43 protein-coding genes and 1 tRNA gene are annotated in these 44389 nt (G+C 70.2%); 19 read left to right on the forward strand and 25 right to left on the reverse strand.

Going from position 1 to position 44389, the window contains the following annotated elements:
* Positions 1–627 (reverse strand): ROK family protein (locus tag ITP53_RS24385; protein ID WP_195897765.1); only part of this gene is annotated, 627 nt, incomplete at its 3' end.
* A 155-nt stretch (positions 628–782) separates the two neighbouring features.
* On the reverse strand, positions 783–1958 hold the full coding sequence (locus ITP53_RS24390; protein WP_195897803.1) for an FIST signal transduction protein: 1176 nt from the start codon (positions 1956–1958) through the stop codon (positions 783–785).
* A 172-nt stretch (positions 1959–2130) separates the two neighbouring features.
* On the opposite strand from ITP53_RS24390, the gene ITP53_RS24395 reads away from it, so the two are divergent.
* The 4 genes from ITP53_RS24395 (at position 2131) to ITP53_RS24410 (ending at position 6861) form a co-directional block, all read left to right on the forward strand.
* Entirely contained in the window at positions 2131–3522 is a 1392-nt protein-coding gene (locus ITP53_RS24395) for a sigma 54-interacting transcriptional regulator (RefSeq protein ID WP_195897766.1), read from the forward strand.
* 61 nt (positions 3523–3583) lie between these two features.
* Positions 3584–4324 carry a hypothetical protein gene (locus ITP53_RS24400; RefSeq protein ID WP_195897767.1) on the forward strand — a complete coding sequence of 247 codons (741 nt, stop codon included), beginning with the start codon at positions 3584–3586 and terminating at the stop codon, positions 4322–4324.
* A 30-nt stretch (positions 4325–4354) separates the two neighbouring features.
* A complete protein-coding gene (locus ITP53_RS24405; RefSeq protein ID WP_195897768.1) occupies positions 4355–6310 on the forward strand; it encodes a vWA domain-containing protein in 1956 nt (651 codons plus the stop codon).
* Between the two features lie 89 nt (positions 6311–6399).
* The gene (locus ITP53_RS24410) at positions 6400–6861 is read left to right on the forward strand and encodes a GNAT family N-acetyltransferase (RefSeq protein WP_195897769.1); all 462 of its coding nucleotides are present in this window, start codon (positions 6400–6402) and stop codon (positions 6859–6861) included.
* Between the two features lie 13 nt (positions 6862–6874).
* Here ITP53_RS24410 and ITP53_RS24415 read toward each other — a convergent pair whose 3' ends face one another.
* Positions 6875–7297, reverse strand: coding sequence for a DUF6292 family protein (locus ITP53_RS24415; RefSeq protein ID WP_328815600.1), 423 nt, complete (start codon positions 7295–7297; stop codon positions 6875–6877).
* A gap of 276 nt (positions 7298–7573) precedes the next feature.
* Between ITP53_RS24415 and ITP53_RS24420 the strand changes: the two genes are divergently transcribed.
* Positions 7574–8008: a hypothetical protein gene (locus ITP53_RS24420; protein ID WP_195897771.1), complete on the forward strand. Its 435-nt coding sequence runs from the start codon at positions 7574–7576 to the stop codon at positions 8006–8008.
* Between the two features lie 97 nt (positions 8009–8105).
* Here the strand turns inward: ITP53_RS24420 and ITP53_RS24425 are convergent, their stop codons facing one another.
* Complete coding sequence (locus ITP53_RS24425) at positions 8106–9245, reverse strand: cystathionine gamma-synthase (protein ID WP_195897772.1); 1140 nt, start codon at positions 9243–9245, stop codon at positions 8106–8108.
* A gap of 122 nt (positions 9246–9367) precedes the next feature.
* Positions 9368–9562, reverse strand: a complete 195-nt coding sequence (locus ITP53_RS24430; protein WP_195897773.1) for a hypothetical protein — start codon at positions 9560–9562, stop codon at positions 9368–9370.
* A 136-nt stretch (positions 9563–9698) separates the two neighbouring features.
* Between ITP53_RS24430 and ITP53_RS24435 the strand changes: the two genes are divergently transcribed.
* Positions 9699–10844: a sensor histidine kinase gene (locus ITP53_RS24435; RefSeq protein ID WP_195897774.1), complete on the forward strand. Its 1146-nt coding sequence runs from the start codon at positions 9699–9701 to the stop codon at positions 10842–10844.
* Between the two features lie 52 nt (positions 10845–10896).
* On the opposite strand, the gene ITP53_RS24440 is transcribed toward ITP53_RS24435, so the two are convergent.
* Positions 10897–12267 (reverse strand): cystathionine beta-synthase, encoded by a 1371-nt coding sequence (locus tag ITP53_RS24440; RefSeq protein ID WP_195897775.1) that lies wholly within the window; start codon positions 12265–12267, stop codon positions 10897–10899.
* 128 nt (positions 12268–12395) lie between these two features.
* On the opposite strand from ITP53_RS24440, the gene ITP53_RS24445 reads away from it, so the two are divergent.
* From ITP53_RS24445 to ITP53_RS24455, 3 genes are all read left to right on the forward strand, one after another.
* Complete coding sequence (locus tag ITP53_RS24445) at positions 12396–13382, forward strand: SGNH/GDSL hydrolase family protein (protein WP_328815604.1); 987 nt, start codon at positions 12396–12398, stop codon at positions 13380–13382.
* Positions 13383–13440: 58 nt separating this feature from the next.
* Complete coding sequence (locus tag ITP53_RS24450) at positions 13441–14784, forward strand: outer membrane protein assembly factor BamB family protein (protein WP_195897776.1); 1344 nt, start codon at positions 13441–13443, stop codon at positions 14782–14784.
* A 75-nt stretch (positions 14785–14859) separates the two neighbouring features.
* Positions 14860–16077: an acetyl-CoA C-acetyltransferase gene (locus ITP53_RS24455; RefSeq protein ID WP_195897777.1), complete on the forward strand. Its 1218-nt coding sequence runs from the start codon at positions 14860–14862 to the stop codon at positions 16075–16077.
* Between the two features lie 224 nt (positions 16078–16301).
* Here ITP53_RS24455 and ITP53_RS24460 read toward each other — a convergent pair whose 3' ends face one another.
* The 17 genes from ITP53_RS24460 to ITP53_RS24540 all read right to left on the reverse strand — a co-directional run bounded on the left by ITP53_RS24460 (position 16302) and on the right by ITP53_RS24540 (position 31995).
* Complete coding sequence (locus tag ITP53_RS24460) at positions 16302–16709, reverse strand: PPOX class F420-dependent oxidoreductase (RefSeq protein ID WP_195897778.1); 408 nt, start codon at positions 16707–16709, stop codon at positions 16302–16304.
* A 52-nt stretch (positions 16710–16761) separates the two neighbouring features.
* The gene (locus tag ITP53_RS24465; protein ID WP_195897779.1) at positions 16762–16995 is read right to left on the reverse strand and encodes a DUF4287 domain-containing protein; all 234 of its coding nucleotides are present in this window, start codon (positions 16993–16995) and stop codon (positions 16762–16764) included.
* Between the two features lie 169 nt (positions 16996–17164).
* Entirely contained in the window at positions 17165–17956 is a 792-nt protein-coding gene (locus tag ITP53_RS24470) for a Bax inhibitor-1/YccA family protein (RefSeq protein ID WP_195897780.1), read from the reverse strand.
* A 172-nt stretch (positions 17957–18128) separates the two neighbouring features.
* Positions 18129–18201 (reverse strand) — tRNA-Leu (locus tag ITP53_RS24475).
* 49 nt (positions 18202–18250) lie between these two features.
* Complete coding sequence (locus ITP53_RS24480; RefSeq protein WP_195897781.1) at positions 18251–18775, reverse strand: peptide deformylase; 525 nt, start codon at positions 18773–18775, stop codon at positions 18251–18253.
* Entirely contained in the window at positions 18772–19284 is a 513-nt protein-coding gene (locus ITP53_RS24485; RefSeq protein ID WP_195897782.1) for a glycine cleavage system protein R, read from the reverse strand. Before ITP53_RS24485 ends, ITP53_RS24480 begins: the two co-directional genes overlap by 4 nt.
* 78 nt (positions 19285–19362) lie before the next feature.
* Positions 19363–20679, reverse strand: coding sequence for an NAD(P)/FAD-dependent oxidoreductase (locus ITP53_RS24490; RefSeq protein ID WP_195897783.1), 1317 nt, complete (start codon positions 20677–20679; stop codon positions 19363–19365).
* Positions 20680–20774: 95 nt separating this feature from the next.
* Positions 20775–21569 (reverse strand): uracil-DNA glycosylase, encoded by a 795-nt coding sequence (locus ITP53_RS24495; RefSeq protein ID WP_195897784.1) that lies wholly within the window; start codon positions 21567–21569, stop codon positions 20775–20777.
* 142 nt (positions 21570–21711) lie between these two features.
* Positions 21712–22872, reverse strand: a complete 1161-nt coding sequence (locus ITP53_RS24500) for a hypothetical protein (RefSeq protein ID WP_195897785.1) — start codon at positions 22870–22872, stop codon at positions 21712–21714.
* 169 nt (positions 22873–23041) lie between these two features.
* Complete coding sequence (locus tag ITP53_RS24505) at positions 23042–23995, reverse strand: Ppx/GppA phosphatase family protein (protein WP_195897786.1); 954 nt, start codon at positions 23993–23995, stop codon at positions 23042–23044.
* Positions 23986–24450, reverse strand: a complete 465-nt coding sequence (locus tag ITP53_RS24510) for a DUF501 domain-containing protein (protein ID WP_195897787.1) — start codon at positions 24448–24450, stop codon at positions 23986–23988. Before ITP53_RS24510 ends, ITP53_RS24505 begins: the two co-directional genes overlap by 10 nt.
* A 178-nt stretch (positions 24451–24628) precedes the next feature.
* Positions 24629–25048, reverse strand: a complete 420-nt coding sequence (locus ITP53_RS24515) for an FtsB family cell division protein (RefSeq protein WP_195897788.1) — start codon at positions 25046–25048, stop codon at positions 24629–24631.
* A 60-nt stretch (positions 25049–25108) separates the two neighbouring features.
* Positions 25109–26386, reverse strand: a complete 1278-nt coding sequence (gene eno, locus ITP53_RS24520; protein WP_195897789.1) for a phosphopyruvate hydratase — start codon at positions 26384–26386, stop codon at positions 25109–25111.
* A gap of 41 nt (positions 26387–26427) precedes the next feature.
* Positions 26428–27363 carry a MazG family protein gene (locus ITP53_RS24525; RefSeq protein ID WP_195897790.1) on the reverse strand — a complete coding sequence of 312 codons (936 nt, stop codon included), beginning with the start codon at positions 27361–27363 and terminating at the stop codon, positions 26428–26430.
* 3 nt (positions 27364–27366) lie between these two features.
* Positions 27367–27996: a hypothetical protein gene (locus ITP53_RS24530; protein WP_195897791.1), complete on the reverse strand. Its 630-nt coding sequence runs from the start codon at positions 27994–27996 to the stop codon at positions 27367–27369.
* A gap of 43 nt (positions 27997–28039) precedes the next feature.
* Entirely contained in the window at positions 28040–31528 is a 3489-nt protein-coding gene (gene mfd / locus ITP53_RS24535; RefSeq protein ID WP_195897792.1) for a transcription-repair coupling factor, read from the reverse strand.
* Between the two features lie 92 nt (positions 31529–31620).
* Positions 31621–31995, reverse strand: coding sequence for a cupin domain-containing protein (locus tag ITP53_RS24540; protein ID WP_195897793.1), 375 nt, complete (start codon positions 31993–31995; stop codon positions 31621–31623).
* A 62-nt stretch (positions 31996–32057) separates the two neighbouring features.
* Here ITP53_RS24540 and ITP53_RS24545 point away from each other — a divergent pair, with 62 nt between their 5' ends.
* From ITP53_RS24545 to ITP53_RS24555, 3 genes are all read left to right on the forward strand, one after another.
* Entirely contained in the window at positions 32058–32777 is a 720-nt protein-coding gene (locus tag ITP53_RS24545; protein WP_195897794.1) for a class I SAM-dependent methyltransferase, read from the forward strand.
* An 81-nt stretch (positions 32778–32858) separates the two neighbouring features.
* Positions 32859–34073, forward strand: coding sequence for an adenylyl-sulfate kinase (gene cysC, locus ITP53_RS24550; protein WP_195897795.1), 1215 nt, complete (start codon positions 32859–32861; stop codon positions 34071–34073).
* Between the two features lie 84 nt (positions 34074–34157).
* Positions 34158–35036, forward strand: coding sequence for a sulfite exporter TauE/SafE family protein (locus tag ITP53_RS24555; protein WP_195897796.1), 879 nt, complete (start codon positions 34158–34160; stop codon positions 35034–35036).
* Here ITP53_RS24555 and ITP53_RS24560 read toward each other — a convergent pair.
* Positions 34981–35997 carry a glycoside hydrolase family 26 protein gene (locus ITP53_RS24560; RefSeq protein ID WP_328815613.1) on the reverse strand — a complete coding sequence of 339 codons (1017 nt, stop codon included), beginning with the start codon at positions 35995–35997 and terminating at the stop codon, positions 34981–34983. The two genes, ITP53_RS24555 and ITP53_RS24560, sit on opposite strands and share 56 nt — an antisense overlap.
* Before the next feature lie 361 nt (positions 35998–36358).
* Between ITP53_RS24560 and ITP53_RS24565 the strand changes: the two genes are divergently transcribed.
* From ITP53_RS24565 to ITP53_RS24595, 7 genes are all read left to right on the forward strand, one after another.
* Positions 36359–37648, forward strand: a complete 1290-nt coding sequence (locus ITP53_RS24565) for a Wzz/FepE/Etk N-terminal domain-containing protein (RefSeq protein ID WP_195897797.1) — start codon at positions 36359–36361, stop codon at positions 37646–37648.
* The gene (locus tag ITP53_RS24570) at positions 37645–38925 is read left to right on the forward strand and encodes a hypothetical protein (protein WP_195897798.1); all 1281 of its coding nucleotides are present in this window, start codon (positions 37645–37647) and stop codon (positions 38923–38925) included. The genes ITP53_RS24565 and ITP53_RS24570 overlap by 4 nt, the downstream gene beginning before the upstream one ends.
* Positions 38922–39869 carry a hypothetical protein gene (locus ITP53_RS24575; protein ID WP_195897799.1) on the forward strand — a complete coding sequence of 316 codons (948 nt, stop codon included), beginning with the start codon at positions 38922–38924 and terminating at the stop codon, positions 39867–39869. Before ITP53_RS24570 ends, ITP53_RS24575 begins: the two co-directional genes overlap by 4 nt.
* A 5-nt stretch (positions 39870–39874) precedes the next feature.
* Positions 39875–40720 carry a sulfotransferase domain-containing protein gene (locus tag ITP53_RS24580; RefSeq protein WP_195897806.1) on the forward strand — a complete coding sequence of 282 codons (846 nt, stop codon included), beginning with the start codon at positions 39875–39877 and terminating at the stop codon, positions 40718–40720.
* Between the two features lie 5 nt (positions 40721–40725).
* Positions 40726–40908, forward strand: coding sequence for a hypothetical protein (locus ITP53_RS24585; protein ID WP_195897800.1), 183 nt, complete (start codon positions 40726–40728; stop codon positions 40906–40908).
* Positions 40887–42341: a lipopolysaccharide biosynthesis protein gene (locus ITP53_RS24590; protein WP_236051142.1), complete on the forward strand. Its 1455-nt coding sequence runs from the start codon at positions 40887–40889 to the stop codon at positions 42339–42341. The genes ITP53_RS24585 and ITP53_RS24590 overlap by 22 nt, the downstream gene beginning before the upstream one ends.
* Before the next feature lie 398 nt (positions 42342–42739).
* Entirely contained in the window at positions 42740–43621 is an 882-nt protein-coding gene (locus ITP53_RS24595) for a sulfotransferase (protein ID WP_268961131.1), read from the forward strand.
* Here ITP53_RS24595 and ITP53_RS24600 read toward each other — a convergent pair.
* A partial coding sequence (locus ITP53_RS24600; RefSeq protein ID WP_328815617.1) for a WecB/TagA/CpsF family glycosyltransferase occupies positions 43616–44389 on the reverse strand: 774 nt, incomplete at its 5' end. The genes ITP53_RS24595 and ITP53_RS24600 overlap by 6 nt on opposite strands.

Genomic DNA, 44389 nt, shown 5'->3' on the forward strand with positions numbered 1-44389 from the left:
CAGCTCCACGCCGCCACCCCCCGCGCCCTCCACACCGGCGCCCGGGAGCCAGCCGTGGTCCAGGGCCCAGGCGGTCAGGGCGGGGCCGCGGGCGACCGCTTCCAGGCAGCCGTGGCCGCCGCAGCCGCAGCGCGGACCGCCGTCCGGCTCGACCACCACGTGACCGATGTGCCCGGCGTTGCCGGTCCGCCCGTTGACCAGGCGGCCGTTGAGGATGAGGCCGCCGCCCACGCCTGTGGAGACGACCATGCCGAGCATGTCGGAGATCCCCTGCCCGGCTCCCTTCCAGTGCTCGGCCACGGCCAGGCAGATGGCGTCGTTGTGCAGGCGTACCGTTGAACGGGGGAAGCGCGCGGCCAGCCGGGCGCGCAGGGGGAAGCCGCGCCAGCCGGGGATGTTCAGCGGTGACACCTCCCCGTCCGGCCAGGTCATGGGGCCGCCACACCCCACACCCACCCCTTCGACACCGTCGGACAGTGGTTCGATGAGGTCGGAGAGCGTCTGCCAGAGGGTCTCGGCGTCCGCGTCCCGTGGCGTCGTGGCCAACCGCGACCGGACCACCGTGCCGTCCTGAGCGACCAGCCCGGCGGCCATCTTGGTACCGCCGACATCGATCGCAAGAATCACGTGCTTATGGCCGCACTTCGTGCGGCGGGCTCGTCCGCCTCATGCCGCCGTCTTCCCCCGCTCCGCTCCTCCAGACGACGGCGCCCCCTCGCGTGTTCATGACCTCCACCCCGTGGAGGCGGGCCCGTCCGCCCGATGCCCGTTGCCGTCGTGGGTCATGGGGTGCGTGGAGGGCTGGAGAAGACGAGGACCGAGGCGGTGAAGCCGTGTACGTGGTTGTGGCCGGCGACCGGGCCGACCTCGCCGGCGGCGAAGAAGCCCGCCATGCCGATCGGCCCCAGCGTGTCACGCAGCGCGACCGGGTCGTGGTCCGCGGTGCCGAACATGGCCGAGCCCCGCCCGTTGCACGAGAACAGCAGCGCCCCGTCCACCCGGCCGAGCTCCTCGCGATGGGCGTCGAGCACGTCGTACAGGTCCTCGTCGGCGGTGGCGGCGTCGCGGACCTGGAAACGTACGGTCCGGCCGATCTCCACGATGTCGCCGATGGCCACGGCCTCGCGTTCGGGGTCGATGCCGATGACTCCCCTGATGAGGAAGTCGCCGCGTTCGTGGCGTTCGGCGTACTCGTCCATGGCCAGGCCGATCTGCAGGCCGGAGGCGACCAGCTCGCGGTCGTCCTCGTCCAGGTCGCTGACGATGTCCTCCAGCCTGGCCAGCGCGGGCTGGCCGGCCAGTTCGAGCAGCAGATTGTCCTCCGACGCCGTGACCACCATGCTTGGCCCTATCGGGCGGCAACCCTGGCTGACCACGGTGCTGATCTTCACTGGGCCGCTGAGCAGCACGCCGATCGCGCCCTCGGTGTAGATCTCCCCGTCCGCGAACAATCGTACGGACCCGCGCCCCTGCAGGCCGTTGGCCAGCCCGCCGATGAGCGGCAGGTCGCCGAGCACGTCCACCGAGCGCTCGACGAACGCGTCGGTCGGAAACGTGTACGGATCCGCCAGCAAAATCGCCACATGGTCGTCCCGCCCCCGCTCCGGCAACCCGACCACCACGAACCTGTCCTCGGCCGCCAGCGTCTCCAGCGCGAACGTGGTGAGCCGAGCCCCGTCCAAGGTCGCCGCCCAGGCGCTCACAGCGGACGTCAGCTCCACCCCCTGCCCGTCACCGATGACGCCTGTGGCACTGCATCCGATCACGTGCGCCTCGGGCGCGAGCTTCATCGCGGCCTGACCGGCTCTCGCGACGTCTTCTGGATCGTCACCGCAAATGAAGAAGCAGACCAGGTCGGCTTGGCCGCTGAGCCTCGACAGTGCCTGACCGACGGCGTTCTGCGCGGCCTCCACCAGGTCGGAACCCACGGCGAGGCCGTCGGCGAAGCGGCTTGTCATCAAGGCCACGCCTCTCGCCTCCCCTCGACATGTCCAAGTTCCCTAGGCCCGATTCTCCCCACTAAAGGGACAAGCACGCGCACGAACCGCCACGCAATGGTCAAGATCCGAAATCTCCGCCAGATGCGAAACTCTCTGCCGCATTCCTCTCGGGGGACGTAGTCTCGTTCCCGTGCATCAGCCACGTATTCTCCGCGAGTTGCGAGAGAGCGGCCACGTTCATCGCACCGTCAAAGCAGAAGTCCGGGAAAACCTCCTGGTCAGGCTCAGGGCCGGTGAGCCCCGCTTCCCCGGCATCGTGGGCTTCGACGAATCCGTTCTGCCACATCTGGAACGTGCCCTGCTCGCCGGGCACGACCTGGTCCTCCTCGGCGAACGCGGTCAGGGCAAGACCCGGCTCATCCGCACCGTCACGGGCCTGCTCGACGAGTGGACGCCGGTCGTCGAGGGCTGCGAGATCAACGATCATCCATACGCGCCGGTCTGCACGCGCTGTCAGACGCTGGCGCGGGAGCTGGGTGACGAGCTGCCGGTCGCGTGGAAGCACCGCGACGAGCGTTACGGCGAGAAGCTCGCCACGCCCGACACCTCCGTCGGCGACCTGATCGGCGACGTCGATCCGATCAAGATCGCTGAGGGGCGCACACTCGGCGACCCCGAGACGGTCCACTACGGCCTGGTCCCGCGGACCAACCGGGGCGTGTTCTCCGTCAACGAGCTGCCCGACCTGGCCGAGCGCATCCAGGTGTCGCTGCTCAACGTGCTGGAGGAGCGCGACATCCAGGTGCGGGGCTACAACCTGCGGCTGCCGCTCGACATCCTGCTCATCGCCAGCGCCAACCCCGAGGACTACACCAACAGGGGCCGGATCATCACGCCGCTGAAGGACCGGTTCGGGGCGGAGATCCGTACGCATTACCCGCTGACGATCGAGGACGAGCTCACCCTCATCCGCCAGGAGTCCGTACCGGACATCGGGGCTGACATCCCCGAGCACCTGATCGAGGTGATCGCCAGGTTCACCCGGCTGGTCCGCGAGTCGACCGCGGTCGACGCCCGTTCCGGCGTGTCGGCGCGTTTCTCGATCGCGGCCGCCGAGACCGCCTCCGCCTCGGCGGTGCGGCGGGCGGCGCTCGCCGACGAGGAGCAGCCCGTCGCGCGCGTCGTCGACCTGGCCTGCGTGGTCCACAGCCTGCGGGGCAAGGTGGAGTTCGAGGTCAGCGAGGAGGGCAGGGAGACCGAGATCCTGGCCCACCTGCTGCGCCGGGCGACGTCGGAGACGTTCCGTAGCCGGTTGGGCGGGATGGACCTGTCCCCGGTCACCGACAAGTTCGCCGAGGGCAACCAGGTGGAGTCCGGTGAGCTGGTTCCCGCCGGGGAGTTGCTGCTCCGGATCGGTCCCGTCAACGGCCTGGCGAAGGTCATGTCGAGGCTCGGCATGGGCGCGGGCGAGGAGTCGCCCGGACACGCGGCGGCGGCCCTGGAGTTCGCGCTCGAAGGGCTTTACCTGATGCGCCGACTGTCCAAGGAAGACCTTGACGGCGTAACCGTTTATCGGACGTGAACAACCGGACGGTCTCCCGCGTCATAGTGGTTAGCTCATCACGCTGTCGGGGAGACCGCCCATGCGCTTGCTTGCCTGTGCCACCGCCGCCGTCCTCACCCTGAGCGGCCTCGCCGTGCCCGCCGCAGCCGTCACTCACGTGTACGGCTACGCCTGGTCCGACGGTGACGGCAGGCTGCGCGTCGTCCCCCGGTCGGCCACCCGCGTGACGCGGCAGGGCCACGTGTTCCACCGGCTGAAGACCGTCTCCGGGGCCAAGGAGTTGCGCCTCGACTACACCGGCGCGTCCTACGGGCGGGTCACGGTGGCCTGCGACCTGAAGGAGACCGAGGGCCACGTCGCGCTGGACGCCGGCGGCCTGGGACGCACTGCCTGCGAGCCCGCCCATCTGGAGACGGAGCTGCTGGCCGGACCCGTGCCGCTGCGGATCGAATACCGCGGAGGCAAGGCGACCAGGGTCAACGAGATCCTGGTGCACGACTGGCCGGACCCGCGCCCGGCCCGCGGCACGATCTCGCGGATCAACGACACCACGGTCGTGTTCACGGCCGGGGACAAGAAGATCAAGCTGGGCTACACGTACACCACTGCCTTCCACCGGACCACCGCCCGGTGCGGAGACGGCTGGCTGGCCGGCGAGCCGGTGAACGCCGCCAAGAGCGGTCTCGGCAGGAAGCCGTGCGCCTGGACGGATCTCACCAAGGCGCTCAAGGCGGCCAGGCATCCCGTGCTGGTCAAGGTGGACTACACGCCCGGAGTCGGCTCACTCGACCAAGTGTGGGAGGTCTTCGGGGACGCGTAGGCGGGTTTCTCGGGTTAGCGTTGGTTTGTGATGGCCTTTCGCTATGGCGAGTACCACGACGGCCCCGACCCCCTGGCCCCGCCCTACGACGTGCGGGCGGCCCTCGACGAGATGGGCGACGCCATCCTGTCGGGCTCGACGCCGGTCCACGCGCTGCGCGACCTGCTCAAGCGCGGCCTGCCCGGCGCGCAGGACCGCCGGGGGCTCGACGACATGCTCAGAGAGGTCCGGCGGCGTCGTCGTGACCTGCGCGAACGCGGGCGGCTCGACGGCACGCTGGAAAAGGCGCGGGCGCTGCTGGACAAGGCCATCGGGCAGGAGCGGGCCGAGCTGTTCCCCGACCCGTCGGACGACGCGCGGTTGCGGGAGTCCGAGCTCGACACGCTGCCCGAGGACACGGCCGGGGCGATCCAGGAGCTGAGCACATACGAGTGGCGGTCGGCGGCGGCGCGCCAGACGTTCGAGGAGCTGCGGGACCTGCTGCGGCGGGAGGTGCTCGACAGCCAGTTCAGGGGCCTGCGGGACGCGCTCGCCAACCCGGACCCCGAGGCGATGGAACGCGTCCGCCAGATGATGTCGGACCTGAACGACATGCTCGACAAGGACGCCCGAGGCGAGCACACCCAAGCCGACTTCGACGCCTTTATGTCGAAATATGGCGATTTGTTCCCGGAAAAGCCGCGGAACCTCGACGAGCTCGTCGACATCCTCGCCCGCCGCGCCGCCGCCACCCAGCGCATGCTGGCCTCGATGACCCCGCGCCAGCGCGAGGAGCTCGGCGGCCTCATCAGCCAGACGCTCGACCAGGCCGGGTTGTCCGACCAGATGCGCCGCCTCGGCGAGTCGCTCTACGCCCGCCGCCCCGACCTCGCCTGGAACGCCCAGGAACGCCTCACCGGCGAGGAGCCCCTCGGCATGGGCGACGCGGTCACGGCCCTGGAGGAGCTGGCCGACCTCACCCAGTTGGAGACCGCCCTGCGCCAGGACTACCCGGGCGCGCGCCTCGACGACATCGACGAGGCAGCCGTACGCCGTGCGCTCGGCCGCTCCGCAGTCGACGACCTGGAGGCGCTCAAGCGGATCGAACGCGAACTGGAGGAGCAGGGCTACCTCCTGCGCCGCCGCGGCAAGCTGGAGCTCACGCCCAAGGCGGTGCGACGGCTCGGTGAGACGGCGCTGCGCCGGGTCTTCAGCTCGCTCGACGCGGGGCGCCGCGGTGACCATGACCAGCACGACGCGGGCTCGGCCGGCGAGCTCACGGGCTCGTCCCGGCCGTGGCGCTTCGGCGACGAGCAGCCGATCGACGTGGTCCGCACCCTGGTCAACGGCGTACGCAACGGCGGCGTCACGCCGGGGAACACGGCCGTACGCCTCTCGGTCGACGACTTCGAGGTGGCCGAGACCGAGCGGCGCAGCGCGGCGGCCGTCTGCCTCCTGGTCGACCTGTCGTACTCGATGGCCCTGCGCGGCACCTGGGCGGCGGCCAAGCAGACGGCGCTGGCCCTGCAGGCGCTGGTGGCCTCCAAGTTCCCGCAGGACGCCGTACAGATCATCGGCTTCTCCAACTACGCCAGGGTGCTGCAGCCGGACGAGCTGGCCGGCCTCGACTGGGACATGGTCCAGGGCACCAACCTGCACCACGCGCTCCTGATCGCCGGCCGCCACCTCGACCGCCACCCCGACTTCGAGCCGGTGGTGCTGGTGGTCACGGACGGTGAGCCCACCGCTCACCTCCTGCGCAACGGCAGGTCGGCGTTCGAGTGGCCGCCGTCGCACGAGACGCTGGAGCTCACGCTGTCGGAAGTGGACAAGATGACCCGGCGGCGGGCCACCATCAACGTCTTCATGCTGGCGGCCGACGACCGGCTGAAGGAGTTCGTGGACGAGGTGGCCCGCCGCAACGGCGGCCGCGTCTTCTCCCCGAGCGCCGAACGACTCGGCGAGTACGTCGTCAGCGACTTCCTCCGCCTCCGCCGCGCCCGCTGACACCCCGCCGCCCCAGCAGGCCCTGCCCGCTGACCGCGGACGTATTGGGGGCGGTGGATTGTCGGTGGTGGATGGCAGACTCGTTTGTCATGGATCTGGACGTGCGGTTGCGGGATGTCGTCGTGGACGATCTGGAGGTGTTCCTGGAGCAGGAGCATGATCCTGAGGCGGTCCGGAGGTCGAGGTTCCAGCCGAGGGAGCGGGAGGCGTTCCTGCGGCACTGGACCACGCGGGTCCTCGGCGATCCCACCGTCCACGTGCAGGCGGTCACGGTGGACGCAGACCTGGCCGGAAACATCGTGGCCTGGTGGGAGGGCGACCGGCGTTTCATCGGCTACTGGTTCGGCAGGGAGTTCTGGGGCCACGGCATAGGCACCCGGGCGCTCGGGCTCTTCCTCCAGCAGGAGAAGACCCGCCCTCTCTACGCCGACCCCTTCGAGGGCAACACCGGCTCCGTCAGGCTCCTGGAGAGACACGGCTTCCAGCGCACGGGGGAGATCGAGCACGGCGAGGACCGGCACATCATGCTCGTCCTCACCGAGCCGACGTGATCAGCTCAGGGGCTCAGGCGTCGACGAGGTGGGCGTAGAAGTCGAGCGCGACGTCGAACCCGTCGCGGCAGTTGCGGTGGGAGCGGTAGCAGGGCCGCCAGGCGGAGCTGGCCCCCACTCCTGCCCGCGCGTCACGCAGGGCCGGCAGCACCCGCTCCGGCTTGGGCAGCAGGCCGTGCCCCAGGTAGCGGACCCCGGCCAACTCGGTGTGCCGGCCGCGCCCCCCGGAGACGAACGTGCCGAGACGCCAGCCGCTCTCCTCGTCCCACACCAGCGCGCTCCCGTCGGCCAGCCTGAGCGTGGCGTCACGCGGATCGCACGGGCCTTCCCACCAGTCCGTCACCTCGGCTCCGAGCAGGTCGACGACCTGCTGCAGATAGCCGATCGGCTGCTGCAGCCACTCGTCGGTGTACGGCTCGACGTGCCTGATGGCCACGGACGGCACCCCCTTATGTCCAGACGGTAAGGAAAAAGCGGCGGTGACCAACCATACCCGCGCTGAACTTATTCCGTTGCCCAGGCGTCTAGTCATTACGGACGATATTTACGGCTGGCACGGGGAAGAGGGGGTGCCTGATGATTGCCACAATTCTCCTCATTGTGCTGATGGTCGTCGCGATCGCGGCCACTGAGCTGATCATGCGTTGCTCTGCGGCGAGCAAAGAGAGTGTCGACTCCCCGAGCGAGATCACTGGGGACTAGTCTCGGCGGCATGTCGTCCCTGCTTCTCTGGCTGCACATCGGCTTCGCGATCTTCACCATCGGCCCGGTGACCGCCGCGACGATGGCCGCGCCCCGGGTCATCCGCAACAAGAACGTGCCCGTGCTGCAGAACATCCAGCGCATGACGAGGGTTTACAGCCTCGCCAGCCTGGGCGTGTTCGTGTTCGGGCTGATCCTCGGCATCGTCCTCGGCGGCGGGCTGCTCGGCAAGTGGTACATGACGGCCTCGATGACGCTGTTCATCGTGGCCGCCGTACTGCTCGTCATCATCGACCGTGACCTGCGCACCGCCGTCCGGGCGCTCTCCAGCGAGGGCACGGACGACGACGCGAAGGTCCAGAACGGCCGGATCGCCGCGATCAGCGGCCTGCTCTCGGTGATCTGGCTGGTGATCCTCTTCCTGATGGTGGTCCCGACCGGCTGAGCCCCGGTAGGTCCCGAGCGGGCTCGGGGCCGCCCGTCCAGGCGGGGGCCCTGAGAGCGGGGCTCGGGAGACCGTCATAGCGGCTCTCGGGGGCCGTTCAGCCCAGGGCCTGGATGAGGTCGGCGAGCAGGTCGTCGATGGTCTCGATGCCGACCGACAGCCGCACCAGATCCGCGGGCACCTCGAGCGGCGATCCGGCCGCCGAGGCGTGCGTCATCCTGCCCGGGTGCTCGATCAGCGACTCGACCCCGCCGAGCGACTCCCCCAGCGTGAACAGCTTGGCCCGGTCGCAGACCGCCACCGCCTCCGCCTCGCCACCGGCGACGCGGAACGACACCATGCCGCCGAACCGCCTCATCTGCTTGGCCGCCACCTCGTGCCCCGCGTGCCCGGGCAGCCCCGGATAGAGCACCTCGGTCACGCGCGAATGCGCGAGCAGCAGGTCGACGACGCGTTCGGCGTTGTCGCAGTGGCGGTCCATGCGTACGCCGAGGGTCTTCAGCCCGCGCAGCGTCAGCCACGCGTCGAACGGCCCGGCCACCGCACCCATCGCGTTCTGGTGGTAGGCCAACTCCTCCCCGAGCCCGCTGTCGGCCGCGACCAGCGCCCCGCCGACGACGTCGGAGTGCCCGCCCACATATTTCGTGGTGGAATGCACGACGACGTCCGCCCCGAGCGCGAGCGGCTGCTGCAGGTACGGCGACGCGAACGTGTTGTCCACCACCAGCAGCGACTCGTTGTCGTGGGCCAGCCGGGCCAGCGCGGCGATGTCGGCGATGCCGAGCAACGGGTTGGTCGGCGTCTCGACCCAGACCACCTTGGTCTTCTGCGTCATCGCCCCGGCGACGGCGTCGAGGTCGTGCAGCGGCACGGGGTCGTAGTGCAGGCCCCACCGCTCGTGCACCTTGGCGAACAGGCGGTACGTCCCGCCGTAGGCGTCGTTGGGGATGATCACGTGGTCCTGCGGCCTGCACACCGTACGCAGCAGGGTGTCCTCGGCCGCCAGCCCCGAGGCGAACGCGAGGCCGCGCGCGCCGCCCTCGACGGCCGCCAGCGCCTCTTCGAGCGCGGTCCTGGTGGGATTGGCCGAGCGGCTGTACTCATATCCGGAACGCAGGCCGCCCACGCCGTCCTGCTTGTACGTGGACGTGGCGTAGATCGGCGGCACGACCGCGCCGGTCACCGCGTCGGGCTCCTGACCTGCGTGAATGGCCAGGGTCTCAAAACCGTTGCTCATAAAGGCCACGTTAACGGAAGACGGCCCGCGATCCGTCCCCTCCGGATCGCGGGCCGCCCGCGGGCGCCGTCCCCAACAGCGCCCTGACGGGCTCGCGCCCATATCCGCGCGAGCCGGACCGGTCAGGCCGCCTTGGGCTCGTGACGGTCCTCGCCCGATCGGGGCGTGAGCCGTACGACATCCGCCTTGATGAACCGGCCGCGACCGCCCTCCGCGGACTCCCCATTGATCCGGGAGAGCAGCACGGGGTCGGCGAGCGCCAGCAGCACTGCGACGACCACCCCTGCACCCAGCAGCGCGAACCCGATGGCAACCATTTCCTGTCCCCTTCCGACCTCTCCAGCATCGGCGACGCCCCTGGCCGCCGCCTCCGCTGAAGGGCTGGTCTCCCGAGAGCCCACTCGGCCGAACGGTCGATACGTCTTGTCCGACTTCCGGCCTAGGCTCGGGGCCGTGGGGGATTCCAAGAGCGTCGTGTACTGGGTCCGCCGGCTGAGCGAGATCGCGATGGTCGGCTGGCTGGGCATGCTGCTGATGGTCGACCTCCTGCTCGCCTTCGCCGTCGGCGGTCTCCAGTGGCTCACGCTCCTCTGTGGCGTGGGCGGCATCGCGGCCGTGGTGCTGCGGCGCAGGCACCGGCTGGAGGGGTTCACCATCGCGCTGGCCGCGTCGTTCTGCACGTCCGTGGTCATCGGAGGCGCCCAGGTCGCGGGGACCCCCGGCATGGCGGAGACCGGTTCGCTGCTCATCCTGCTGATCGGCGTGCTGCGGCACGTGGAGCCGGTACGGCGGGCGGCGGTCCTCGCGTGCGTGGGGCTGGGCGTCCTGATGGCCGAGGCCGTCTGGCGCGACTACAACGGCGGCTCGGGGCTGGCGTTCTCGTTCCTGCTGTTCGCCGGGTGGTCGATGGCCGCCGGCAGCGGCGGTTACCTCCGCTTCCAGCAGGAGCGCCGCGTGGAGGCGGTCCATTCCGTACGCCGGGCCGAACGCCTGGAGCTGGCCAGGGAGCTGCACGACCTGGTCGCCCACCACATCACCGGCATCGTGGTCCAGGCCCAGGCCGCGCGCACGGTCGCCGCGAGCAAGCCGGAGGCGGTGTCGCCCGCGCTGGACGCGATCGCCGCGGCCGGGTCCGAGGCGCTGACCTCGATGCGGCGCATGGTCACCGTGTTGCGTACCGAGGACGGCGCGGACCGCAAACCCGGCACCGCGCTGGCGGATCTGCGCATGATGACCGAACGGTTCTCGGAGGAGGGGCCGAAGGTGGCGTTCGAGATCGGGCCCGGCCTGGACGACCGTACGCTCGCTCCGGAAGTCATGACCACCCTGCACCGGGTGCTCCAGGAGGCGCTGACCAACGTACGCAAGCACGCGTCGCGGACCGCCTGGGTGGAGGCCCGTCTGCGCCGCCACGAACAGGCGGTCGTGCTGCGGGTGCGCAACTTCGGGGCGTCGCCGGACCCGCGGGTGTCCCGACTCGGCGGCGGGTTCGGCCTGGTCGGAATGGCCGAACGCGTGGAGGCCCTGGGCGGCAGACTGTACGCGGGCCCCTCCCCCGAGGGCGCCTGGGAAGTGGTCGCCGAGTTCCCGCTCCCCTGACCCCGGCGTCGGGGCATGGTCTAACCAGCCCCGACACCGGTCAGGCGGCTCCTCAGCGGTTGGCCAGGAAGGCGAGCAGGTCCTGGCGGGTGATCAAACCCACCGGCTTGCCCTCTTCCAGCACCACCGCCGCGTCGGCCTTCTCCAGCGCCTCGACCGCCTGCGCCACCGGTTCGCCGCCACCGATCGTGGGTAGCGGTGCCGACATATGGTCGGCGATCGTGTCGTCGGAGGAGAGCCGGCCGTGGTAGAGCGCCTCCAGCAGGTCGCGTTCCACGATCGAGCCGACCACCTCGGCCGCCATGACCGGCGGCTCCTCCTTCATCACGGGGAGCTGGGACACCGAGTATTCGCGCATGATCGCGATGGCCGTGCCGACGGACTCGTGCGGATGCGCGTGCACGAACTCCGGCAGCCCGGGCCCCTTGCGCGCCAGCACGTCGGCGACCAGGCCCTCCTCGGACGAGGTGGTCAGGAAGCCGTAGTCGGCCATCCAGTCGTCGTTGAAGATCTTCGACAGGTAGCCGCGCCCGCCGTCGGGCAGCAGCACGACGATCACGTCGTCGGGCCCGCTCCTCGCCGCCACCCGCAGCGCCGCCACGACGGCCATCCCGCACGAGCCGCCGACCAGGAGCCCCTCCTCGCGGGCGAGCCTGCGCGTCATGGTGAACGACTCCTTGTCGGACACCGCGATGATCTCGTCGCAGATCTGCGTGTCGTACGTGGCCGGCCAGATGTCCTCGCCGACCCCCTCCACCAGGTAAGGACGGCCGGAGCCGCCGGAGTAGACCGAGCCCTCGGGGTCGGCGCCGATGATCTTCACCCGCCCGCCGGAGACCTCCTTCAGGAAGCGCCCGGCGCCGCTGATCGTGCCTCCGGTGCCGATGCCCGCCACGAAGTGCGTGACCTCGCCCCCGGTCTGCTCCCACACCTCGGGACCGGTCGAGTGGTAGTGGGAGTCGGGATTGTTGACGTTGGAGTACTGGTCGGGCTTCCAGGCGTTCGGCACCTCGCGGGCCAGCCGGTCGGAGACCGAGTAGTAGGAGTCGGGGTGGTCGGGCGAGACGGCGCTCGGGCAGACGACGACCTCCGCCCCGTACGCGCGGAGCACCGCGATCTTGTCCTGGGCCACCTTGTCCGGCACCACGAACATGCACCGGTAACCCTTGCGCTGGGCCACGATGGCCAGGCCGACCCCGGTGTTGCCGGACGTCGGCTCCACGATGACGCCGCCAGGCCGCAACTCGCCGGACTTCTCCGCGGCCTCGATCATGCGAACCGCGATGCGGTCCTTGACCGATCCGCCCGGGTTGAAGTACTCGACCTTGGCGAGAACCTGGGCGGGCACCCCCGTATTGACTTTGTGCAGCCGGACGAGCGGGGTGTTCCCCATCAGCTCGACCAGGGAATCGTATACGCGCACCGAGGTGTTCACCTTCTTTGCCGAAGCTTCATCAGCTTGCCTGTGGCCGAGATCCAGTGGGGGCGGCAGGCCCTCGGCTAGTTTTCCAGCAAAACGCTACCGCCGAGTTCGACCAGGGAGGGACGTACGTGGCCTGGGCACCTGGCATGGCGCGCGCGGCTCGCAGGATCGCCACCGCGGCGGCTCTCGGCGGTGGCGGGCTGACGGCTCTCGGCGCGACGGCGTACGGGCTGCTGATCGCAGAGGGGCTGCTCGCCCGCAAGGCCATCGGACGCCCGCACGGGCTGGACGGCCCGCCCTCCGACGGCACGTACGGGGGCGGTTTCTCCGGCGAGCCGCTCAGGATGGCCATGCTGGGCGACTCCACCTCGGTCGGCCTCGGCACGACCGACCGCAGCCACACCCCGGGCGTGTTGCTCGCGAACGGCCTGGCGGCCGTCGCGGAACGCCCTGTGCGCCTGCTGGTCGCCGGCGTGTCGGGCGCGCCGTCGGCCGCGCTGGCGGACCAGGTGGACCTGGCCCTGGCCATGGAGCCGGACCTGGCGGTGATCTTCGTGGGGGCGAACGACATCATCACGCAGACGCTTCCCGCGGTCGCCGTACGGCATCTGGCCAAGGCCGTGCGGCGGTTGCGCGCGGCGGAGGCCGAGGTGGTCGTGGGCACCTGCCCCGACCTCGGCACCGTACTCCCGATCGCGCAGCCGCTGCGCTGGGTGACGCGGCGCTGGAGCCGCCAGCTCGCGGCGGCGCAGACGGTGGCGGTGGTGGACGCGGGCGGCCGGACGGTGTCGTTCGCGGACGTCCTGGGGCCGGAATTCGCTACAAATCCGGCAGAGATGTTCGGACCGGATGGTTTCCATCCATCTGACCGAGGTTACGCGCAGGCCGCTTACGCGGTGCTACCGTCGGTGTGCGCTGCGTTGGGGCTGTGGCCTGAGCCGCGGCCCGCACGCGGCGAAGCACCGCAACCGATTTACCTCGCGGCGGCCACGGCCGCGGAGGAGCCCGGCACCGAGGTCACCCCGACCCGGGTCGACGGGCGGGCGACGGGCTTGCACGGGAAGTGGGCGACGTTGTTCCGCCGGCGGCTCGGCGAGACGCTGAACGACGCCTGACCACGGTCACCCTCCGCGTCCGAGTCGCTACTCCTCGTCCCTTTGGAGTGGATTGCTCGTGCTCCGGCCCCACTGGAAACCGTCCCTGGCCCTCGCCGGCACTCTCGCCGTGGCCGGCTGCTCCGGCAGCGACGCTGCCACCTCGGCGTTCCCGACCTGGCACAACACCCAAGTCAACGCGGTCAGCCGCATGGCCGTGACCGGCGGGATCGTCGCCACCACCGCCATGAAGCCCGGCGGGACCCTGGAGACCGTCGCCATCGACCTGCGCGACGGCAGGCGGCTGTGGGCCCACCCGGCCACGATGGCGGGCCGCCTGCCCGGCATGGGCGTCGCCGCGCCCGCGATCGTGGAGACCGCCAAGGGCCAGGCCGTGGTGGTCGCGCTCGACCCGGCCAGGCAGGGCCGCTGGAACGCCACCCTCATCGCCCGCGACGCCCGCTCGGGGGCGCGGAAGTGGGCCAGGCCGGTGCACTCGACGTTCGGCCCGCAGCGCTGCGGGCCGTACATCTGCGTGTCCGAGCACACCGCCCTGGCCAAGGCCCGCATGGTGGTGCTCGATCCGAACACCGGCAGGATCCTGTGGAAGCTGCCGGGGATCTCCGAGGTCGAGTGGTCGGACCAGAACCGGGTGCTGCTGCTCAGGCTGTCCGCCAACCCCATGATCGAGTCGTACGACGTCAAGACCGGCAAGCTCCAGTGGCAGCAGCCGATCGAGCAGGCGCTCGGCCCTGGCATCGACCTGTCGGGCGGGTGGGCGTTCGGCTCTACGGGCGACAACCTGGTCGGCTACGTCGCCCCCTACACGAACCCGCAGACCAAGAAGGTCTCCACGTTCGGGCTCTTCTCCATCAAGATCAACGACGGCTCGATCAACTGGATGCGGCCCTCGGTCGTACGCGTCTATCCCAGCGGCAACCCCGGCTACGCCCCGGTCGTACGCCCCGTAGACCGCCAGGGCGCATACGGCGGCTTCGCCCGGCTCGACTCAGGCACCGGCAGGGTGGTCGGCCAGATCACGGCCGCCGACGTGCCGGGCTCCGGCTGGTGGCTGGCCTTCCCCGACCGGATGAACCACATGGGCTTCCTCAAGCACAACAGCAAGGGCACGGCGTTCGACCTCGTCTCCGGCGAGCCCGCGCCAGTGGAGGAGGCCCGCGCCTGGTCCTTCTGCGTCACCGACCCCAAGCCGCTGCCGCTGCGCGGCCAGGCCCCCGGCTTCTACTCGACCGCCGCCATCTGCGAGTACGACCTCGGCACCGGCAAGCGCGTCTCCCCCGCGGTCGCGCCGCCGACCTGGTTCACCGGCAGCGAGGACGGGTGGCGGCTGTGGCGCGACGAGAAGGGCGGGATCCACGCCGTCAACGACCACACGGCCACCGCGCCGGGAATGTACGGCTGAGGATCGGGGGCACGCGCGGGCTTGCGAGTAGGACTGGAATATAGTTCTACTAGAAGCGCCGACAAAGGAGAGGCCATGCCCGAGGCAGTCATCGTCGCAACCGCGCGTTCCCCCATCGGACGAGCTTTCAAGGGGTCGCTCAAGGAGATCCGTCCCGACGACCTGACCGTGCAGATGATCCAGGCGGCGCTGGCCAAGGTGCCGCAGCTCGACCCGCACGCGATCGAGGACATCATGCTCGGCTGCGGGCTGCCGGGCGGCGAGCAGGGGTTCAACATGGCCCGCGTGGTGGCGGTGCGGCTGGGGCTCGACGACGTGCCCGGCACCACGGTCACCCGCTACTGCTCCTCGTCGCTGCAGACCACCAGGATGGCCTTCCACGCCATCAAGGCGGGCGAGGGCGACGTGTTCCTCTCCGCGGGCGTGGAGACCGTCTCGCGCTTCACCAAGGGCAACTCCGACTCGCTGCCCGACACCCACAACCCGGTCTTCCTCGACGCGCTGGCGCGGACCAAGAAGTTCGCCGAGGGCGGGCAGACCTGGCACGACCCGCGCGCGGACGGCGACGTTCCGGACGTCTACATCGCCATGGGACAGACCGCGGAGAACCTCGCCCAGCTGAAGGGGATCACCCGTCAGGAGCAGGACGAGTTCGGGGTGCGCTCGCAGAACCTCGCCGAGAAGGCGCTGGCCGACGGGTTCTGGGCCAAGGACATCACGCCGGCGACCATGCCCGACGGGACCGTGGTCGGCAAGGACGACGGGCCGCGGCCGGGGACGTCGTACGAGAAGGTGTCCACGCTCGCCCCGGTCTTCCGGCCGGACGGGACCGTCACGGCGGGCAACTGCTGCCCGCTGAACGACGGGGCCGCCGCCGTGATCGTGATGAGCGACGTCAAGGCGGCCGAGCTCGGGATCACGCCGCTGGCCAGGATCGTGTCGACCGGGGTGAGCGGACTGTCGCCGGAGATCATGGGGCTGGGGCCGGTGGAGGCGACGAACCAGGCGCTCGCGCGGGCCGGGATGGCCATCGAGGACATCGACCTGGTGGAGATCAACGAGGCGTTCGCGGCTCAGGTGATCCCGTCGTACCGGGAGCTCGGGATCGACCTCGACCGGCTGAACGTGAACGGCGGGGCGATCGCCGTCGGGCACCCGTTCGGGATGACGGGGGCGCGCATCACCTCCACCCTGATCAACAGCCTCCAGCACCACGACAAGAGCATCGGCCTCGAAACGATGTGCGTCGGCGGCGGCCAGGGCATGGCGATGATCCTCGAGCGCCTGATCTGACCTTTCCGTCGTGCCCGGGTTGCTCATTTTCATCTTTTACGCGGGCCGTGGTCGGCCACCCGCCGCACGTGGCTGAGGGCCTCCAGGGAAACGGCCGCTGACCGGATGCCGGTGGCTCGCCGTCACGCGAGCCACCGGTTACCCGGCTCCGTGGCCACGCGCCTGCCGCCGTGGTTCCTGGGATCGGCGCGATGCGGGCCGTCTCCGTGGCCACGTGCCGGGCCTCAGCCGTGGTGGTCCGGGCCCGCGTGATGGGGGCGGATGCGGAGAATGACGCGGTGGTCGCGGGTCATGGCGGCGCGGTAGTCGGGCCAGTTGGGGTGTTCGCCGGAGATGTCGCGGTAGTAGGCGATCAGGTGGTCCATGGCGTCCGGCAGGGAGATGATCTCGGCCGTTCCGTCCACCTGGATCCAGTCGCCGAAGAAGGCGTCCGTGAAGGCGCACACCGACACCTGCGGGTCGCGGCGGGCATTGTGTACCTTTACGGCCGTTTCCCGGGTGCTGATGACGATGTGGCCGTCCGCCACGCCCGCCAGCACCGGGGACATCTGCGCGCGTCCGTCGGGGTGCCTGGTGAGGAGGACGGCGTGGTGATGGGTGGAGAAGAAGTCGAGTGCCCTGTCGAGATCCATTCACCCATGATGACGCGCCCGCGCTCAAGGCACGGGCGCGAGGGCGTAGGGCTTAGATGAAGCCCATGCGGTTACGGCGGTGCCGCTCGTGTTCGTGCACGATCGCGGCGGCGTAGCCGTGGGTCAGCCCGTGCTCGTCGGCAAGCCAGTTGGCCCGCTCGTCACACCTCAGGAAAGCCGGGCCGTTGTCGATGGCTTGGAACCACTCGGGGAGTTGGCGTCCCGTTATCGTGGGGACCCTTGCGATGAGCTTCGTCTGCGTCTCCGGTGAGTGGTTCAAGGACATGGGCACCTCCGCGGATTAAGGTCCTTTGCTTGACAGTGCAACACCGTCGTGAGAATGGCAAGGCCCAACCCAGGCATCATTTTGTTACGGCACGTAGATTTTCGGTTGCGCAAAGAGAGGGCCCCGCCGTTACGGCCGGGGCCCTCTCTGGTGACGCGCGTGTTACCGATCAGTCACTGCTACTGAAATAGCTGATGAACCGGAGCACCTCGAGGTAGATCCACACCAGGCTCAGCGTCAGGCCGAACGCGCACTGCCAGGCGAACTTCTCCGGTGCGCCCTGCTTGACGCCCTGCTCGATCGAGTCGAAGTCGAGCAGCAGGAAGAAGCAGCCGATCAGGATCATCGCGATGCTGAAGATCCAGCCCATCGGGCTGTCGGTGCGCAGGCCGAGGCCGCCGGCGTTGAAGAAGCCGACGATGAAGTTGACGAGCAGCAGGCCCAGCGCCGCGATCGCGGCCGCCATGCCGAACTTCACGAGCTTGGGTGTGACGCGGATGATCCGCAGGGAGTAGACGGTCAGCACGGCTCCGAACGCGAACGCCGTGCCCAGCACCGCCTGTAGGACGATGCCGCTGATCATCCCCTCGAAGAGGCGGCTGATCGTGCCGAGGAAGACCCCCTCGAAGATGGCGTAGCCCAGGATGAGCGCCGGGTTGGTGCTCATCGTGAACGAGGCGATCAGGCCCAGGATCAGGGCGACGATGGCCGCCCCGATGGCGACCATCGGCGGGACCTGGAGGATCCACGCCGCGGCCGCGGCGACGACGAGCGCGCCGAGGGTGAGGAAGCCTCGCACCACGACATCGTCGAGCGTCATGGTCCGGGACGCGGGTCGGGTCGGGGGTGCGTACGACGGGGAGTCGTACATGTTCTGCAGTTGGTCCGGCGACGGGGTGGGTCCTGCCCATCCCCCTGTCTGCCGCCGTGACCTCGTGAATACGGGGTTCTTGCTCTCCATCGCTGCCTCCTGTGACGCCGAGCCTACGGGGCCTGGCGGCACCTTGGTCAACTCGCGCTCGGATCGATGTTCATTCGGGACTTCGGCAGCGTTGACAACGAACGGACGCGCCCGCGAGTTCCCAAGGTCATCCCGGACCGAGAAACTGGGTATTTCCAATGGTAGAAGCAGGTGCCCCCGGCGGGATTCGAACCCGCACGTCAACCCTTTTAAGGGGTTTGCCTCTGCCATTGGGCTACGGGGGCGCCGCAATCATACGAAACGGACCATGCTTCCGAGGAGCACAACTTCGCATCAGGCGTCACAACTGTGAAGTCTGCGGTGAAGTGATAGTGCTCCAGACACTCTGTCCAAGAAGAGTAGACCGTCCAGATGGTCCAGTTGGTGTTGAATGCAGCGGGCTTCGAAGGCGTCCGCTTCGATGGTGACCGCCTCGCCCGTACCTGGCAAATGCCCATGTAGGGTGATGCGGCTCGCACGCCGTACGTCCGCCAGGAGCCCCGCGACGGAGGCGCACCCCTCGCGCCCGTGGTTCCAGTAGGAGGCCCTGGCGAGGCGTGGATTGACCACCACGAGCTCTCCGGCCCACGAACGACTCCTGGGGTGGAGTCCGGCGTCGAAGGCGATCAGGCGCCAACTCAGGCCGATCTGGGGGGCGGCCAGCCCGGTCGTACCCGGTTCGCGGCGCAGGGTGGCCAGGAGGTCGGCGGCGGCGGTCACCACCTCGGGGGCCGTCGGGTCCACCGGTTCCGCCGTCGCGGAGAGGATGGGGTGCGGCGCCCCCAGCACCTCGCGCGGGGTCCCTCTGGGCCGGCTCACAGCAGGTCCGGTTCGACGGGCCTGAAGGTTATCTCCGACTCCAGGCCGGCGCCGACGGCCGCCAGCCTGCGCATGAGCGCCGCCACGTCCACCTCCTTCGGCAGCTCGACGTCCGCGATGAGCACGTAGAGCCGCCCGGTGAGCCGGGTGCTCATGCCGGTGATGTTGCCGCCGTCCGCGGCGAGCACCTCGCTGATCGCGCGGACGATCCCTGTCCGGTCCGGGCCGTGCACGGTGAGCACGTATCCGAGGCCGGTCCCGTCCTCGCAGAAGTGGCGGCGGGCCTCGATGGCCGCGGCCGTCACCACGAGGTCGGGGGCGCGCAGCCGCTTCATCAGCTCGGCCGGGTCCAGCTCGCCCGAGACCAGCAGCATCATCGCCACGTGGCCGCCGAGCAGTGTCATGGTCGAGTCCTGGATGTTCGCTCCGCAGTCGGCGAGCGAACCGGTGACGGCGGCGATCACGCCGGGCCGGTCGACGCCGAGCACGGTCACCGCTGAGAGCCCCACCCGTGGTACCCCTTCCGCTTGCGACCAGGGGCGCCGAAACGCCCCGGACATGATCTCCGGGGCGCTGCCTTACCTGGGCTAGCGGCGAGTCGTCGCCACGGCGGCCCTGAAGTCCTCGCGCGGATGCTCCATCTCACCCAGCGAGATCGTCTCTCGCTTGAAGAACAGCGCCAGGGTCCAGTCGACGACGACGCGGACCTTGCGGTTCAGCGTCGGCACCCGCGACAGATGGTAGGTGCGGTGCATGAACCACGCAGGGAATCCGCGAAGCTTGACGCCATAGACGTTGGCGACGCCCTGATGGAGTCCCAGACCGGCGACCGATCCGACATACTTGTGGCGGTATTCCGCCAGTTGCTGGCCACTGAGGTGACGGACGATGTTGTCGGCCAGCACCTTCGCCTGGCGGACCGCGTGCTGGGCGTTCGGCGCGCAGTACTGCCCCGGGTTCGTCACGTCAGGCACCCCGGCGGCGTCGCCGGCCGCGAACGCGTCCCGCGTGCCCGCGACGGTGAGCATCGCGGTGGTCTTGATCCGGCCGCGCTCGTCGAGCGGCAGGTCGCCGTTCCCGACCACCGGGCTGGCCTTGACGCCCGCGGTCCACACGAGGGTCTCGGCGTCGAACTCCGTGCCGTCGGAGAGCACCACGTGCCCGCCCTCGCAGGACTCCAGGCGGGTGTCGAGCCGCACGTCGATGCCGCGCTCACGCAACTGCTCCAGGGTCCATTTGCCCATCTCCGGCCCGACTTCCGGCAGCACCCGGTTGGTGGCCTCGACCAGCACCCAGCGCAGGTCCGACGGCTCGATGTTGCGGTAGTAGCGGGTCGAGTCCTTGGCCATGTCCTCCAGCTCGGCCAGCGCCTCCACGCCCGCGAAGCCCGCCCCGACCACGACGAACGTGAGCGCCCTGCGCCGTACCTCCGGGTCGTCGGCCGACTCGCCCACGTCGAGCAGGTGCAGCACGCGGTTACGCAACGCGATCGCCTCACCCACGGTCTTGAACCCGATGCCGATGTCGGTCAGACCGGGAATGGGCAGAGTGCGGGAGATCGATCCCGCGGCCATCACGATCACGTCGTACGTCACCTCGCGCGGCTCCCCCTCGGCCGGCTGGAACGTCACGACGCGATCGGCATGGTTGATCCTGGTGACCATGCCGTTGAGTATCCGGACCTTGGGCAGGATCCGCCGCAAGGGGGCCACCACGTGCCGGGGCGAGAGGTTGCCTGCGGCGGCCTCAGGCAAGAACGGCTGATAGGTCATGTAGGACTGGGGGTCGATGATCGTGATGCGTGCCTCGCCACTGCGCAGCTCGCGATGGAGTTTGCGCTGCAGCCGAAGCGCCGTGTACAGGCCGACATATCCGCCGCCGACGATCAAAACGTGCTTGTTCATCCTGAGGCCCCATCCCTCGTGGAGAGCTTGTGAAAGCATTCACAATCTTACGTCAAGCGCTCTCGACGAATCCAATCCCGGGATGGTGCAACGCGTCACACAGCCAGTGACCTGGCCCTGGTGAAGACGTCGTCCAGCATCTGGGCGGTGACGCGGCCGGTGAACGTGTTCTGCTGGCTGGGGTGGTAGCAGCCCATCAGCGTCACCGGGGCGCCGGCGTACGCGGTCTCGACCTCCACGCCGTGCCCGAACGGCGGCCGGCCGGTCGGCAGGTCGTAGCCGGCGTCCTTGAGTGCGGGCCAGACGGCCTGCCAGGCGTACCCGCCGAGCGCCACGACCACTCGTACGCTCGGCGCGACCAGTTCCGTCTCCCGCGCCATCCACGGGAAGCACGTGCTCTTCTCGAGCGGCGTGGGCTTGTTCGCGGGTGGCGCGCAGCGCACCGGCGCCAGCACCCGCGCGCCGATGAGGCGCTGCCCGTCGCCCGCGTGCGTGCTGGTCTCCTGGGTGGCCAGGCCGCAGCGGTAGAGCGAGGCGAACAGCCAGTCACCGCTGCGGTCGCCGGTGAAGATCCGCCCTGTCCTGTTGCCCCCGTGCGCCGCCGGCGCCAGGCCCACCAGCAGGATGCGCGGCTCCTCGTCGCCCCACCCGGGCACGGGACGACCCCAGTACGTCTCCTCCGCGAACTGCCGCCGCTTCACGTCGGCGACCTCCTCGCGCCACGCCACCAGACGCGGGCAGGCGCGGCAGACCGACTGCCTGGCCGTGAGCTCCGCCAGGGTGTCGCTGCCCGCGGCCAGGCGGCGCACGTCGGCGGGGCCGAGCGCGACCGGGGTGTCAGGAGTCGCCGGGTCGCCGGGCCAGCCGGTGCCAGGAGGTACGAAGCTCATGACACCGATGGTGCCCGATCGGCTGGGCTGGGATGCGGTGGGGGGCAGGTCTCGGGTCCGGGGCGCTTCGCGCCGTCGCGAACCCGCGCGAAAAAAACCGGGTGGCGTACGAAGACGCCACCCGGTTCTGTTCAGCTACTCGTTACACACCGGACCCGATGGTCTTGACCGGGTGGTGCTCCTCGGTCGCGGTCGCCGAGGGGCTCGGAGACGGCGTCGCCGCCGGCGAGCAGGCGGCGTAGGACTTGGTGACCGAGTCACCGTTGTCCGGGCCCGAGACGGTCAGCGTGACGCTGCCGCCCCTCTTGGCCTCGCCGATGGAGATGAAGCCGGCGCCCACCGTGCCGCCCTGGCGGCCGAAGGTGACCGCGTCGGTGTCGACCGTGCGGCCGTTCACCTGCCAGGTCCAGCTGACCCGGCCGGCACCGGTCGAGCGGATGGTCCCGCTCGCGTTGACCTTGCAGTCGCTGCCGGTCGTCACCGAGGCGAAGGCGGAGACCTTGGTGTCAGGCCGCTCGACGACCGCGTCCTTGCACCAGACTTTGTAGTAGGCCCGGCTGGAGGAGGCGCTGTCGGGGCTGATGACCTGCAGCTGCGCCCAGCCGCGCTGGCTGTGACGCGGGGAGATGCCGAAGCCGACCTTGCGCGCGTCGTGCACCTTGACCTTGCCGTAGTCGACCACGTCACCGTTGAGGACCCAGCGGTAACGCACCCAGCTCGGGCGGTCGACCTTGATCAGGCCAACGAAACCGATCTTGTTGCCAGGGGTGCAGACGCCGGCGTACGAGCTGGGGCTGGCCCAGGCGCTGACCGACACCGACGGGTCCATGTGCGTACGGACCTTGCTCTTCGTCTCCTGACAGGAAACGGAGAAGTAGCCCTTCTTGGACGTGACCTTCTTCGGGCCGAGGACCTGGATGGCCTCCCAGCCCTTGACGTCGTCCTTGAAGGTGATGGCCTGCTTGACCGTCACCGACTTGACGCCCTTGCCCTTGAGCGTGAGCTCCTTGACCTTGCTCTTGGAGCCGTCGCCGTGCAGCCAGCGATAGGCCACCGTGGTCTTGCCCTTGACCGGCACGCTGATCTTGGCCGAGAAGTTGACCTTGGCCGGGCAGGATCCCTCGTAGTTCTTGACGGCGGCCTTGGGCGTGGAGACCGCGACCTTGGCCTTGGCGCTGGTCGCGGACGTGGCCGAGGTCGCCGCCTGCGCAGGGCTGGAGACCAGACCCGCGCCCAGGGCGGCCAGCACCGCGGCGGACGCGCCGAATGCGGCCGCCTTACGTGCCAACCCAACAGACTTCATGTGAGAGTGCTCCATTCCGTGGAGGGAAAAGACGCGCTCGGGAACGGTCGCCACGCCGGCGCCTTCCGCGCACAGCAATATGGCAAAGCCCCCGTAATGCTCCTTTACCTAAGCACAATACTGATTGCACACTCAACATGCGTACAGGACATGAAATGTCCGAATTTAGCTACGGATACCGGGTAACGGACCAGGCAATGCCGTCAAGGATGTCGTGCTCGCTGACCACTACCTGGGAAAACGCGAAACGGCGGACGATCCGGTCCAGAATTAGCGACCCCGCACCAATCACGTCGACTCTTCCCGGATGCATCACAGGAACGGCCGCGCGATCACTATGGGTCATCGAAAGCAGCCGCCGCGTCACGTCGTGGACGTCCTGGGCGGATATTCGCGAGTGATGAATCCTGGCCGAATCGTAGGCCGGCAGGTCGAGCGCCATGCCCGCCACGGTCGTCACCGACCCCGCCAGCCCGACCAGGGTGTGCGCCCGCTCGACGGGTACCTCCTCCTGGACCCGGTCCAGCGCCGCCTCGATGTCGGCCACCACGGCCTCCAGGGCGGGCGCCGACGGCGGGTCGCCCGCGTCGCGCAGGTGCCGTTCGGTGAGCCGGACGCAGCCGATGTCGACCGACAGCGCCGCCTCGGCGTGGTCGGAGCCGACCACGAACTCGGTCGACCCGCCCCCGATGTCCACCACCAGGTACGGCGGCAGCGGCCCCTGCGGCATCTCGGTCTCCGGAGACAGCCGGAGCAGCCCCCTGGTCGCGCCCGTGAACGACAGCTCGGCCTCGTCGGCCCCCGTGACGACCTCCGGCTCCACCCCGAAGATCTCGCGGACCCCGACGGCGAACTCCTCCCGGTTGGCCGCGTCCCTGGTCGCGCTCGTGGCCACGACACGGGTCGCGGCGGCGCCGTGCCGGTCGATCAGGCCGCGGTAGTCGCGCATGGCCTTGAACGTGCGCTCCAAGGCGTCGGGCGCGAGCCTGCCGGTCCTGTCGACGCCCTGCCCCAGGCGTACGATCTCCATCCGCCGCTCCACCTCGCCCAGCACGTCGTCCTCGACGTCGGCGATCAGCAGGCGGACGGAATTGGTGCCGCAGTCGACGGCGGCTACACGCATGGTCCGTCACTCCACCAGTCGGGGAGCGCGTCGAGCGCCTCCCTGCCGAAAGGGTTGGCGCCGGGCGCCGCGAGCTCGTGCGCGACGAGCGCGTGCAGGCACTTGACCCGCCGCGGCATGCCGCCCGTGCTCTGCATGTCGCGCGGCAGCGGCGCCAGGCCCTGATCCCGCGCGGCCCGGTCGCGCCTGGCGATGTAGTCGTCGTGGGCCGCCTGGTAGGCGGCGGCCAGCTCGGGCTCGGTGGCGAGCCTGGCCTGCATCTCGCGCATCAGCCCGGAGCCTTCGAGCGTGCCGATGGCCGAGGCCGCCTTGGGGCAGGTCAGGTAGTAGAGCGTCGGGAACGGCGAGCCGTCGGGCAGCCGCGGCGCGGTCTCCACCACGTCGGGGTTGCCGCACGGGCAGCGATGCGCCACCGCGCGCAGCCCTCTGGGCGGCCGCCCGAGCTGCTTCTCCACGACCTCGGCATCGCGCTCATCATCGCGCCCACGCCCGCGCTCATGGTCGCGCCCGCTTCGGCCCTCGTTGGCTCGTCCCTCGCTCTCTCGGTCCGAGCTCCTGCGCCCGCGCTCATGGTCGCGCCCGCTTCGGCCCTCGTTGGCTCGTCCCTCGCTCTCTCGGTCCGAGCTCCTGCGCTCAGGGCTGTCCAACGCCTTCCTTCCCGGCGACCGCCCGGTGGCCGGTGCCCTTGTCGACGGCCTCCACGGACTCCCACAACGTCTGATACCACGGTGGCACGGCCGCCGGCTTCTTCACCGCCGCCTGCTCCTTGCCCTGCTCGGGCGCCATCACCACGTAGCACTTCTCACCCGGACCGCAGTAATGCAGCCGTTCCTTGGCCGTCTTCTTGATCCAGTTGGGATCGTCGCTCTGCCGGTCGCGGGCCAGCAGCCACTGCTTCTCCGCCTCGACCCTGGCCTTCTCCGCCTGCAGCTCGGAAATGCTGCGCCGCAGGCTGATGTACTCGCGCACAGGGTAGGCCAGGCTCATCGCGATCGCGCACACCACAACGGCCAGGATGGCGGCCCGCCCGGTCAGTTGCGGCCTCTTCGCCATTGGCTTACACACCCCCTGAAGTACGTGTTCATGGCCAGGACCGGTGGGACGTATTCGAAACTAACGCCGGAAACGCGGGAACGCGCCGCGACCCGCGTAGCGGGCGGCGTCGTCGAGGAGTTCTTCGATGCGCAGCAGCTGGTTGTACTTGGCCACCCGGTCGGAGCGGGCAGGGGCGCCGGTCTTGATCTGACCGCAGTTGACCGCGACCGCGAGGTCGGCGATCGTCGTGTCCTCGGTCTCGCCGGAACGGTGGCTCATCATGCACCGGTAGCCGCTGCGGTGGGCCAGGTCGACCGCGTCGAGCGTCTCCGACAGTGTGCCGATCTGGTTGACCTTGACCAGCAGGGCGTTGGCGGTGCCCGCCTCGATGCCGCGCTCCAGCCGCTCGGGGTTGGTGACGAACAGGTCGTCGCCGACGATCTGCACCTTGTCGCCGAGCGCCGCGGTGATGGCGTGCCAGCCCTCCCAGTCCTCCTCGTCGAGCGGGTCCTCGATGGAGACGAGCGGGTAGTTGGCGACCAGGTCCTCGTAGAACGCGATGAGCTCCTGCGCGGACAGGCCCTTGCCGTCGATCGTGTAGACGCCGTCCTTGTGGAACTCCGAGGCGGCCACGTCGAGGGCCAGCCCGATGTCCTCGCCGGGCACGTAGCCGGCCCGCTCGATGGCGACCAGGATCAGGTCGAGCGCGTCACGGTTGGACGGCAGGTTGGGCGCGAAGCCGCCCTCGTCGCCCAGGCCGGTGGCGTAGCCCTTCTCCTTGAGCACGCTCTTGAGCGCGTGGTAGACCTCGGTGCCCATGCGCACGGCCTCGCGGAACGTCTCCGCCCCGATCGGCGCGATCATGAACTCCTGGATGTCGACGTTGGTGTCCGCGTGGGCGCCGCCGTTGAGGATGTTCATCATCGGGACGGGCAGCACGTGCGCGTTGGGGCCGCCCACGTAGCGGAACAACGGCAGGTCCGCGCTGTCCGCGGCGGCCTTGGCGACGGCCAGCGAGACGCCGAGGATGGCGTTGGCGCCGAGCTTGGACTTGTTGGGCGTGCGGTCGAGGTCGATCATGATCTGGTCGATGATGCGCTGGTCCTCGGCCTCGACCCCGTTGATCTCCTCGAAGATCTCGTCGGTCACGGCGAGCACGGCCTTCTCGACGCCCTTGCCGCCGTAACGCTTGCCGCCGTCACGCAGCTCGACCGCCTCGAACTGGCCGGTGGACGCCCCGCTCGGCACGGCCGCCCGGCCGCTGCTGCCGTCGTCGAGCACCACCTCGACCTCGACCGTGGGGTTGCCCCGGGAGTCGAGGATCTCGCGGGCGTAAACGACCTCGATGGTAGCCACGGGATGCGCTCCTAAATCGAAAGGCAATATGCGATCAGAGCCTATCGGTCGCGGGTCGTCTCCCAGGCGTGCACCCGGTCTCGGTAGGCGCGCGCGGCGGCGCGCAACTCGGCCTCGGCGTCGAGGCCGCCCTCCATGGCCCGGCGTACCAGGTCGAACAGCTCTCTCGCCACTCCCTGCCCGATGGCGGCGGACAGGGATTCTGGCGCGCCGGCCCGCTCGGCCCTGCGCAGGAGCTGGGCGGCCAGGGACAGCGCCGGCTGCCCCATGGGGACGCCTTCGAGCACCGACTCGCGGCCCTTGGCGGCCCGCTCGGCCGCCTTGATGCTCTCCCAGTTGTCGTTGACCTCGTCGGCGCTCTCGGCCCGGACCGAGCCGAACACGTGGGGATGGCGGCGTACGAGCTTCTCGACGATCCCGGCGGCGACGTCGTCGATGTCGAAGTCCGCGGCCACCCGCGCGTGGAAGACCACCTGCAGCAACAGGTCGCCCAGCTCCTCGCGGAGCGCGGGAAGGTCGCCCTGCTCGATGGTCTCCAGCACCTCGTACGCCTCTTCGAGCAGGTACGGCACCAAACTCTCGTGCGTCTGCTTACGATCCCAGGGGCACTCGGTACGCAGCCGGTCCATCACCCCGACCAGGTCGAGCACCCGCGCGCCCGGCAGGTCATAGGAGCCGGGCACGACCTCGATCAACGGCGGGTCGTCGAGCGCGACCGCGGCGTGCCCCACGGCGCGCATGAAGTCCTCGTCGTCCTCCGCCAGCCACACGACGGTCTCGCCGGCCGCCCGCCTGGCCAGCGCCGCGGCGTCGGCGGTGACGACGTCGACCTCGATCCCGGCCTCCGCCAGGTAGGGGAGCTGGGGATGCGCGCCGGACGCCGTCAGCACGGGGCCGGAGCGCAACGCCTGCCAGGCCTGGTGGCTGAGCAGCCCGGGGGCGACCCGCGGCGACGTGGTGACGACGATCAGCGCCACGGCTCAGCCCTGTGGCAGCGGCTGGGCCGACTGCTGGGTGACCTTGCCGAACCTGCCGGAGTCGACGAACAACGCCGGGTTCTGCTGCGAGCGCTGCTGGTTGAGCACGCCGTAGCGGGGGCTGAAGACCGGCTTGATCGCGCTGAACTCCTGAATCAGCCGCTGCTGGCCGCTCTCGCCGCCGAACTGCTGCTGCAGCTTCGACACGCCGACCACCACCCGGCCGTACTCGCGGGCCTCCTGGGGCGCGACCCCGCTGAACAGCAGGTTGAGCTCGGCGCTCGGGTACTGCCCTGGATTCCTGAGCACGCCGTCGATCTCCGCCTGGCTCACCTGCACGTTGTAACGCGCCAGGAGCTGGCGGAACGCGCTGACCTCGGTCATGCGCAGCAGCACGCGCTGGCTGGCGGGCGCGCCCTGCAGCACGACCTCTTCCAGGCTGTTGCCGGCGAGCTGAGCCTGCGTCTGCTGGTCCAGCTTGGCGTTACGCAGCGCGGAGACGTAGGCCTGCGTGTCCTCGTCCAGCTGGCTCATGGAGATGCGCTCGCTCCCGACCACGGCGGCGGCCCCGGCCTGCATGGGAGAAGAGCAGGCGGTCAGCGCGATGCCCACCGCGGCAGCGGTCGCAGCCACTCGTATCGACTTCACATGCTTCCTTTCGACCCGTAATCGGGCGTTAGCTTACCCGGGCGGGCTCGAGAAACATCGCCTCGACCAGGTCACCGCACCATTTGAGCAGGTCGAGATCACGTAGCGGCTGCCCGCCGAGGGGTTTGGTCTTCGGCACCGGGACCAGCAACGTCTCGGCCGCCTGCTTGTAGATGGCCTTCTTGTAGAGCCTGTCGAGGCGTACCTGCTGCGACTCCCTCAGTCTGGCCGGGCCGAACTTGATGTTCTGCCCCTGCAGCGTGACGTCCGTGAGCCCGGCCTTGCGGGCCCTGATCCGGAACCTCGCGACCTCCAGCAGGTTGTCCACCTCCGCCGGCGGCTTGCCGTAGCGGTCGGTCAGCTCGTCGCGCACCTCCTGGATGCCGTTCTCGTCGGCGATGGCGGCCATCCGCTTGTACGCCTCCAGCCGCAGCCGCTCGGAGGTCACGTAGTCGTGCGGGATGTGGGCGTTGATCGGCAGCTCGACCCTGACGTCGTGGAGCTCCTCCCGCACCTCGTGACCGTCGAGCTTGGCCTTCTGCTCCTGCACGGCCTCGGTCATCAGCCGCACGTAGAGGTCGAACCCGACGCCCGCGATGAACCCGGACTGCTCGGCGCCGAGCACGTTGCCCGCGCCGCGGATCTCCAGGTCCTTCATCGCGACGTACATGCCCGCGCCCATCTCGGTGTGCTGCGAGATGGTGGCCAGCCGCTCGTGCGCGGTCTCGGTCAGCGGCTTCTCCGGCGGATAGAGGAAGTACGCGTAACCGCGCTCCCTGCCGCGCCCGACCCGGCCCCTGAGCTGGTGGAGCTGCGACAGGCCGTAGTTGTCCGCCCGGTCCACGATCAGCGTGTTGGCGTTGGGTATGTCGAGCCCGGACTCGACGATCGTGGTGGAGACGAGCAGGTCGTACTCGCGCTCCCAGAAGCCGATCATGATCTTCTCGAGCTGGTGCTCGTTCATCTGGCCGTGCGCCACCGCGATGCGCGCCTCGGGGACCAGCTCACGCAGCCGCGCGGCGACCCGGTTGATCGAGGCCACCCGGTTGTGCACGAAGAAGATCTGGCCGTCGCGCATCAGCTCGCGCCTGATCGCGGCCCCGATCTGCTTCTCCTCGTACGGCCCCACGAACGTGAGGATCGGATGCCGCTCCTCCGGCGGGGTGAGGATCGTGGACATCTCGCGGATGCCGGTCAGCCCCATCTCCAGCGTCCGCGGGATCGGCGTGGCCGACATGGCCAGCACGTCGACCTGCGTGCGGAGGTGCTTCATGGCCTCCTTGTGCTCGACGCCGAAGCGCTGCTCCTCGTCGATGATGATCAGCCCGAGGTCCTTGAACCTGACCTCGGGGCTGAGCAGCCGGTGGGTGCCGATCACGATGTCGACCGCGCCGGACCTGAGCGCTTCGAGCGTGCCCTTGACCTCGCCGTCGGTCTGGAAGCGGGAGACCGGCCTGAGCGCGACGGGGAAGCTGGAGAACCGCTCGGTGAACGTCGACATGTGCTGCTGCACCAGCAGCGTCGTCGGCACCAGCACGGCCACCTGCTTGCCGTCCTGCACCGCCTTGAACGCCGCCCGCACCGCGATCTCGGTCTTGCCGTAGCCGACGTCGCCGCAGATCAACCGGTCCATCGGGACGCCGCGCTCCATGTCGCGCTTGACCTCGTCGATGGCCTCCAGTTGGTCGCCGGTCTCCGCGTAGGGGAAGGCGTCCTCCATCTCGCGCTGCCACGGCGTGTCGTCGCCGAACGCGTGTCCTGGCGAGGCCATGCGCGCGGAGTAGAGCCTGATCAGCTCCCCCGCGATCTCCTTGACCGCCTTCTTCGCCCTGGACTTGGCCTTGGCCCAGTCGGCGCCGCCCATCCGGTTGAGCGTGGGCGCCTCGCCGCCGACGTAGCGGGTGACCTCGTCCAGCTGGTCGGTCGGCACGTAGAGGCGGTCGCCCTTGGCGTATTCGATGACCAGGTATTCGCGGGTGGCGCCCTGGATCGTGCGCTGCACCATCTCGACGTAGCGGCCCACGCCGTGCTGCTCGTGCACCACGTGGTCGCCGACCTTGAGCTGGAGCGGGTCGACCATGTTGCGGCGGCGCGACGGCAGGCGGCGCATGTCCTTGGTGGACGCCTTCTGCCCGACCAGGTCGAGGTGGGTGAGCACGGCCAGGCCGGGGGTGATGAAGCCGTGCTCGATCAGGCCGGTGGAGACGTGGACGATCTTGGGCTCGGGCGCCTTGTCGAGGAAGGTCCGCAGCCTGGCCGGCACGTCGACGCCCTTGAGCAGCTCCACCATCCGCTCGGCGGGCCCGTGGCCCTCGCTGAGCAGCACCACGGCCTTGTCGTCGGCCAGCCAGCCCTTGATGTCGGCCAGCGCCTTGGCGGTGTCGCCGCGGTAGGCCTCGGAGTCCTGCGCGTCCAGCTCGACCCCGGCGCCGAACGGCGCCATCGTCCACCACGGCTGTCCCAGCGCGTCGGCGTGCCCGCGGATCTCCTCCAGCGAGCGGAACGCCGCCGCCCCCAGGTCGATGGGCGCCTCGCCGCCGGCCGCCGCGTTGATCCAGGAGGCCTCCAGGAACTCCTGCGAGGTGCGTACGAGCTCCTCGGCCCGCCCCCTGATCCGCTCGGGGTCGCACACGAACACCGCCGACCTGATCGGCAGATGGTCGAGCAGCAGATCCATCTCCCCGGCCAGCACGGGCGCGAACGCCTCCATGCCCTCGACCGGCACGCCCTCCGCGAGCTGGTCGAGCACCTCGGCCAGCGCGGGATACTCGGCGGCCAGCTCGCCCGCCCTGGCCCTGACCTCCTCGGTCAGCAGCAGCTCGCGGCACGGCGGCGCGAACAGCCCGTCGTCGGCCGCCTCGAGCGAACGCTGGTCGGCCACCTTGAACCAGCGGATCTCCTCGACCGTGTCGCCCCAGAACTCCAGCCGCAGCGGATGCTCCTCGGTCGGTGGGAACACGTCGAGCAGCCCGCCGCGCACGGCCACCTCGCCGCGCTTCTCCACCATGTCGACGCGGTGGTAGCCGTTGGCCACCAGGTCGCCCACCACGTCCTCGAGGTCGGCGTCGTCGCCCGCCCGCAACCTGATCGGCTCCAGGTCGCCGAGCCCCTTCACGATCGGCTGCAGCAGCGCCCTGATCGGCGCCACGACCACGCTGAGCGGCCCGGCGGCGGTGTCGCCCTTGACCGGGTGGGCCAGCCTCCTGAGCACCGCGAGCCGCTGGCCCACCGTGTCGCTGCGCGGCGAGAGCCGCTCGTGCGGCAACGTCTCCCACGCCGGGAACACCGCCACGGACGCCGGCTCGACCAGGCTGGTCAGCGCGGCGGCGAGGTCTTCCGCCTCGCGCCCCGTCGCGGTGACGGCGAGCACCGTCCGCTGGTCGTGACCGGCCAGAGCGGCCACGCCGAACGGCCGCAGCGCGGATGGAGCGATCAGCGCGACGTCGCCGCCCTCTTCGAGAGCGGCGGTCAGTTTCGGGTCGGCGCGAACAAGGTCAAGTAGCCCGGAAAGACTCATCAGATACGTCCACAGCCCCACGACGGCAACACGACTACCCCCGGCCGTGAGAGGTCGCGGGGGTCTTTCTCAAGCGTACTCGCCGGAAAAAGTCAGCCGGTGCGCTCCCGCACCCGGTAACCAGGCACGGAGGGCCAGCGGACGGTGAGCACGGTCGAATGCTCCTCCGCGCGCCAGGAGTGATCGACACCCTTGCCCCAGACCACGTAGTCGCCCGGCTCGGACAGCAGCACGCTGCGACCGGGCAGCTCGACCCGGAACCGGCCGCTGATCAGCACCAGCAGGGCGGTGCGCGCCTCGCCGCTGACCCATTCCGCGCGCTCGTCGCCCGGCGGGTGAACGCCCCACTTGATCTCGACTTCGTCGCTGTGTCTTGGGTCGCCCGGGGGTTTGAAGTGACCGAGCAGCCAGCCCCGGTCACCGGCCGCGTCGATCCCGGCGTTCCCCACGTACACCTGATCGCTCACGAGGCAGGACGCTAGCAGGGAAATGCCTTACTCATAACGATCGTTTGATTACTGTAGGTGACATGTCTGAGGTGCGATCGGTCGCCCGGCGAGGCGACCTCTTCAGTGAACGGGTCCGCGACCACTGCGCCGGCCGCCCGGTCAGGCGGCTCGACGTGCTGGTCGCCGGCTGCGCGCACGACCAGCCGCTGGCGCTCGAGTGGATCGAGACCAGGGCCACCGGCGCCGACGAGGACCACCCGGCGATCAGGCGGGTGCTCGAGGAGCGGGCCGACCTGGTCGCGTGGTCGCTGGGCGACCTGCGCAGCGTGCCGCTGCCGCCCAGGTCCTACGACCTGATCCAGCTGTCGTTCCTGCTGGAGCGGGTCAGGCACGCGGAGCTGGTGCTCGACCGGCTGCTGCGGTCGCTGCGCCCCGGCGGCCTGGTCCTGCTGCGCATGCGCGACCGCAGATCCGCCTACGGCCTGCTCGACCGGCTCACGCCGTCGTGGCTGCGCCGCCCGCTTTGGCGCTTCCTCGTCACGCCCGGCACGCCCGGCCCGCTGCCCACCGTGTACGAGCCGCTGACGTCGAGCGACGCCCTGCACGCGTTCTGTCTGAGCAGGGGCCTCATGGTCACCGACGAGGAGCGGAACACCAGCGGCCCGGCCCGCTCCGGCCGGATCGGGACCGCCGCGGTGGCGGCGATATCCTGGCTGACCAACGGCCGCTATCCCGCCACGCACGACGAGATCACTATGGTGATCAGGAAACCCCAGCACCACTTCGCCCGGCTTATCTAGCGACACACTGGTATCACCGGATAGACTCCTCTCCTACAATTTCCCTATCAATTCAACCGGAATAGTTGGGATGCAGGAGACGTGGAGTGGACCCCCGAGGCGCGCGAGCTGGCCGATCTCGAACTGCTGTTGTCAGGCGCGTTCGAGCCGCTGACCGGGTTCCTGGCCCACGATGACCTGCACGCCGTGCACGAGCGCGGCACGCTCGCCGACGGCACCCCGTGGCCCGCGCCCGTCACCCTCCACCTGCCCGTCGGCGTCTCCCCCGGCGAAGAGGTCACCCTGCTCGACCCGGAGGGCCTGCCGCTCGCGGCGCTCACGGTGACCGGGCACGAGCCCGACGGACTGACCTCGGGGCCGATCAAGGGGCTGGGCGCGCCGGAGCACGGGCCGTTCGCGCGCCTGCGGCGTACCCCGCAGGAGGTGAAGGCGGAGCTCGCGGGGCGGCCCGCGCTCGCCGTCACCATGCGGGGGCCGCTCGGCGAGCTCTCCGAGATCGTCGCCACCGCCGAGGAGCTCGACGCGGTCATCCTGCTGCTCCCCCTCTCGTACGGCGAGGCGGGCCCCGCGGTCGTGCGCGCCGCACTGAAGGCCAAGGAGCAACTGCCCGCTGACACGATGGTCGTGCCCGTGCCGCTGGCCCCGCGCGCGGAGCCGGAGATCGACCTGGAGCTGCGCGAGCACGTCGCCACCGCCTACGGCGCGACCGAGCACCTGGCGGGTCCCGAGCCGGTGAGCATCCCCGGGCCGCCGCACCGGCGCGGGCTCGTGGTGTTCTTCACCGGCCTGTCCGGTTCAGGGAAGTCCACGATCGCCCGCGGCCTGCGCGACGCGCTGCTGGAGCTCGGCACCCGCTCGGTGACGTACCTCGACGGCGACGTGGTACGCCACCTGCTGTCCAAGGGACTGACGTTCTCCAAGGCCGACCGTGACCTGAACATCCGCCGCATCGGCTTCGTCGCCGCCGAGGCCGCGCGCCACGGCGGGCTGGCCATCTGCGCGCCCATCGCCCCCTACGCGGCCACGCGCGCGGAGGTGCGCGAGATGGTCGAGTCCGTCGGCGCAGACTTCCTGCTGGTGCACGTCGCCACACCGCTGGAGGAGTGCGAGCGGCGCGACCGCAAGGGCCTGTACGCCAAGGCCCGCGCCGGTCTCATCCCCGAGTTCACCGGCATCTCCGATCCCTACGAGGAGCCGGACGACGCCGACCTGGTGATCGACACCACCCACCTCACGATCGAGGCCGCCGTCACCCAAGTCCTCGGAACGCTGCGTAGCGGAGGATGGCTGCGTTGACGGAGCGAACCCGACGCACTGAGCGGAGTGGAGGGCGGAGGAACGAGGCACTCCGCGCAGCGAAGGAGGAGCGGTGAGCGACCAATGAGCGCGGACTGGGCTCTGATCGGCGGGTCCTTCCTCGTCGCCATCGTGGTCGGGATGACCGGCATGGGCGGCGGGGCGCTCATGACGCCGATGATGATGTTGTTCTTCAACGTGCCGCCGCTGGCCGCGGTCTCCAGCGACCTGGTCGCCTCGGCCGTGATGAAGCCGGTCGGCAGCGTCGTCCACCTGCGCCGCGGCACCGTCAACCTGCCCCTCGCCGGGTGGCTGTGCGTGGGGTCGGTGCCTGCCGCGTTCTGCGGGGTGTTCCTTGCGCGGGCGTTCGCGGTGACCGACGCGGTGAAGTACGCACTCGGCGTGGCGCTCCTGCTGGCCGTCGCGGGCATGGCGATCAAGAGCTGGCTCGGCGGGCGGGGCGGCACGTCGAACGCGCACGAGATCGTCGTGCGCCCAATACCTACCCTACTGGTCGGTACGGTAGGCGGGTTGGTCGTCGGCGTCTCCTCCGTCGGTTCAGGATCGCTGATCGTCGTGGCCCTGCTCGTCCTCTATCCGGCGCTGAAGGCCAACCAGCTCGTGGGCACCGACCTCGTCCAGGCCGTGCCGCTGGTCGCCGCGGCCGCGCTCGGCCACCTGCTGTACGGCGACTTCCAGCTGGATCTCACGCTGTCCCTGCTCATCGGCTCGATCCCGGGCGTCTACCTGGGCGCCAGGATCTCCTCGCGCGCCCCGGGCGGCCTGATCAGGGCGGTGCTGGCGATCGTGCTGCTCGCCTCGGCGCTCAAGCTGCTCGACGCGAGCAACACGCTCACCGTCTGGGCGCTCGTGGCGGCCACCGTCGTCACGATCGTGGGCTGGCGGGTCAGGGCCGCGGCACAGGGGTCGAGCGAAAGTACGGATCTCGCGCCAACGCGTTGAACGCCCGATCGGCCGCGGAATCGGAGTCGAAGCTCGTGTCGCCGCGTGGTGCCTGTGGCGAGTCGAAGTAGATCAGCGCCTTGATCTGCGGGTAGCGCTTGATCTGGGCGCGTACGGACTCGAAGAACGCCCGCTTGAACGCCCGGTCGCTCGGCCGCTCGAACACCCCCCACTCGGCGACCATGACCGGCTTGCCGGGGAACCGCGCCTGCATCCACCGGTAGAAGCCCGTCCACCCCGGATATTCCTTCCTGGTCTTGTTGACCAGGCCGTCGAAGTCCTGGACCCGGTCGTCGGCGTAGGGGTCCATGGCCACCCAGTCGACCACGTCGTCACCCGGGTAGAGGTCCTCGAACCAGGGCTCGGCCGCCCAGTTGGGCGCCCCCATGTACGTCATGACCATGACGGCGTTCCGCACGCCCTCGGCGCGCAGCGTGAGCACGACGTGCCGGAACATGGCCGCGTAGTCGCCGGCCCGCATGCCGGAGTCAGAGGCGGTGTCCACGTCGTTCTCCGGCTCGTGGTGCAGGGTGAGGAAGAACCGCTCGGGGAAGGTCCGCCTGACGTGGCGGGCCAGCCGTTCGATCCGGTCGTCGAGCGCCCCGTCGGCGATCTCGGCCCAGGTGTGGTCGAGCGACGGCTTCCAGTTGATCATGAGCAGCCGCGGCCTGGCCGGGTCGCGGGCGAGCCTGATCTCCGCCTTGGTGGGGAACAGCTCGCTGCCCCGGTGGTAGACGTGCACCACGTCGGCGGTGGCGTCCATGCGCGCCTCCGCGCCGTGCAGCGCCTGGTCCACCGGGGCGCCGGTGAAGACCTCTGGCGCGATGCCCCACCAGGCTCCGCATGACGGTATGAGCCTGGCGGTGGCCGTGCAGGCGGGCGGCCCCGTGATCTCCTTGACCGACTCCGCGGCCGACTGCCGCGCGTCGGTGCTCTCCGCTTCGGAGCAGGCGGTCAGCACCGCGGTCAGGGCCAGGATGGTGAATGCGGTCTTCGTTGTGGAATGAGAAATTCCCCGTAGCTGCAAAGCCTTTCAACCCCCTCGTCGAAGGACCCCCGCCCATCACTCCTGAACCATGCCATGTCATTCCTGGAACTTCAGCCAGTGCGGAAGTCTCCCCAGCTGGTACTACCGGCAAGGCCGCCTGAATCCTCCTGATATTTCGATTTATAGGGGAGCTTCTTTATGGCCGTACCGGAGAAAATCTTGTGTATTCAGCCTGGGTGCTGAATCGACCGCCCTATAGTGGGCGCACGCCCCGCCAAGTGACGCAGAGTCGCCATCACGCGACAACCCGCACACACCCCAGGAGAGCCTCCCCATGAGCTCCGGCACCGACCTCGACGAGCATCTCTCGCTGCTGCGCAGGCGTTGGCTGCTGCTCGTGGGCTGCGTCGTGTTCGGCGGCACCACGGGGCTCGCGCTGATGCGTCTCACGCCGCCCGCCTACACGGCGACGACGCAGGTGCTGGTCATGCCGATCGGGCCGCAGGAGCCGGGCAACCAGGTGACCAGCCGCCAGCGCGAGGCGCTCAACCTCGACACCGAGGCCCAGATCGCCCAGTCGGCGGTGGTCGGGGCTCGGGCCGCCAGGGCGCTGACCACCGGCGCGCTCGACCCGGTCGAGGTCTCGGTGCCGCCCAACTCGGCGGTGTTGTGGATCTCGGTGAGCGCCGCAGACCCGGTCGCCGCGGCGGCCCAGTCCGGTGCGTACGCCGACGCCTACCTCGCCAACCGGCGTGAGAGCGCGCTGGCCGCGCTCGCCGCGCAGCAGCAGGCGGTGCTGGGCAAGCTCAAGCAGGTCAACGCCGGCCTCGACACGGCGATCAGCGGGCTCGGCAGGCTGACCAGGGGCAGTCCCCAGCACACGATCGCCGTGCAGCGGCAGAGCGTGCTCAACCGGCAGGCACACAACCTCACTCTGAGATACGACGCCCTGCGGACCGTCGCGGTGACCCCCGGCTCGATCATCAGCCAGGCCACGCCGCCGGCCGCGCCCAGCTCCCCCAGCCTGCCGCTCTACCTCGGCACGGGGCTCATGGCCGGGCTGCTCACCGGCTCCGCCGCCGCCTACGCCCGCGACCGGTTCGACACCAGGCTGCGTACGGCCGCCGACGTCGAGCGGCTGACCGGCCTGCCCGTGCTCGGCGACCTGTCGAGCCCGCGCGAACACGGCGTGCTGCACGAACTGGCCTCCGCCGTGGTCGCCGCGTGCCCCGGCAAGCGGCTGCTGGTCAAGGCGCTGCCCGCCGACCTCTGCGCCTCGTCGCTGGCCGAGCCGCTGTCGGTGAGCGCACCGCTGTCGGTGCTCGACGGCTCCGACGTACGCGACCTGGCCCGGGCGGACGCGGCCCTGCTGCTGGTCGGGCTCGATCGGGTCTCCTCGGCCGAGGTGGCGGCCGTCGTACGCCATCTGGACCGCTACCACGTGCCGGTCGCAGGCGTGGTGACGTCGACCGACGCGGTGCCGTCGTTCGTGCCCCTGCTCGAGCCGCGCCCGCACACCTCGCTCGGCAAGCTCGTCGCGACCGGCGAGTTCGACGTGAGCGTGGCGGCCGAGACCACCCCCCTGCCGTCGCTACGCCAACCCCGGCAGGGCAAGCCGACGTGAGCGGGGCCGCGTGGCCGGTCGCGGCACTCCTGGTGGGCTATCCGGTCTGGTGGGCGCTCGGGTTCGGCGGGCTGTCGATGATCGTCCTGTCGGTGCCGATGGCGGTGCTGTTGTGGCGGCGCAGGCCCGTCAAGGTGCCCCGCGGGTTCGGGCTGTGGGTGCTGCTGCTGGCCGGTTACCTGGTCAGCGCCCTGATGCTGGCGGAGACGCCGCCGGGCACGTACGGCGAGCTGGGGGCGGGCCGGCTCATCGGCTACGCCATGCGGCTGGCGCTCTACGCCGCCGTCCTGATCATGGTGCTCTACCTGGGCAACCTGACCGAGCGCGAGCTGCCGCAACTCCGGCTCGTACGCATGCTCGGCGTGCTGTTCGTCACGACGGTCGCGGGCGGGCTGCTCGGCGTCCTCTTCCCGTGGTTCGCCTTCACCTCACCGGTGGAGCTGCTGCTGCCCGAATGGGTGAGCGGCAACCCGTTCGTCCAGAACCTCATCCATCCCACCGCCGCCCAGACGCAGAAGGTCCTCGGCTACGCCTCGCCCAGGCCGGAGGCGCCGTTCGAGTGGGCCAACGCGTGGGGCAGCAACGCGTCGGTGCTGCTCGTCTGGTTCGTGGTCGGCTGGTGGGTGCACGGGCGGGCGCGGCACAAGCTCTTCGTGGCCCTGATGGTCGCCCTGGCCGCGATCCCCGTCGTCTACTCGCTCAACCGGGGCCTGTGGATCGGCATCGGCCTGGCCGTGGTCTACACGATCGTCCGGGTGGGCGGGCGTACGAGGGTCGCGCTGTGCGGGGCGGTGGCGGTGGCGGGGCTGGTGTTCGCGCTGAGCCCGCTGGCGTCGCTGTTCGCGCAGCGGCTGGACAAACCGCACTCCAACGACATCAGGGCCTTCACCGTGACCGCCACCATCGCGGCCGCCGGTCACTCGCCGCTCATCGGCTACGGCAACACCCGCAACGCCATGGGCAACCACCGCACGATCACCACGGGCAAGACCGAGTGGTGCCGGGCGTGCGGGCATCCGCCGCTGGGCGGCGACGGGCAGCTGTGGTTGCTGATGATCACACAGGGGTTCACCGGGGCGGCGCTCTACGTGGCGTTCTTCCTCGGCGCGATCCGCCGGCACTGGTCAGATCGGAGCCCGATCGGGCTGGCCGGGGTGCTGGTGATGGGGCTCGTGCTGCTCTACATGTTCATCTACGACGGCCTGGTGACGCCGCTCGGCCTGTATCTCATCTCGTTCGCCCTCCTGTGGCGGAACAGCCTGGGGAGGGACTCGTGAACGACGCCGGCGCCCGGCTCGGCTACCTCGCGGAGACCGTGCGGCTGCTGTATCCGGGCTCGGGGTCGCCCCTGGCGTACACCGTGCTGCCGCACGCCGCCCTCCCCCGCCGGCTGGCGCCGCGCCGGTGGTGGCACCTGTGGTCCGAGGTCGTGGTGCCCGGCGAGGGGTCGATCGTGGCGTACCTGAGCGAGGTCTTCGGGCGGCCCGTGAAGATCGTCCTGCACGTACGTCCCGCGCTGCGGGCCAACCGCAAACCGGTGCTGGAGGTCTGGGCGGGCGGGCGGCGGCTGGCGTACGTGAAGATCGGCGACAGCGCGCGGACCCGCGAGCTGATCACCAACGAGGCGGCGGCCCTGCGCCGGATGGCCGATCTCGAACTGACCACGATCACCGTGCCGAGCGTGCTGCACCATGGCGAGTGGCGGGGGCTGGCGGTGCTGGCGCTGTCGCCCCTGCCGGTGCGGCGCGGCTTGCCTGTGCCGCTGCGCGGCCTGCCCCGGGCTCCGGCGGTGCGGCGGGGGCGAGTGCCCGGGCCGCTGCTGGTCGCCGCGGTCAAGGAGATCGCGGCGACCGGGAGATCGCGCCCGGCCTGGCACGGGGATCTCGCGCCCTGGAACATCTGCCCGTCGCCGGACGGCCGGCTGCTGGTCTGGGACTGGGAGCGCTACGAGGTGGGCGTGCCCTACGGGTTCGACGCCGTACACCACTTCTTCCAGCGGGCGCTGCGGCGGATGAAGCCGCCCGAGGCCGCGCGGGCTTGCGTGGCGCGGGCCGGGCGCGAACTGGCGCCCCTGGGGTTGTCGCCGGCGATGGCGCGCCAGACCGCGCTGCGCTACCTCATCACACTCGCCGACCGGCACGCCGCCGACGGGCACTCGCCGCTCGGGCCGCCGGAGACCTGGCTCAACCCGGTCGTCGACCACGAGGAGCTGATCCTTTGAGGACCATGAAGCGGTCGGCGCTCTCACTGTCGCGGGTGGCGGGCAGGTTCAGCTCGGGGGCGCGGATGCTGCCCTCGTTCCTGATCGCGGGGGGCCAGCGGTGCGGGACCACATCGCTGTACCGGGCGCTGGCGCAGCATCCGCTGCTGCTCAAGCCGGTACTGCACAAAGGGGTGCACTACTTCGACGTCGGTTACGGGCATGGTCTGTCCTGGTATCAGGGGCACTTTCCGTTGCGGGTCGGCGCGGCGCTGGCCACCCACCGGTACGGCGCTCCCGCGCAGGCATTCGAGTCGTCGCCGTACTACCTGTTCCACCCGCTGGCCGGGGAGCGCATCGCGGCCGAACTGCCCGGGGTCAAGCTGATCGTGCTCGTACGGGACCCGGTTGAGCGGGCGCGCTCGGCGCATGCCCACGAACTGGCCAGGGGATTCGAGACGGAGTCCAACTTCGAGTACGCGATCGAGCTCGAAGCGCGCCGGCTGGCCGGGGCCGAGAAGATGTTGCGGGAGTCGCCTCTCTCCGTACACCACTCGCATCGCCACCACGCCTATCTGGCCCGGGGCCGGTACGCCGACCAGCTCGACCGGCTGGAGCCCCTGATCGGGCGGGACCGGATCCTGGTGCTGGACAGCCACCGGTTCTTCGGCGAACCGGAGACCGTCTACGACCGGGTGCTGGAGTTCCTGGAGGTGCCGCACCTGGGGTATCCGGCGTTCGAACGGCACAACGGGCGGCCGGGGCCGCGGCGGGTCTCCCGGGAGCTGGCGCAGGTGTTGCGGGACCACTTCGAGGCGTACGACGCGCGACTGACGCCCTGGCTGGGCGGTGAACCGTCGTGGCGACGCTGACTGGGATGACCAGGCCGATCGGGGCGACGCTGACCTGGGTGACGGGGCCGATCGTGGCAACGCTGACCTGGGTGACGGGGCCGATCGTGGCAACGCTGACCTGGGTGACGGGGCCGATCGTGGCAACGCTGACCTGGGTGACGACCCTTGGTGACGCTGTGACTGGATGGCGAGGCTGGGCGGCGTGACGAGGCTGGGCGGGGGGACGGGGCGTCGGTCGGTCGCGGGCGTCACGGGAGCGGGATTCACCGCGCTCGCGCAGTTCGTGCTGGTGGTGGTCGTGGCCCGGGCGTTCAGTGCCGCCGAGGCGGGGGCTTTCTTCGCGGTCACCGCCTCGACGCTCATGGCGGCGGGGATCGCCAAGCTCGATGCGGGGAACGGGCTTGTTTACTTCATCGCTCGGGCTGAGGCGTCTGGGTATCGGGATATTTCGGGATACATCCGGGCAGGGCTGGTGCCGGGCGTGGTGCTGGCCTGCATCGCCGGGGTGATGCTCTATCCACGACTCGGCCCACTGGCGGCGGTCCTGCCGGCCATGGTGGCGGCCGACGTGCTGCTGGCCGCGACCAGGGGGTTCGGCGCCATGCGACCGGTGGTGGTCCTGGAGGGGGTGCTGCTGCCCGCGTGCCAGCTCGTACTGGTGGCGGGGGCGGCTGTGGCAGGGGACGGCGCATGGCTGGCGCCGGCATGGGGTCTCCCGTACGTGCCGGTGCTGATCCTCGCCGCAATCGCGCTCCGCAACCGAATGCCACACCCACCCAGCCCGCAGCACACGGGCCAGGCGATGCGCCCACCCGAACAACCGGGCGCAGGACGGGAAGCACAGTTGCTCGGTCCTCCGGGCGCAGGACGGGTGGCACGTTTGCTCACTCAGTCAGGCGCGGGGCGAGTAGTGCGGTTGCTCGGTCGGCTGAGGGCGGGGCGGGTGCGGTCGCCTGGTCCGGCGGGGATGGGGCGGGAGCTGTGGCGGTATACGGCTCCGCGGTCGGTCGCGGGGGCGATCCAGGCCGTGTTCCAGCGGGTGGACATCGTGGTCGTCGCCGTGCTCGGTGGTCCGGAGCAGGCGGCCGTCTACACGGCGGCCACGCGGTTCAAGGTGGTGGGGCAACTGGCCGGGCAGGGGCTGGCGCAGGCCGTACAGGCTGGATTGGTCAGGGCGCTCGCCTGCGGGGACGTGCGGCGGGCCAGGGAGCTCTACCAGAGCACCACGATCTGGCTGGTGCTGCTGACCTGGCCACTGTGGCTGGTCTACGGCGCGCTGGCGCCGTGGGTGCTGCGGCTCTTCGGGCCCACGTACGGCTCGGCGGCGCCGGTGGCGCTGGTGCTGGCCGGGACGATGATGGTGGCCACGGCCTGCGGAACGGTGGACGTCGTGCTCACCGCCGCCGGGCACACCGGTACGAGCCTGCTCAACCTACTGGCGGCGGTCGCCTGCACGCTGGCCCTCGACCTGGCGCTCATCCCCAGTCATGGGGCACTGGGCGCGGTCGTCGGCTGGTCAGGCGGCGTACTCGTGAAGAACCTCCTCCCCCTGTGGCAACTCCACCGCCGCTACGGCCTCCACCCCTTCGGCCGCCACACCCTGCCGGCCCTCCGCATCCGCCCCCGACCAGCCACATGAATCCCCACCGCACCGACATACACCGCCACCGCAGCGCCAACCCCCGCGAACATCCACGCCACCACAGCCCCCAACGCTCCTGGATGGCCGCATGAACCCATTACAGCCCAGCAACACTCCCCGGCGGCCACACAACCACCACCACCACAGTCCTCCAACACCCCGGACAGCCACGCAAGCGCTAACCCAAGCCCCGCACCCCGAACAGCCACACAACCCCAACGCCCCCTGGACAACCGCATGAACCCCGTCCCAGCTCCGCAGCACTCCCCAGCGGCCACACGACCACCAACCACAGGCCCCCAACGTCCCCGGACAGCCACACATGCGCCCGCCACAGCCCCGCAGCACTCCGCAAATGCGGACGCGGACGCATGAGGGCGGGTGGTCCGCCCGTGATGGTGACCGGGTTGCCGCGGAGTGGGACGAGTTGGACGGGCAAGATGCTGGCGGCCGGCGGGGAGTTGGTCTACGTCAACGAGCCGCTCAATCCGCAACACCCGCCGGGGCGCTGCCCGGGAGTGCTCAGGGCCGACGTGACGCACAGGTTCCAGTACATCTGCGACGACAACTCCGCAGACTGGCTGCCCGCCTTCAGCGACACGGTTTCCCTGCGCTACCGGTGGCTGGCCGAGCTGCGCGCAAACCGTTCCCCGTACGACCTGGCCCGCCTGCTCCGCTACGGCGCCGCCTTCGCGCACGGCCGGCTGGCGGGGCGGCGGGCCTTGCTCGACGACCCGTTCGCGGTGCTGAGCGCGGGATGGTTCGCGCGACGGCTGGGGTGCCGGGTCATCGCCCTCGTACGAGATCCGGTGTCGTTCGTGGCGAGCTGGCAACGCCTGGGCTGGACGGTGTACTTCCACGAACTCCTGGAACAACCGCTCCTGATACGCGACCACCCGGAGCTACTGGAGCTACGCGCCCTCGTGGGCTCCCAGGACCGCGTCGCCAAGGCCGCCGCGCTGTGGCGGATCACCCGCACGATCCTGGCCCGCACGCCCGGCATCCTCGTCATCCCGTACGAGTCCCTGGCCGCCGACCCACTCCCCGCCTTCGAGCGCCTGTACGCCTACGCCGGCCTACGCTGGACCCCCGCCGCCGAACGCCGCATCGCCAAGGCGTGCTCGGGCGGCGAGGGCGGGGGCGCGTTCCGCTGGTCGGGCCTGTCGCGCACGGCGTACCGGCCCATGGACTCCCGCCTGGCGCTGCGGGACGCCGCCCGGGGACTGAGCCCGGATGAGGCGGCACGCGTACGCGCCCTCACCGCCTCCCCGTCATGAACCCGCTCGGCGTTCGCGCCTGAGACGGGTGACCAGGCAACCGGACAGCAGGCGCACGGCGAACGGCAGGTCGTCCACCAGGTAGCGGCGCGCCAGCCGGCCAGGCTCGCTGACCAGCCGGAAGGCCCACTCCAGCCCAGCCCGCCGCAACCACTCGGGCGCCCTGGGTACGGTGCCTGCCGCGAAGGCGATCGCCGCGCCACAGCCCAGGAACCAGGCCCCCGGCAGCTCCTCACGCAGGTCCGCGACCAGCCGGTCCTGCCGCGGGAACCCGAGCCCGACGAAGACGAGCCGGGGCTGGGCGGCGATCACCTTCCGCCGTACCCGCTCGCTCCCCTCGGGGGTGGCGTCGAAGTGGTACGGCGGTGCGTGCACGCCGCAAACCTTCAGCCGCGGGTAGCAGCTCATGAGCTCGTCGGCCGCCTTCCGCGCCACGCCGGGCGGACCTCCGAGCAGGTAGACGGGCCAGCCACGGCGCGCGGCGAGTTCGCTGAGCGACCAGATGAGGTCGGCGCCCGTGACGCGCCGGGGCACCGGCGTACCGAGCAGCCTGGCCGCCCACACCAGCGGCATCCCGTCGGCCACGACCAGGTCGGCCGAGCACACCAGCTCCCTGAGCGCGGGGTCTGTGGCGGCGGCGCGGCAGATGTCGATGTTCGGGGTGACGATCCGGCCGCCCCTCCCCGCCTCGAGTTCCGCGCCAACCCACTCGACCACCTCCTCCTCGGTCACCGCATCCACCTCAACCCCACCCAACCCCCACCCCCC

Origin of the sequence: Nonomuraea cypriaca, from assembly GCF_015645445.1 — a bacterium.
GTDB classification, from domain to species: Bacteria; Actinomycetota; Actinomycetes; order Streptosporangiales; family Streptosporangiaceae; genus Nonomuraea; species Nonomuraea cypriaca.

Coding starts and splice junctions, on each gene's coding strand:
- ITP53_RS24585 (WP_195897800.1), top strand. CDS start 40,726: ATGACCAGGCCGATCGGGGCGACGCTGACCTGGGTGACGGGGCCGATC.
- ITP53_RS24470 (WP_195897780.1), bottom strand. CDS start 17,956: ATGGAGAGCAAGAACCCCGTATTCACGAGGTCACGGCGGCAGACAGGG.
- ITP53_RS24455 (WP_195897777.1), top strand. CDS start 14,860: ATGCCCGAGGCAGTCATCGTCGCAACCGCGCGTTCCCCCATCGGACGA.
- ITP53_RS24490 (WP_195897783.1), bottom strand. CDS start 20,679: ATGAACAAGCACGTTTTGATCGTCGGCGGCGGATATGTCGGCCTGTAC.
- ITP53_RS24505 (WP_195897786.1), bottom strand. CDS start 23,995: ATGCGTGTAGCCGCCGTCGACTGCGGCACCAATTCCGTCCGCCTGCTG.
- ITP53_RS24580 (WP_195897806.1), top strand. CDS start 39,875: ATGAAGCGGTCGGCGCTCTCACTGTCGCGGGTGGCGGGCAGGTTCAGC.
- ITP53_RS24420 (WP_195897771.1), top strand. CDS start 7,574: ATGTCGTCCCTGCTTCTCTGGCTGCACATCGGCTTCGCGATCTTCACC.
- ITP53_RS24405 (WP_195897768.1), top strand. CDS start 4,355: ATGGCCTTTCGCTATGGCGAGTACCACGACGGCCCCGACCCCCTGGCC.
- ITP53_RS24515 (WP_195897788.1), bottom strand. CDS start 25,048: ATGGCGAAGAGGCCGCAACTGACCGGGCGGGCCGCCATCCTGGCCGTT.
- ITP53_RS24425 (WP_195897772.1), bottom strand. CDS start 9,245: ATGAGCAACGGTTTTGAGACCCTGGCCATTCACGCAGGTCAGGAGCCC.
- ITP53_RS24495 (WP_195897784.1), bottom strand. CDS start 21,569: ATGAGCTTCGTACCTCCTGGCACCGGCTGGCCCGGCGACCCGGCGACT.
- ITP53_RS24500 (WP_195897785.1), bottom strand. CDS start 22,872: ATGAAGTCTGTTGGGTTGGCACGTAAGGCGGCCGCATTCGGCGCGTCC.
- ITP53_RS24555 (WP_195897796.1), top strand. CDS start 34,158: ATGAGCGCGGACTGGGCTCTGATCGGCGGGTCCTTCCTCGTCGCCATC.
- ITP53_RS24595 (WP_268961131.1), top strand. CDS start 42,740: ATGGTGACCGGGTTGCCGCGGAGTGGGACGAGTTGGACGGGCAAGATG.
- ITP53_RS24410 (WP_195897769.1), top strand. CDS start 6,400: ATGGATCTGGACGTGCGGTTGCGGGATGTCGTCGTGGACGATCTGGAG.
- ITP53_RS24460 (WP_195897778.1), bottom strand. CDS start 16,709: ATGGATCTCGACAGGGCACTCGACTTCTTCTCCACCCATCACCACGCC.
- ITP53_RS24390 (WP_195897803.1), bottom strand. CDS start 1,958: ATGACAAGCCGCTTCGCCGACGGCCTCGCCGTGGGTTCCGACCTGGTG.
- mfd (WP_195897792.1), bottom strand. CDS start 31,528: ATGAGTCTTTCCGGGCTACTTGACCTTGTTCGCGCCGACCCGAAACTG.
- ITP53_RS24465 (WP_195897779.1), bottom strand. CDS start 16,995: ATGTCCTTGAACCACTCACCGGAGACGCAGACGAAGCTCATCGCAAGG.
- ITP53_RS24565 (WP_195897797.1), top strand. CDS start 36,359: ATGAGCTCCGGCACCGACCTCGACGAGCATCTCTCGCTGCTGCGCAGG.
- ITP53_RS24430 (WP_195897773.1), bottom strand. CDS start 9,562: ATGGTTGCCATCGGGTTCGCGCTGCTGGGTGCAGGGGTGGTCGTCGCA.
- ITP53_RS24400 (WP_195897767.1), top strand. CDS start 3,584: ATGCGCTTGCTTGCCTGTGCCACCGCCGCCGTCCTCACCCTGAGCGGC.
- ITP53_RS24545 (WP_195897794.1), top strand. CDS start 32,058: ATGTCTGAGGTGCGATCGGTCGCCCGGCGAGGCGACCTCTTCAGTGAA.
- ITP53_RS24590 (WP_236051142.1), top strand. CDS start 40,887: ATGGCGAGGCTGGGCGGCGTGACGAGGCTGGGCGGGGGGACGGGGCGT.